Here is a 57,671-nt window from a genome sequence, read left to right on the forward strand (position 1 = left end):
ACCAAGCTGAGCTACGTCCCGACAGGCGTTAAGATGTCAACAACTAGTGACAACAATGAATATATCATATTTCACGCCGTTAAGCAAGCGATTTATTGCAATATTTATTGCAGCGCCCGATCGTCCCCGCTTAATTATCCACGAGTCCGTGCTCCAGCGCGTAACGCGTCAATTGGACTCGATTTTCGAGATGAAGCTTTTGCAATATGTTCTTCAAGTGATTTTTCACCGTATGCTCAGACAGTGAAAATTGCGCAGCAATCTCTTTGTTGGATTCGCCCTTGGCTACTCGCTCTAATATTTCACGCTCGCGCGATGTAAGCGGCGTCGCGGCCGGAGGCTTATTCGGCCCTTTGGACGAGAACTCCTGCAATATGCGGAAGGCAAGCTCCTTCGACATCGGTGCCTCATCTATCGCAATTGCGCGCAAATATTCGTGCCAAGCGGAAGGCTGCAAGTTTTTGAGCAGATATCCCTGCGCGCCTTTTTTCAACGCTTCGAATAAATGAGTGATATCGTCAGATACGGTCACCATCACGATTTTTACATACGGAAATCGCTCTTTAATGCGTTTAGTCGCTTCAAGTCCGCCCATCACCGGCATCGAGATGTCCATCAAAATCATATCAGGCATTACCGTTTCCGTCATAGCGAGCGCCTCTTCGCCATTTACCGCTTCTCCAACGATAACAAAGGAAGGATCGATGGACAGAATGTCCCGCATTCCTTCACGGGCGTGCGCATGATCGTCTGCAATGAGTACGCGAAATGCGTTCTCCGGTATCGAATTCATGGTTAAAACCTCCTTTTTATTCGTCACGATTCTAGTCGTTCTTCTTTGCATACGCGCAGCACCGTTTCCTGCGCCACATGCTCCACATGCAAGCTCCAGCCCATATTGCGGGCACGGTCTCGCAGCATTTTCAAGCCGAACTTACCCGACTCCGCGAACGGATCACTCTTGAAGCCCGCCCCGTCATCCCGGACTTCACAATAGAAACCGCCGGGTATCCGTTTCCCTATGACCTGCACCGTCTTCGCATCCGCGTGCTTGCGCACGTTCGTCAGCGCTTCCCGAACACAGGAGAACAGCGCGATCTTTTCCTTTATCGAGAGTGCTTCCTCCGGTAAATCCCATTGCACTTCGACCTGCCACTCCGTGTCCTTCTTGCTGTCTTCAATCATGTGCATCAATTGCAAAGACCATGAGAAATCCGCTTCTTTGGGTTCTGTTCTTAGGTTGGCAATCGCTTGACGAACATCGTCATAGACATGCCGCACCGTCTGGCGCAGCTTGTCCAGCTGCTCCTGCTTCTCTTCCGCAGACGCGGCCTCCAGCCGATCGATTTTGACAGATAACATGAACAACGATTGCGAGATTCCATCATGAAGCTCCTGTGCCAAGCGCTCCCGTTCTTCAAGCGCTGCCTTGGTCTGCTGCTCCCGGCGCAACGTCGCCTGCGTATCGTCCAGCAGCTTGAACAATCTGGTCAGCAGCGTGGCAGACACAATAAAGACGATGACGGGAGCGAGAATATTGCCCATATCCATCGACAAATAGGGCAACAAGAAAGAATGACGAACATACTCCCATAAGCCGATCGTAATCGTCGGTATCCATAAGATGAGGCGTTTAATCATTTTGTCGCTCACGGCGCTTCCCTCCTAGCCCAAACATAAAAAGCATGAGGCACATCCTAAGAAGGACCGTCATGCTTCAGTGAAGTTGCCGACATGATGCTATATCCGCATCCATAATGACTACTGCGGTGGGGCCGTGGACTCTCGCACTATAATTTCTGGATTAAGCTTCAACGTGGTGCTGCGTTTGTTCACGCCGTTAATTTGCTTCATCAGCACATCGACCGCCATTTTACCCATTTGAACAGCAGGCTGGCGAATGGTCGTCAATCTTGGCCTCAGCTCGGAAGCGAGTGACTGATCGTCATAGCCAATGACCGACACGTCATCCGGAATCCGACAACCCGCTTGCCGCAGCGCATTTATGGCGCCAATCGCGGTGAAATCATCGGCTGCGAACAGACCCGTCGGCATTTGCCCTTGCGCTAACCATTTCTGGACGATGTCGTACCCGGATTGAATGGTGAATTCCCCTGGCTCGATGGAGAACGGCTCCAGCCCCTCCTCTTTCATCGCCTGCATGAAACCCCTTTCACGTTCGATTGCACTCAGGAAATATTGCGGTCCTTGAATATGGGCAATCGAGCGGTGCCCCAGATCAATAAGATGCTTTGCCGCTTCATATCCGCCTTTGAAGTTGTCGACTGTCACACTGGACACCGCCGGATGATTCTTTTGGTTGTCGATGAGCACGAATGGAATTTTTCGTTTCTTCAATTCCATTACATAAGGCTCCTCATCAACGGCTGCTAATATGAGCAGGCCGTCTACGCGATCCTCTTGAATGAGATAACTCCCCGCCCCCTCTTCCAAGGGATGGTTCGCTACAGACAAGGCCAAATAGTATCCATGATCTCTTAAAAGAACCGACACCGTCTGCACGATATTGTCTAAATATGAATCCTGTAGCGTGGTTACAATCATGCCGATTACGCCCGTTTTTCCTTTCGCTAAGCTGCGTGCCGCCGCATTGGGATGATAGTCCAGTTCTTTCATCGCCTGCAATACCTTTTGACGATTTTTTTCTCGAACAGTACTGGCGTTGTTCAAGACACGGGATACCGTCACAACGGACAAGCCAGCTTTTTTGGCCACATCAAAAATACTGACTTTCATAGCCTTCTCTCCTCATAGCTTCATCGTATTGGACAGGCTTGCAACATCTAGTATAAATAATAACCAATTTAAAGCGTTATTCCAATAAAATATCCTCTTATTTTGAATATACTTTTTCTTTTCTGAATAAGTATGCTCAGACAATATAAGCTGTGCCGTTCTGCCAGCTGTCGAGAAATCCTGAAACGAAATGAAGTGGCTTCCGTATGATTATAAAAACAGGACCCGCAGGACACCCTTAAATTATGTGTTCTAAAAGGTAGCTGGGATATATCGTGATCAACAAGGGACTTATTGAACGACCTCTTAAAAGGGAAAAGGAGATGATCGTTTCATGATCGTAGTAACAACAGAGCGAATTGCTAATTATGAAGTGACCGAAGTAATGGGCACCGCCTTTGGCGTAGTCGTGCGTGCTCGTGGAATCGGCGGAGATATTATGGCGTCATTAAAAGGCTTGGTCGGCGGCGAAGTAAAGCAATATACTCAAATGATTGAAGACGCGCGCCGTCAAGCAATGGACCGCATGATTGAGAACGCGCACGCAATGGGCGGAGATGCTATCACGATGATGCGCTTCGACAGTGGTGATGTCGGTCAGAACATGAGTGAAATTGTAGCCTATGGAACGGTTGTCAAGCTGAAGCCGGTGCATGCATGATGACTGCGCTTGGCGTTGTTGGAGTGGCCCTCGTCATATACGGGCTTCCTCTGATCGGTCTTATCATCCTTATTATTATCGGCAAGAAATATTTTGATAAGCGGTATAAGCAATACGATAATCCACTGGATGCGATCGGCGTGAACGGTGATTTCGTTCCGACAAAAGAAATTTTCATCGACCCTCGCGACGGGTTCAAATATCAAGTGTACTACAACCCCAAGTCGGGGGAGCGCAAATATGTGCGCATGACATAATGATATCTAATACGGAAGAGCGCCGCACCTATATCAATAGGAGCTGCGCTTTTCTCACATTCCACAGTCTTGATGGGATAACATCTATCGAAGCCTGTGGTAAGATGAGCGACTATCTTAGAGGCAGGTGTTAGTGTTAGCGTGATCAGATTGCTGGTTACTCGCTTACCTGCCCCTTTGCTTCATTCTCCCCCTCCATCAGGAGGCGGTACGCTCAAGCACGACGCAACTGCCATCACGATCGGCTGCTTCATGCCATAGTATACGACATGGCATATGCCTTCCCCATTGATGCTATTCTTCCTGAGCTTATGGGAGAATGGATGTAAGGACCATTACACGGATGCCCGACGATATACTCCCGTTTGAAAGGCAAGCAAGGGTCCATTCTGAATGAAGGGGAGAGTGGAGCAAAGGATAGAACCAGCACCTCCTTCTCCGGGAAAGCTCACATTCAACAGCCTTAAATACAAAGCGACCGCCCTCTCTCCGGTACCGGAGCAGCAGGGCGGTCGCTTCATTAGGTTACGTTATCATTCCGGGCGTTTCTGGCTTTTCTGACTGAAATTCACTTCTGGCGTCGTCATCTGATCATAGAATTGCAAATATTTGTCCCGATCTTCCGAAGCAAGCAGGGCCATAGCCGAGCGCGGATGCTCGTCAAGCGTGCCCGTCACTAAGTAAGGGATAAGATAGCCCCACTCCCATTTCTCGCGTGTCTGCAGCATGAAGTTCTCAATGAAGCCCAACACCGGACGCAATTGATACTTGCTGTTCTTCAAGTGGGTCAACAGCAATTCTGTTGGACAGTTCCCCGCACCGCGGCCCATGCCGTACACCGATGCATCCAGCAGTTCGACACCGATTTCCGCCGCAACGAGCGTATTCGAGAAAGCAAGCTGCATATTATTATGCGTGTGCACACCAAGCCGTTTGTTAGGCAAATGATCTTTAAATTTATTTACCAAGTAATGAATATCATTATGATCAAGGCTGCCGTAAGAATCGACGACATAGACCGCATCTACCGGACTTTCTTTAATCATGGCGAATGCTTCCACCAAATCGTTCTCCATCACATTGGACAACGCCATAATATTCAAAGTTGTCTCATAACCGCGCTCATGGAACACGCGAACCAAATCAATCGCCTTGTCGACATCCTTGATGTAGCAAGCGATACGAATCAAGTCGAGCAAGCTTTCACTGCGCGGCAAGATGTCGTTCTCATCCACGCGACCGATGTCAACCAGTGCTGAGAGCTTCGTTGTGCCTTTTTGCGGAATGACTTTTTTCAAGAAATTGTCGTCCAAAAATCGCCAAGGACCTGCTTCATCAGCGCCCTTTAACAGCTTCGGCGAATTTTTGTAGCCAATTTCCATATAATCGACGCCCGCTTCATTCAATGAGGCGTACAGGCTTTGCACAAATTCTACGCTGAAGTCCCAGTTGTTCACAAGTCCGCCATCGCGAATAGTGCAGTCGATAATTTTGCAGTGATTCGTTTTCATCCCGCTATCTCCTTTTCAAAAATAATTTTCTCTCCATTCTAATGGAAACTTACACATAAAGCAAAGCAAAATAACCTATCTTATGCATCTATTTGACGTATATCGCTGAACATTCACGCAAAAAATGTATTTTCCATGACAAATGTTACATGTTTTTTATAAATCATATGGTAAGTTCAATTTATTCTCAATGATAAAGATTATCATTCCAAATTGCAAATTGCTTTAAGAGATTTGAAAAGCTGTAAACTGATAGAAAGAGGGAATTCCCGTGAGTACACAGCCATCGACTGCTGCTGAAATCAACACCACTCTATGTGAACTCAAGCCTGGACAACAAGCTTGCATCTGCGATTTGACCCGTGTCCATTCGACGATATTCCAACGTTTGCTCGATCTGGGAGTGGAAGAAGGATCTCATGTGCATATGAAGCGCACCAGCCTATTCGGCGGACCGCTTACGCTCGAAGCCAACGGACAATTGTTCGGCATCCGGCGGAGCGTTGCCCGGCTCATCGGGGTGAAGCACACATGACAACCTGGACGACGGCGCTTGTCGGCAATCCGAATACTGGCAAGACTTCCCTATTTAACGCGCTAACCCGTTCCTACGAATATGTCGGCAACTGGACTGGCGTCACCGTCGAGAAGAAGGTTGGACAGCTTCATCGTCAGTCTGGAGCGTTAATAGATTTACCTGGTATTTATTCACTGCACCCGATGTCCCGTGACGAGGGCGTAGCCGTTCAATATTTGCTGCATGAAACCCCGGATACTCTCTTAAATGTCGTAGACGCTTCCCAGCTTGAACGTAATTTATACCTGACCGTTCAACTATTGGAGTATGGCGTTCCAACCTATATCGCATTGAATATGAATGACGTCGCGGAAGGTCGCGGCATCCACATCGATCCGAAGAAGCTGTCTGCAGCGCTTCAAGTCAAAGTTATTCCGGTCAATGCCCGGCGCAAACATGGCATATCAGACATCATCGGGCAGCTCCAGTCTGCGAATTCCGAAGCCGCCTCCCCGAATGAACCATTATCGTTCCAGCTTCATTATGGAGATGAAGTGGAAGCGGCAATTACGCAAATTAGCGCCTTGCTTCCCGAAGCAAATGTGCCTCTTCGTTGGGTGGCTCTGCAATACTTAGAGCGCAATGAGACGGTTCAACATTGGGTGCACAACAGACTCGATTCTGCTCAACAGAGGAAGCTGGAGTTGATAGGGGAGGAGACCGAGAACCAATTGCGTGCGCATGGACAGGCATTGCACTTGGCGCAGCATCTGCGGGCGGTTCGCAACTCCTTCATCCGCGAAGTGCTGTCATCCTCAGTGAACATGAATGAGCGGAAGCCTCATACGTTAACCGAGCGAATTGATGCTATCGTCACCAACCGTTGGCTCGGCATTCCGATATTTATTGGTATCTTGTACTTGATGTTCAAAGCGACCTTTGAATGGATCGGCACACCGCTCTCAGATGCATTGGATGCCTTTTTCTCGGGACCGTTAACCGTTGGCGTCTCGTCCTTGTTAGATTCCATCGGCGCCTCGTCCTTTACCCATGCGCTCTTGGAAGAAGGCATTATTGCCGGTGTGGGCGGCGTGCTCGTCTTCGTACCGCAAATTTTCATTTTGTTCTTGTTCATCTCTTTTATCGAAGACTCGGGTTATATGGCACGCGTTACGATCGTCATGGACCGATTGATGGAAGCTGTCGGATTGAACGGCAAAGCGTTCATCCCCTTCGTCATCGGCTTCGGCTGCAACGTGCCCGGGATCATGGCCGCCCGCACGATCGAACAGCCGCGGGAACGGCTCGTCACGACGCTGCTCGTACCGCTTATGTCCTGCTCGGCACGTCTATCGGTCTATGCCCTATTTGCCGGCGTCTTTTTCGAAAGTCATCAGGCGCTTGTCGTCCTCTCGCTTTATTTGCTCGGCATCGTGCTGTCCTTGCTGCTGGCGAAGCTCTTCACGAAGCGGATGATGAAGGAAGAACAAAGCGTATTCGTCGTAGAGCTCCCGCCATACCGCATGCCTCAATGGCAGACCCTGTTCCGCAGCACATGGGAGAAAGGGAAAGGCTTCGTCCGCAAAGCCGGAACCTTCATTCTCGGGGGATCGGTGCTGATCTGGCTCCTTACGTATGCGGGACCGGGCGGGTTCGGCGTGGAGATGGACGACAGCTTCTTAGCCTACATCGGCGGCTTGCTCGCACCGCTGTTCATTCCGCTCGGATTCGGAACTTGGCAGGCTGGAGCAGCATTAATTACCGGTTTTTTGGCCAAAGAGATTGTCGTATCAACCATGAACATCATCTATCATGCACCTGATGCAGCGCTGCTGGAAGCGCAAATCGCCCAAGCGTTTACACCGCTATCTGCCTTTACGTTCTGTGCATTTATCCTGCTGTACGTCCCGTGTCTGGCAACAGTCGGAATATTGCGCAAAGAGACATCTTCATGGGGCTGGACAGCATTTGCTATCGGATATTCCTTTGTCATTGCTTACATCGTTGCGCTCCTCATTACCGGTGTCGGGCGATTGCTCGGCTATGCTTAAGAAGAAGGTGATATACATGCCATGGATAGAAATCGGATTAGTTGCCGCTATCTTTGCCTATGCCATATGGATGGTTGTCCGTCACGTTCGAAAGAGCAAGCAAGGAGCATGCGCCTCCTGCGCGCTGAATCGCTCCTGCTCGTCGGCATGTTCCGCTGCCAAGCCACAGGCAGACCGGAGCAGCCTTGATCACGGCAACCTTCCACAATAATAATGCACAAGGGTGAACCATTCCTTCAGGAACGATTCACCCTTGTCTTATTCATGCGCTGCTATGTTATCCCTGTTATCTATAGTGTCGTCAGCGGGATATGGCCTCCCCGCCTTCTGCGAATCTCCTCGATCGTCTCCATGAAGCGCCGCTCCACTTCGCTCAGATATGCGTCTCCCTTGCGAATATATACGACCGACACCTTGTTGAACGGCTGAGGAATACGGAACACCCGCAGGGCGCCTTCCTCCTCTAATTTGCTGATTGCCGCCCGTGGTACGACCGTGATGCCGAGTCCAGCAACCACGGTGCCGATAATCGTCTCGAGCGTACCGAACTCCATGACTTTCGTGGGCGAAATCCCCTCTTGTTGCAGCCATTGCTCCAACTTGGCACGATAACCGCATCCCTTGCGGAATACAAGCAGCGGCCGATGCAGCAGATCGCGCACATAATAATCCCGAATCTGCCCCTCCATGACGCCGCGGCCGCAGACGAGCACCAGCTCCTCGTCGAATACGGGATGCTGCTCCACATTGGCTGCCGTCACCGGTCCAGAGACGAAGGCGCCGTCCAACTTATATTCAAGCACCTCTTCCGTCAACTTCTCTGTAACGCCAGTCATTAACGAAAGGTCTACCTTTGAGTATTTCTGATAGAATAGACTGAGGATATCCGGCAAGCCGACGACGGTCTCTACCGAGCCGATAAGCAAGGAGCCGGAAGGGTCATCCGTATCTTGGAACGCCTTCGTTATCTCGTTCATCAGCTGAGTCATGCGCTCCGCATAATATAGCAGCTTGCGCCCTTCCGCATTCAGCATCATGCCTCTGCGGTGACGATGGAACAGCGGGTGGCCGAGCTCTTGCTCCAGCAAGCGGATGCGGGCCGTTACATTGGATTGAACGTAACCCATTTCCTCGGCAGCACGGCTGACACTGCCATGTTCGACAACTGCCATAAAGATATGAATATCACTTACGTCCATGCTGATGACTCCTTCATGACTGATCCTTCACAGTAAGTGTGAGCTATTATTCTAAGTGATATCTTAAATCACTTTCAATTGTTTTACAAGATACTAAAATAGTCATATGATGAATTTCGTTGAGTTGCAAACATCAGGACCGTACAGTAGGAGTGAACATTCATCATGAGTAAGAAACATTTCTGGCAAGGAGCGCTATTCTGCCTCTTCGCCGCTGTTGCGTGGGGCGCCATGTTCCCCATTGCTGAGAGCGCGCTGCATCATATTGATCCGTTCTGGTTCTCAGGAATTCGTTACCTTGTCGTTGGCTTGCTGTTGGCTGTTATTCTTGGTTTAAAAGAAGGAAAGCGGGCTTTCCGCACCGAAGGCCGCGGCTTGAAGCTGTGGGTGCTCGGTACACTCGCTTTTACCGTATATAACTTCGGTGTATTCTGGGGGCAGCAACAGCTTGGCAAGTCAGGAGTGCTGCTCGCTTCGATTATGGAGTCGTTCATGCCGATGCTTGCCGTATTATTCGTATGGATGGTCTCCCGCAAGCGTCCGAACAGTTGGACCTTAAGCTGTGTCATCGTTGCTTTCATAGGTGTGCTCTTCGTCGTCACGAAAGGGGATTTCGCAACACTTGCGAACGGCGGCTTGCAATTGCTGCCCCTGCTGTCGGTGTTCGCCGGTGTAACCGGCTGGGTAATCTTCACCGTGAGCAGCGATCAATTCTCGGGTTGGTCAGCGCTGCGATTCTCGGCACTAACCTCGCTATACGGCGGAGTCACTACGTTTGCCATCGTATTGATAATGACGGCACTTGGAATCGTCGATACGCCGGCTGTCAGCAGCATCGTTACTATTATGCCTGAGATGCTATTCATGATTGTCGTCGCCGGATTGCTGGCTCTATTAAGCTGGATTCAAGGCATTCAACGATTGCATGCCATCAACGGGATGCTGTTCATCAATTTTGTGCCCGCGACCACCTTTATTATTTCTGTCATTCAAGGCTACTCCATTTCTGGAGCGGAGATGTTCGGAACACTGCTTATCGTGTGCGCGCTCATCGTCAACAACGTGATTAGCCGCCGGTCGCCTGCAGAGCCAACTTCAAAAGTTGCAGCTACGCAGAAATCGGTTCACGGGCGCCTTCCGAAGAAGCGTACACACGCTCCGACAGGATAGCTATCGAACTACGATAACAAACTAGACTTCACATAACCCTACAAGGTGAGTGAACTATCTCTACAAGCAACAAGGGAGAGACCCAATGGTCTCTCCCTTGTTGTATATTCGAATCCATATATATTAGTAATGCGCGAAATGCACGTCTCTACTGCGCAAGCACCGTTTCCGTAATCGTGCGCACCATAACCCCGGTCGCTCCTTTTGGATCGACACCGCGTCCGCTGGCCAAGAAGGCCGTGCCTGCGATATCCAAGTGCACCCAAGGCAGATCATCGGCGAAGGTGCCCACGAACAGACCTGCCGTAATCGTGCCTGCGCCGCCTGGAATGGCATTGCGAACGTCAGCTACGTCGCTCTTCAGCATATCCCAATATTCTTGGTTGGAAGGAAGCTCCCATACCAGCTCATTCGTGCGCGCCGCAGCCGCTTTGAACTGGCCGAAGAACTCTTCGTTGTTCGTTACGACGCCAGTCGTAATGCTGCCAAGCGCCACACCGACAGCGCCCGTCAGCGTTGCGACGTCGATCAGCTTACTTGCGCCAAGCTCCTTCGCATACGTCATACCGTCTGCAAGGACAAGACGGCCTTCTGCATCCGTATTGAGCACTTCAATGGTGCGTCCGCTGTAGGAAGTCAGCACATCACCAGGCTTCAACGCATTGCCCGCAGGCATATTCTCTGCCGAAGCGACAACACACAGCACGTTCGCTTGCGGACGAATGCGACCGATCGCTGCCATCGCGCCCAATACCGCCGCTGCACCGCCCATATCGCAAATCATCTCGTCCATATTGCCCGCACGCTTCAAGGAAATACCGCCCGTATCGAACGTAATCCCCTTACCAACGAGACCACAGACGTCTGTCCATTCGTCCTTGCCTTGATATTTCAATACTATCATGCGTGGCGGATTCACACTGCCTTTGCCAACGCCGAGAAGACCGCCCATGCCTTTCTCCTCGATATGCGACTCATCGAGAACGTGTGCCTCGAAGCCGCTGTCCTTCGCAAGCTCAAGCGCCGCTTCGGCAAGCGTGCTTGGAACCAATACGTTCCCCGGCAGATTCGTCAAATCGCGGGCAAACGTCGTACCGTACGCATATGCGTTGCCGCGTTCTGCGCCCTCTGTCCAAGCCGCTTCGGCAAGACCTTCCGCGCACAGCGTGAACGATGCGAATGCATGCGCCGGCTTTGCATCTTTCTTATACGTGACGCGTTGATAAGCGCCTAACATAAAGCCTTCCACCATCGCGTGAGCCATCATCTTCGCATCTTCCGCCGAAGCTTGCACGAGCTCCTGCGGAATGATAACGGACACGCGGCCAAGACGAAGCTTCACTGCTTCTCGAGCCGCTTCCGCCAACATCAAACGCACTTGCTTGACCGTTAACGCTTCCTCTTTGCGGCCAACGGCGATAAGCACAGGCGCATGTTCTTGTCCCGTTGGAACAACATACGTCTTGCAGCAGCCTGCTTCGAACAATCCGCGGCGCACCGCTTCCGCACATGCTTCTGCACCAGGGAAATCTGCCGCCTGCTCGAATTCCGCTTTGGTACCGATAACGACTACGGCGTCCGCGTCAACTTGATTTGATGCCGAGGCTTGTACTTGAACCTTAACATCTTTCAACCATGTCACATTTGCTAGTTTCATTTATGTACCATCCCTTTGTATAAAAATGATGATGCCAAATGCCCTCCATATTGTACCACAAGTTCAAATCGGGTACGAGACGGAGGACCATTTGCCCATTCAAAATGACTTCAACCTCGGGATGATGTGTTATCCGACATTACGCCAACGGCAGTCGTATGATAAATTCCGTCCACACCTCTTCCTTGCTGTCAACCGTAATCGTCCCCCCGTGATTTTTAATAATCCGGTAGCTGACGGACAATCCGAGACCGGTGCCTTCTTCCTTCGTAGTGAAGAAGGGATCGAACAATCGATCTAACGTCTTATGATCCATGCCTTTGCCGTTATCGTGAATCTTGATGGACACATACATTCCTTCTTGTTGAGTCGAGATGCGAATGAGTCCTTTTCGCTTGGTGTGAACGTGGTCAATCGCATCGATGGCATTGCGAATCATATTTAGAATGACTTGCTTAATTTGCTTGACGTCGATTGATACAAAAAGGGAGCCTGCCTCGGGATGATCCATCAATTCGATTTCGCAGCCTTTCATGAGCGCGTCGCTTTCGGTGAGGAGGACCACTTCTCGAAGGAGGGATGAGATAGGAACTTCTGAGGTCATCGGAGCTGAAGGTTTCGAAGAGTTCAGAAATTCGAAAATAATGTCGTTGGCCCGGTCAATTTCAGCTAAAATAATCCGAGCATACTCTTCTTTTCCCAGTTGCATCAAATGCGGACGCAGCAATTGAATAAAGCCGCGAATAGAGGTCAGTGGATTGCGGATTTCATGGGCGATGGCCGCTGCAATCTTGCCGAGTATGGCCAGTTTATCATTTTGATAAGCGGTTTGTTCGATTCGCTTGAAATCCGACACGTCTTTGATGCTGAACAGGTAGTCGCCATCCATCTGGTCTCCGTATGTTACAGTAACAAGATAATGTCTATCATTTCGGTCAGAGAATTCATGATAGCGCTTTCTTGTTAAAATGGTATCTTTGTACAGTCGCAAAATCATTTTACGCTTGTCCCTCTTTAAAAGCGGGTGGAAGAGCAATTCGCGCAAGGAACATCCGACCAGCGCTTTGCGGGGAATGTCGAGCAGCTTCGCCGTCTCTACATTGATAAAGGACAGTACCCCGCTGCTGTCAAACAGCACAATTCCGCTATCCATCTGTTGCAGCACATTCTCATACTTATTGCGTACGCTCTGGGTGGAGCACAACGCCTGTGCGGACTGAATCCAAGGCTCGCGAATCGGGTCTAATACCATTGCATTCCCCTCCTTGCTTCCCTGTTCTGTCTTAATAGCCGTAATCCATTCCATGAAATAAATGAACGAACGATTAAGCACCTTGATGCCTTCATCCATTTCGACATGGGATAGCACGGTGAACAACGCTTCCTCATGGATGCTTAATACATCCTGTGGGTTCAATTGATTCGTAGCGCAGGCCGAATCTCTCACTTGCTGCAAGTCTTGATCGCCGCCGTTCAGGATATAGTGCCGCAACCCATTGATGTACCGTTGTTTCCATTCCGATTGATTACGTTCTTCCTTCGCACTCAGCGCATTCAATTGTGACTCACCTCATTATACGGCAACCGTTTCCGTCCCATAGGTTCGTTCCAACAGTACCATCATAGTAAACTTTTGGCAAAAACGTCAACCAATTATTATGTCGAAAATAGACAAATAAACTCGCATCCTCTAAAGGTAATTTAAAGGCGCTGCGCGAGGGTATGCATGTGAAAGAAGGCGAGTTCGTCCGCCTTAGCCGAATCGGCCCAGCATTCGCCAATGCGCTTCAGGACTTATGACAACCATCGCCTTTCACCGTCTGGCATCCGCTGCGATACCAGTCACCTTCAATTTCCTATTTCTGCTTCAATAACTGCGCCTTGCGGCGGCTCATCAGCGCCAGGCGGCGCTTCAACTGAGATTCCCACTGCGTATCGTTCCACTGCTTCGCCAGAGCCAGCAGGTCCAGCGCATTGTCAATCTGGTTCTTCACCAGTTCGAGTGGATCATCATTCTCATGATTGATGCAGTTCTCGAACAGTCGACCGTCTTCCGAAGTGACGTAATCACGGAAATCGACCTCTTCCGCACCGTCACTTTGTGCATATTCCGCCAGTATTTCATACTCATTTTCCACTAAAAAATGCACTTCAATGCGATGACATACTGGGCAAAGCAACAGGGGAACATTATGAATCCGAGTCCGATAATGCTGCAGCGTACCATTGGTCCCAATCATGCTTGCTCCACAACAAAAGCTCATGTTCTCCCTCCTCGCATGGATCCATTGAAGACTAGATTGTTGTAGCTTATTCGCCGCTATCCCGCTCAATTCCTTTTTTTTACTACAACTTCCTTCTAATGACCTATTTCAAGTCCGTGTTCACGTATATCGTCAAGCTGTAACGCATATAGATGTGGAACAATCTCTGAAATGGGGGCTTGCGTATGAAACCGAATGTGCTGTTTGTGTCCTCTAAGCAAATTCACTATTTACGCTACGACGAAGTGAATCATGAATTGGTTGTACACTATGCTACCGGAGAAACGGCGGCCTATCCGTCGGTATCCGAAAGCTGGTATGAGCGATTGCTTCATTCGGAGAACCGGTATGACGAATTCATGCGTCTGACGGAAAGCGTAATGAAGAAACCTGCGGAGAAACATTGTTGATTAAGCCGCTGCAGCTGCTTTGACCCCAATGTTTTTGCGCTTGTTTTCATAGGTTCTCACAACACTTTTCAAATATTCATAAAACGATCTGACATGAAACCGGACCGGACCGGATATATATGAACCCATGTTATCGAAAGGGGGAGAACTCTCATCCGCTCACCTATCAAGGACAAATGGTCTTCGCGCCAGCATCATTCAGTTATGCATCTTATGGTCAAAGATCCATGCACCTTATTTGCGTACTGGGACATATCCGAGCGTAAACGTGCAGCCACAGAACGACACTACCGCATGAGTTGGTATGAATTCACCAAGAGAATTCGAATATATGCCGTGACGGACCAACGAGAGCTGCTGTCCAGTTCGGTCCAATATCTCGATGTGAATCTAGATCATCTAGAACGTGATGGGGATTCCATCTATATTCATTCCATCGAACCGGGCCAATCTTATATAGCAGATTACGGTATTCTTAACTCATCATTGCAATTTATACCAATCGCACGCTCAGCAGCCGTTCGCACTCCCCATAATCTCTCGTCAGCATCCACCGATTCGGAACAGACGCCAACACACATCGTTTTGCTGTCATCTCAAGCTCCGTCGTCCGACTCGTCCTCACCCTTTGAACAATTCTCAACCTACACGCTATATCCGAATCGAGAAGGAGTCCGTGAATGAAGGGAACTATACTGTATCCGTCAGATGCGCCAATGCAGAATCAGGGACAGATTGCCCTTATCCTGCATGCGCATTTGCCTTATGTGCGTCACCCGCATCGACCGAATTCGTTGGAAGAACGTTGGTTCTTCGAAGCAATGATGGAGACGTACCTGCCTCTTATTGACGTGTTTCGCCGACTTGAACAAGATAACGTTCCGTTCCGCATTACGATGACGCTATCGCCCACGCTCCTGTCGATGATGGAGGATAAGCTTATGCAGTCCCGATTTGAAGAGCATCTGAAGACATCCATCCGGCTCGCGCGTTCGGAGACGAAGCGACTTCGCACGAACAACGAGCTGCAGAACGTCGCCGCCTTGTATCTTGAGCGTTGGCTCAAATGGTTGCATATGTATCGTCAATGTGGGGGCCGCGTCATCGAGTGGTTCCGTCATTTTGTCCAGAAGGGATGGCTGGAATGCATCACCTGCGCCGCCACCCACGCCTTTCTTCCACTCATCAAGCATCCGGTGCTGGCCCACGCTCAGATTGAGATCGGAGCACGTGAACACGAGCGGCTGTTGGGACAACGGCCAGAAGGCATATGGCTGCCGGAATGCGCCTATTCCCCCGAGCTGTCGCCGCTCCTGCAAGCAAGCGGAATCCGGTATTTCATGGTCGATCATCATGGATTACTGACGGCACAGCCCCAGCCGCACCGACTTCAATATGCGCCTGCCATGACCGAAGACGGTGTGTTCGCCTTTGCCCGGGACCCGGAGTCGTCCCATCAAGTCTGGAGCAGCTATGAAGGCTACCCCGGAGATTGCGATTACCGGGAATATTACCGCGACATCGGCTTTGATTTGGGCTGGAATGACGAAGCGGAATGGAATTATATCCGCCCCTATATATTGGAGGATGGAGCAAGGCTTAACACGGGAATGAAATACTACCGCATTACAGGAGCGGGCTCGGACAAAACTCCCTACCGTTTGGATTGGGCTCTGCACAAGGTGCGGGAACACGCCAAGCATTTCTTGGACAGCCGCGAGCGTCAGCTGGTTCAAGCGCAGTCATGGATGGATCGGGCGCCTATCGTCGTCTGCCCTTATGACGCAGAATTGTTCGGCCATTGGTGGTTTGAAGGGCCGCTGTGGGTGGAAGCCTTGTTCCGCGAGCAGCACGCCCGCGGGGAACAGCATGAGCAGCGGACGAAGTTCGTCGCGCCAAGCGACTATATTGCAGCCTACCCGGACAGCGAGCAGACGGATCTGACCTTCAGCAGCTGGGGGCGCGGCGGATACGCCGACGTATGGCTGCAAGAGCGCAACGACTGGATATATAAGCATCTTCATCATGCGGAAGATCGTCTGCTGCAGTATGCACAGCGGCTGCGGGACAGCTGGGGGTTCAGACCCGTGCAGGAACGCATCATGAATATGGCGTTGAAGGAATGGATGCTGGCTGCCAGCAGTGACTGGGCCTTCATCCTGGATGCCGGCACGGTGACGGAATATGCCGCCGAACGGACCCGACAGCATCTTGGGCGCTGTCATTTGCTGTTGGATATGCTTGAACAAGGGGTGTATGACCTGATTCAGCTAGAGAAGATGGAGGCGGAATATCCATGCTTCAAGACAGCCGATTATCGCCTTCTGCTTCCGGATTCCAGCTCGCCGAGAAGGACAAATATGCCGTTCTACACCGTTCTCCAGCCGCTTCCTCCCCCCCCTTCCACAAGTCCCAAGGCGAAAGTCACCCTCATGCTGGCGTGGGAATTCCCGCCTCTCATCGTAGGTGGCTTATCCCGGGCTGTGTACGATCTGTCCCGCCATTTGGCGGAGAAGCAGTGTGAGGTGCATGTGGTCACGCGTGAAGTCCCGGACGCTCCATCCTATGAGTTGATGAACGGCGTGCACGTGCATCGCGTTGCCCTTATACATTCAGTCACCCCTATAGACTTTATGGATTGGGTATTCCAAATGAATGCGGCCATGTCTGACGGAGTAGATGCGCTGGTGAGCAGGGGGTTAACCTTCGACTTCCTTCATGCCCACGATTGGCTCGTCTATCCTGCTGCCCAAGACATAAAGAGCACATTCGGCTGTCCGCTCATCGTGACCATTCACGCGACCGAACACGGGCGCAACCACGGCCGAATTCAAGGTGAGCTGCCACAGCGCATTCATCAGATGGAATATCAGCTTACGGAAGAAGCAGAGCATGTCATCGTGTGCAGTCATTCTATGGTACAGGAGGTCGAGCAGATCTTCTCTTTGCCGCGCCGCAAAATAACGATGATTCCGAATGGTGTCGAAATTAGAGCGGAGTCTGCTGCGATACAAATCTTATCCGGAGCAGCCGTTCCCGCATCCGAGCCCCCGCTTCTGTTCTATGTCGGACGGCTCGTATTTGAAAAAGGCATACACGTGCTCATTGAAGCAATGCCCCGCATTTTGCAGTCCGTACCGGATGCCAAGCTTATTATCGCAGGTACCGGTCCGATGAAGCAGGAGCTAGAAGGCCAAGTTCAAGCTATGAACTTGGGGGAGCAGGTTCATTTTGCCGGATTCGTTCAAGACGACACGAGAGATGCGCTAATTCAATCCGCCCGCGTCTGCGTCTTTCCGAGTCTGTATGAACCGTTCGGCATCGTTGCATTGGAAGCCATGCGCTTCGGCACGCCGGTTGTCGTATCCGACACAGGCGGATTGGCAGAAATCGTGGACCATGGCGTTGATGGTTATAAAGCACTGCCAGGACATATTGAATCCCTCGCTTGGCATGTGACCGACATGCTCTTGCATCCAGAGCACGCGGCGGAGATGGCTGCCACAGCGCTATACAAGGTGCGCACGCAATACGATTGGAACACAATAGCCGTGTCTACGAGACAAGTATATGAAGGAGTGATCGCCCGATGAAAGCCGTCATCATGGCTGGTGGAAAAGGAACACGTCTGCGGCCGCTTACGCTAAAGACACCGAAACCTATGGTACCGTTATTGAATCGCCCTTGTATGGAATACATTATCGAGCTGTTGAAACGGTACGATATTCACCAGATCGCGGTCACGGTTCAATACTTGCCTGATGTCATTCGCAACTATTTCGGAGACGGGTCTGACTTCGGCGTGCAGCTTCAGTATTTTGAGGAGGGCACTCCGCTCGGGACAGCCGGAAGCATCAAGAACGCCTCCTCCTTCCTAGACGAGACCTTCATCGTAATTAGCGGCGACGCCTTGACTGATTTCAATCTGCGCCAAGCCATCCAATATCATAAGCAGAAGCATGCACTCGCCACGATGGTGCTGACGCAAGTCCATTCCCCGTTGGATTACGGCGTGGTCATGACAGATGAAGAGGGGAAAGTGACTCGTTTCCTGGAAAAGCCAAGCTGGAGCGAAGTATTCAGCGACACGGTAAATACCGGCATTTATGTACTGGAGCCTGAAATATTATCGTGGATTCCGGAACGGGAAAGCTATGATTTCAGCCTGCAGCTCTTCCCTGCCCTGCTGCGGGAGGAGAAGCCGCTCTTCGGCTATGTAGCGAATGGATACTGGTCGGATGTCGGCAGTCTGCACCAATATCGCCAGACGCAGTTCGATATGCTTGACCGGAAAGTCGAGGTGCGCATTCCGGCTTCCGAACCGATGCCAGGCTTATTTGTGGAGCATGGGGTGCGCCTGCCTTCGCGGATACGTCTCAGCGGGCCGTCCTATATCGGAACAGGCTGCACGCTGCATCCTTCCTCCGCTGTTGGGCCTTATACGATCCTCGGTTCTGGGAATGTGATTCATCCGTACAGCTCGCTGGAACGAACCATCGTATGGGATGGCAGCCTTATAGGCAGCCACTGCGACATCCAAGATGCGATCGTGCTGCACCGCACGCTGATTGGCAATGATGTCCACATTCAAGAAGGAGCCGTCATCGGGCACGGCTGCGTGTTGGGAGATAAGTCTCATATTCGCGCTCAAGTCAAATTATGGCCGGACAAAAAGATCCAACCTCACAGCACGGTTCATACTTCGTTGATATGGAGTGAAGAGGTGCCTGCCTCCCTCTTCGGCGGCAAAGGGATTGTCGGCAGACCGAATGGAGACATTACCCCCGAATTTGTCGGGAAGCTTGCAGCCGCATATGGCTCCGTTCTCCCCTCCGACGCTGCGATTGTCCTCGGTTCAGGAATGCATTCCTTTGATACGCTATTAAAAAGCGTGTTTGCCGCCGGCCTCCGTTCGCTCGGCATCCATGTCATCGACATCGGCGTTGCCTCCATGGAGTGCACTCGCTTTGCTGTACAGACGCTGAAGGCCGACGGTGCGGTTCACGTGCAGCTCTGCGTGGCTGGCAACGATTTGAAGAATGAACAAGTCTTTATACAATGGACGGATGCCCAAGGTATGCCGATGGCCAAGAGCCTGGAGCGCAAAGTTGAAAATGCTTATTTACAAGAGGATTTTGCAAGAGGCGCCACAGATCGGATTGGACGATGGAAAGGATATGATCATGCCATCCCGGATTATATCGAAGCGCTGCGCCGTGCGGTCGATTTCGAACTGATCCAGGATGCTTGTTTTTCCATCATCGTGCAGTCCTCGCCATCCGAAGCTTCCACAACGGAGCGCTTCGCTTCCATGCTGGGCGGAACGAGGGTACATACCCTATCGGCGCAGCCAAATCCAGCGGCCATCATCGAGCATGTCCGCAATGTTCAGGCTCAGATAGGCGTCATGTTGAATGAAGACGGCACCTTCCAGCTCGTTACGGACGAAGGAACAATCATTCATGAAGACACGCTGCTTCCCCTCATCGTGCTCGCCTTGGCGAAGTCAAGCATCAATGCGAGCGTAGGTGTTCCTGTCAGCGCTCCGATTACGCTAGAGCAAGTCGCCGTGAAGAGCGGAATCCGCATCATCCGGACGAAAGAGCCGCTGCGCGCCCGTATGGAAGCAACGAATGGGCTGCCCTTCTCCCCGTTCGCCCATCGTTTATATGCGGTGAGTCTCATTTTTCAGCTTATGGCAGCCGAACAGCGCTCCTTGCGCGAGCTTGTTGCAAGCATGCCGTCAATTCATGTGGCGAAGGAGCAAGTCCCTTGTGCTCTGCACGAGAAAGGCGGAATGATGCGGGAGCTGATGGAATGGGTCCGTCGGGAATCGGTTCAGGCAGAATTTCTGGATGGGGTTCGCATTCAATCGGAAGAAGGCTGGGTTCTCATTCAACCGGATCAGGATGAGCCGCTGTTTCATATTATCGCGCAGGCGGACAGCTCCATGAAGGCGCAAATTCTGGCTCATGAATTTGCGGGGAAATTAACGTATACGCAACCTTTGATAAGGAAGTGATGACGTGCCTAGACATCTCGTCGTAGGAAACGGAAAATTCCTAGTCAACTTGGATGAGCATACCTATATACGTGATGTCTACTTCCCTTATGTAGGCCAATTAAATCACGTAGGCGGTTACCGCTGCCGTGTCGGCGTGTGGGTCGACGGACAATTCAGTTGGTTGGATCACCCGGAATGGGACTTTCGCCTAGGTTACGTCGAAGAGTCCCTCGTTACGGACGTGACAGCCGAACATCCCCGATTAGGGCTGACGTTATATATGAATGATGCCGTCCATCAGCGGGACACCATTTTTCTCAGACGAATTCGCATCGTTAACCACCATCCCTTTGCGCGTGAAGTTCGCCTATTTTTCCATCAGGATCTGGTCATCAATGAAACAGAAGTGGGCGATACCGCGGTGTACTACCCAAATAACGGCACGCTGTTTCATTATAAGAAGGACCGCTACTTCATGTTCAACGGCATAAGCACGCGGCAGGATGGCACACTCGAAGGCATCTATGAATATTCGACAGGCATTAAACGGTTCCACCAAGCCGAGGGCACGTGGAAGGACGCCGAGGACGGACAATTGATGGGAAATGACATTGCTCAAGGCTCTGTAGACAGTACGTTCAGCTTGCGTACCGAAGTGCCGGCTTCCGGTGAGCAGACAGCCTACTATTGGTTCAGCGCCGGAACCAGTCTGGAAGAGGTCGTGCGGCTTAATGAATATGTGCGCAGCAGTCACCCCGAACACCTTATCGAGAGGGTAAGCACGTATTGGAAACGCTGGGTGAACAAACAAAGTCGCTCCTTTGCGAATCTCGAACCCGAGCTGATCCGGCTTTATAAACAAAGTCTGCTTATCGTGCGCTCTCAAACGGACGTGAACGGTGCCATCATCGCGGCGAACGATACGGATATTATGCAATATAATCGCGATCATTACAGCTACATGTGGCCGCGTGACGGCGCGCTAGTCGCTCAGGCTATGTCTGCGGCCGGCTACCATGGCATGATTGCGCCTTTCTTCCGCTTCTGTGCCGAAGCGCTGACGTCCGACGGATATTTGCTTCATAAATATAACCCGGATGGGACAGTCGGTTCGAGCTGGCACCCTTATATTCATGATGGCAAGCAGCAGCTGCCGATTCAAGAGGATGAGACGGCACTCGTCCTGTACGCCCTGTGGCAGGATTACGAGCAGCACGGGGATATAGAAATGGCGCAATCGCTCTATCAGACGCTCATCCGACAGGCGGCGAAATTCCTGCTTCATTACCGTGATGCGAATCTGGGACTGCCGCTGCCAAGCTATGATTTATGGGAGGAGCGGTACGGAATATTCACGTTTACCGCCTCCGCCGTGTACGGCGGCCTTACCGCGGCTTCGAAATTCGCTGCCTTATTCGGAGATGACGAACGGGCGCAGCGGTACAGCCAAGCTGCGGAAGAGATTCGGGCAGGCATCGTGACCCACTTATGGAACGAGGAGGGACAGCGCTTTGCACGCGGCTTATACCGGCAAGACGGCCAGTGGGCACAGGACACGACACCGGAAAGCAGCATCTTCGGCATTTATGCCTTCGGTGTGCTGCCGGCGGACGACGTGCGTGTATTGTCCACGATGCGGTCATTAAAAGAGAAGCTCTCCATCCGAAGCAGCACGGGGGGCATCGCCCGCTACTATCGCGATTATTACTTTCAACGCTGCTCCGATATGGGCCTCGCTCCGGGCAATCCATGGATTATATGCACTTTATGGTTCGCGAACTATGACATTGCGATGGCCTCAACGCTTGCCCAGCTGGAGCAAGCCCATGACACGCTGCGCTGGGTCGAAGCGCATAGTCTGTCGAGCGGTCTTCTGTCGGAGCAGCTTGATCCGTTTGACGGCAGTCCCGTCTCGGTCGCGCCGCTAACGTGGTCGCATGCTACTTATGTGGACACCGTGCTGAAGTACTTGGCCAAGTATGAACAGTTAAGCAATGCCCTATAATTAGCGTTCAACTGATCTACAAAGCCCCGACGGATAATTCCGCCGGGGCTTTGCTATGTTCGTGCAGATGGATGCGGCAAGCGCAATGCTTACTTCGCTACCAAATGTTTGTCGCCTGGTTTCCAGTTAATTGGGCACAGACCGCCGGATTGCAGTGCTTGCAATACGCGGAGTGTCTCTTCAACACTGCGGCCAACGTCGTTATGGTTAACGACTTGGTATTTCACTTCGCCTTCCGGATCGATGATGAACAGACCGCGAAGCGCTACGCCTTCCTCTTCAATCAGAACGCCATAATCACGTGCAACGTTCTTCGTAATGTCGGAAGCAAGCGGGAAGTTCAACTTGCCGAGGCCGTTGTCTTCTTTCGCTGTGTTGATCCAAGCGCGGTGGCTATGGATGGAGTCAACCGATACACCAACGATTTCAGTATCCAATTTCTTGAATTCGCCAGCCGCATCGCTCAACGCAGTAATTTCAGTCGGGCATACGAATGTGAAATCAAGCGGATAGAAGAACAGAATCAACCATTTGCCGCGATAATCGGACAAAGATGCTGCACCGAAGTTTTGTCCATCGCCATTTACTGTCTCCATGTTGAATTCTGGAGCGGGTCTGCCAACTAAACGTTCTGCCATGTTGAATTCCTCCTTGAACTATATCAATAATAATGATTCACGCGGGTTAATAGGCTTGTTGCTGTAGAACAACTTCCATATTGAATGTTATCATTCGATAATAATGATGTCAAGATTATAATCATTATTTATTAATATTAATTATAAAATATGACTAAATTGCGAACCATTCTCAATAGAGTTTACAATGCATATGTATTATATCATTTCTACGCCCATGCATCCCGCTCCTGCCTGAACCGTTGTAATTTTTCGTGCGGAACGTTAATTTTTTGTGAATTCCTCAGAAGCCGCCTACGTTAACACTCGTCTCTCTTTCCTTTGCTCCATTCTCCCCTTCAATCAGAAGTTGCCTGCCTATCGCTTCTTAACCGCAAGAGAATCTTTGCTTGCTTATCGCTCCCTGAGCCGTAAGAATCAAATTTTGACATGCTCATCGCTTACTGAGTCGTAGGGAGATTGAACGAAAGGAGTCTATAAACGCAGTGTCTTTGCAAGGTAAATCAATCTGTTTATAAAAGCAAAGCATGTCCAGTCACATTTATGCGCAAAAAAGCCGCTGATTTCCTGATATCCGATCACTTTTTAAAGTAGACTCATGGATAACAATGAGCGTATGTGTTCTTGGAGAATATCGCCCCCTCCACCCTGAATAGAGCATTACTGGTTTGATCAGCCACGTCTCCAATTTTATAACTTATGTCATTGAAATACTGATAATCAACACCTGTTTTTGCGCTTTTTCTATGTATTTCTTTTCTTGTTTACGGCTTCATGATCGATTTGATCGCTCTGGCAAAATGTCGAGTATTTCATTGATGTTCAGCCTTTGATTACACTGTCAAGCGCTGATCTAAATTAGAGCCATAACAAAAACTACATATACATTTGAATTTCCGTTTACATTCATTTAATAATCACATGACATTCCCCCTCTACAATAAAGGATGTAAATATATAACCAGTTGGAGGGGTAACTGTTGAACAAAGATGTACGCAAATCGCTAGTAATTGGTCTGGCACTTCTCATGCTTCCACTTGGCGCGATGCAATCAGGAACGACGCTGGCGAAAGAAGCCGCAAAGCCTCAGCCTGTCTCAAAAAATCTCATCGTCCTGATTGGTGACGGCATGGGACCTGCACAAGTGTCAGCAGCTCGAATCTACTCCAAGAACAAGCTGAAACAACCTCACCTGAATCTGGACAGCATATATGTGGGTCAAGCCACCACCTTCGCTGATAAAGGCGAAGATGGCGATACCATTGTGTCCGGTGAAGTAACAGATTCTGCTTCGGCAGGTACTGCCTTTGCCACAGGACACAAAACATATAATGCAGCAATTAGCGTTTCTAACGAGGATGTTTCCAAGCCGTTTGCCTCGGTCATTGAGGCTTCCAAGACAGTCGGCAAATCAACAGGACTTGTCACAACGGCCCGTATCACGCATGCGACACCTGCCGTATATGCAGCACATGTCCGCAACCGTGATAATGAAAATGCGATTGCATCTCAATATTTGACATCCGATGTTGATGTTCTGCTTGGCGGCGGCAAACGCCACTTCGTGAGCAAGAAAGAAAAAGGCAAACGTGAAGACAAAACCATTATTCCAGACTTTGAGAAAAAAGGTTATAAAGTTGTATACGATAAAAAAGGCTTGAAATCATTAACGGCAAAGAACAAAAAAATTCTCGGCCTGTTCCATGATTCCCACGTAGACTACGTGCTTGATCGAAAAACAGAGACACCTAGCTTGGCTGACATGACCTCTAAAGCGATTGAATCGTTGGCTACTAATCCAAAAGGCTTTACGATGATGATCGAGGGCGGACGGATTGATCATGCCGGCCATGCGAACGATTTAGGATCTATGATCCAAGAGACGTTGGACTTTGATGCAGCAGTCAAAGTAGCGCTGGACTTCGCGAAAAAGGACGGCAATACTTCTGTCGTAATAACAGCGGACCATGAAACAGGCGGATTCTCGCTCTCACGCGATAACATTTATGAGCTGAACGTGGATGCATGGGATAAACAAAAGATTTCATCCGAGCTCCTTGGGCCACAGCTTGCCAAAGCCGCCACAACAGATGAAGTAAAAGAACTCATCAAGAAATATACCGGCTTTACCGATGTGACAGAGGAAGAAGCGCAATACATTATGGAGGGCGACGGATCCTCTTATAAGCAGGAAGGCGCATTTAACCAAGTGATGGCAAAGCGTTATTTGGTCGGATGGTCCGGACACGGACACTCTGCCGTTGACGTAGGCGTATGGGCCTACGGTCCGATTAGCCAGCTTGTCAAAGGGCAAGTCGACAATACCGATATCGCTAAAGACATTGCTCAAGTTGCAGGACTGGATCTGACGAAGGCTACAGCTGAACTGCGCAGCAAGCATTTGTACCCGAAATTTAAAGTAACCCGTGAAGGCAGCATCATGTACCCTGCAGTGGAATTGGCAAAAGCTCTGCAAATCAAGGTATCGAACAACAGCGCAGCAAAGGAAACAACATTCACAAAAGGAAAAGTAACCTTGAAAGTAAAAGACGGTAACACAGTAACAGTGAACGGCCAGGCCAGCACACTGCCGGCAGAATTAGACCGCAACATGCTGTACTTAAACCTTGACGCATTCAGCAAATTAACTGGTCAGGCTCTGAAATGGGATTCCTTGTCTGAACGCATTGCACTGAAATAACCATGTTGACTTTGAAAATCGGGTAGGATGGCACACGTCATCCTACCCGTTCCAGTGAGGTGACCTTATGATTCAGCTTCATCAGGCGCATAAGTCTTTCCGTAATCAGCAACAGTTGATCCCTATCCTTGACATTGAACATTGGCACGTATCAGAGGGCGACCAGATTGCCCTTCTAGGTCCAAGCGGCAGCGGCAAGAGCACACTGCTCTACGTGCTATGCGGGGTACTGCCTGTCGATGAAGGAGAATGTATCATCCGCAACGAGCCTCTGCATCGGATGTCGGAGCTGGAGCGCGATCGCTTCCGCTCCAAGCATGTTGGCATTATTTTTCAAGACTTCCATCTCATCTCCTCGCTTACAGCGAAACAGAACATTGAGCTTGTCTATGAAGGACCTTTGAATGGCCGGGAGCGATATCAGCACATTCAGCAGTGGTTCGAACGAGTAGGCTTGCAGGAGCGTATGAACCATTTGCCTAGCCAATTATCGCGAGGTCAACAGCAGCGAGTAGCTATGATACGTGCACTCATTAACCGTCCCGCACTCCTGCTTGCAGATGAGCCGACCGGCAGCCTGGATTACGAAACGGCACACCTCACAATGAATCTGCTGCTGACGCTATCTGAAGAAGAGGGTGCAACTTTAATTACAGTTACCCACGATCAGCATTTAGCCGCACACTATCCGAAGCAAGTACATATCTCAACGATAAATCAACATGCCATGATTCAAGGTCCGGTCAATTGGGGCTCATCAATTGCGACGGGAGCCAAGCAAGCATGAATATATTCCACTTCCTTTGGCGCAACGTCATGCATAGAAAGATACTTTCCATTCTCACGGCATTATCCATCACGCTCACGATTGCCCTTATCATCGTTCTTCTGCAGGCTAGTGAGGGTGTCGAGCAAAGCGCGCAGAAAGGCTATGGCCCATTCGAGCTGACACTCGGTTCGAAAGGAAGTCAGACGCAGCTCGTGCTAAATACGTATTACCACGTCGGTTCACCGGGTGGCAATATTCCGCTCCAAGTGCTGCATGATTTGAAGAATGAACAGGAAGTAGCGAATGCATTTGCGATGACAGCTGGCGATTCCTACAATGGGTATCCGATTGTCGGACTAGAACCCTCCTACTTTTTTACGCGCTATGGCGATCATTCGTTGATAGCTGGCGGTATGTACAACAAAACCGATGAAGCAGTCGTAGGATCCCATGTTGCGAACATGCTTGGACTACACGTTGGTGACACCTTTCACGGGAGTCATGGTCTGGTGCATGGCAGCGGCGATTCGTTTGACACGACATCGGATAATCACGAAGAGCAACATGATGAACCCGATCACGAGCACTTTGAATATCAAATCGTCGGCATTCTCCCTCCGCTCGGCACAGCGGATGACAGGGCTGTATTTACAACCGTTGATTATGCTTGGCACGTCCACGGCATAACGCATGATGAGGACAAACAAATAACCGCCATTCTCGTTCAGCCCAAGTCGCTGCTCGGCGCCCAGATGATTAAAAATAAATATAACCAGCGTATTGATGTCCAAGCGGTCTATACCAGCAAGGCAGTAGCTGATGTCGTTAACGTGGTCGATCAAGGCACAGAGCTGGTTCAGTTCGTTTCCATCCTATGTGTAGTGCTTGCGGCTATTTCCCTGTTGCTGTCCCTAACCTCCGTTGTGACGGAACGAAAAAAAGACGTCGGCCTCATGCGCTTAATCGGCAAATCACGTCAATACGTATGGTCCGTCTTAATTGGCGAAGGCTTGTTCTTAACAGCAATCGGAGCGATAGCCGGCTTGCTGCTTGGACACCTCGTCACCTACTTCTTTGCAAGCTCCATATTGGAATGGAGCGGAGTGCATGTTGATGCGTTACGTTTCGTTCCGGGAGAAGGATGGCTTCTTCTTGGGGCACTGCTTGTAGGCTTTGTCGCTTCGATCGGACCGGCTTGGAAAGTGTATCGTGTCGATTCCCTTCAATTATTCCGTAGTTAGCGAACAGGAGATAGACGACCAACGAGGAAAAGAGGCGAAAAGGAAATGAAAATAACATTCAATAGTCTAGCTGCAGGTTCCATAATAAGCTTAAGTCTGTTGTTATCCGGTTGCGGCCATTATCAACAGCAGTCTGATAGCGCCGCACCTCAATCTTTCGCTGCTGCAGCTGTGGATCAGCAGACATTAGAAGAAGCGACAGCAATAGCACACATAGCGGATACGACAGCAGGCGGCAGTTCTGGCAGCAGCACCACGGGCGGCGACATCTCAACGAAGCCGCCACAAGACAGCTTGAAGCCAAATAACCAAGCAGACAAAGCCAACAACAAGAAAGATTCCACAGCAAACTCCAAGCTCGGATCTAAATTAGAGGAGTCAGCTGCGGCAGTGAATAGCAGTACATTGGATAAAGTCAGTCCGGCGCATCATGCTAATCCTTCGCCTAATGCCAAGCAGCAGTCCCTTACGGGCACTAGTGTGAAGAGCAAGATCAAGCCTTCAACTGCAGGCAATCATAAATCAACTGCTAGTACCGCTCCAGATGCAGACAGCAAGAAAAAAATGGCCGCCGCACAGCAGAACAATGAGCCGAATACTAAGCCGGAGAAGTCCTATTCCAATACGTTGCTCTGGTCTGAATTTTTCGATAACGAGAAACAAGATACGCCTTCAGATAAATTTTGGGAGCTTTCCGGCAAGCAAGTCAAGATTAAAGGCTATATGGGCGAAGTGCTATCATTTGACAAGCATTGGTTCTTGCTCATTCCCGCTCCGGGCGCCGAATGCCCGTTTGACAACGGAGATGAAACCTATTGGAACAAGATTATGATGGTGTTCGTACCTTCCGATACGAAGCTGCGCTATACATCAGGAGCGTTGGAGCTGACCGGAACGTTGGATGCGGGCATTAAAATAGACGAATCCGGTTACAAAACAATGTTTAGGCTGTATGACGCAACGTTTGAAGAATTAAGCGAATAGTTCGAGTTGCTCCTAATTTCCCCCCTCTGCCCTTGTTTTCCATTTAATTCTAAACATGGATTTAGGCACATTATAGTTCATGGATTCAAGTATATCTTCCAGATTTTTTTGCGGTAGGAATTCGAACTAGGATGGTTTCGATGGATAATAACGGGGCAGGCTTTACGGTGAAATACCGATTCAGGGTATTCGTGACATACGATTGGAAGGTCGGAGGCATAACGCTCCGACCTTTATCATCAAGCCTATTTCATCGCGGCTACGATTAAATCGCCCATTTGCGTCGTGCCGAGCGCCTTCGACTTGTCTGTTGCGATATCCCCTGTACGGTGTCCTGCGTCTAGCACTTCCTTCACAGCCGTCTCAATCGACTGCGCCGCTGCTTCGTATCCGAATGTCAGGCGGAACATGAGCGCCACGGACAGAATCGTCGCTATCGGATTCGCCACGCCTTGACCCGCGATATCCGGAGCGGAGCCGTGCACCGGCTCGTACAGCCCGAAGCTGCCTTCTCCTAGCGAAGCCGAGGACAGCATCCCGATCGAGCCCGTCAGCATTGCCGCTTCGTCACTCAAAATATCCCCGAACATATTCTCCGTCACGATGACATCGAAGCTCGACGGACGGCGCAGAAGCTGCATCGCACAGTTGTCGACCAGCACGTGCTCCAGCTCCACATCTGGATATTCTGGAGCAATGCGGTTCACCGTCTCGCGCCAGAGGCGGGACGTCTCCAACACGTTCGCCTTGTCGACCGAGGCCAGCTTCTTGCGGCGCTTCTGTGAAATCTCGAACGCTTGACGCACGATGCGTTCCACTTCCTGCACGTTGTATACGCACGTGTCGACCGCTTCCTGACCGTGTTCCCCTTCGCGGCGGAACTTCTCGCCGAAGTAGATGCCGCCGGTCAGCTCACGCACGACGATAAGGTCCGTTCCCTCGAGCACCTCCGGCTTCAATGTAGACGCATCCTTTAAGCAGTCGAAGATGACTGCCGGGCGAATATTGGAGAATAACCCGAGCGCTTTGCGAATGCCAAGCAGCCCGGTCTCAGGCCGAAGCTCCTTCGGGTTGCTATCCCATTTCGGACCGCCTACCGCGCCCAACAGGACGGCATCCGCTTGCTTACACTTCTCAAGCGTCTCTTCCGGAAGCGGGGTTCCTTTCTCGTCGATTGCAATACCACCGAATAAGCTGTGGCTCGTTTCGAACGAATACCCGAACAACTCCTCCGTACGCTTTAATACTTTTTCCGCTTCTTTGACGACTTCCGGCCCGATGCCGTCGCCTGCGATAATGGCGATCTTCTTCACTTCTGCCATGTCTGTCACTCCTCGTTCATTGTCGTTACTTTCAGTTGTAACACAAATGAAAGAGGTTGGCTAAGATATAAAAGCTATCATTTTTATAGGAAAAAACTATGAGTAGTGTTTCATTCCATCGTCTTGCCCATTATTTTACTTTTAACAAATAACCATTCGGATTAAATGTAAGATGGAATTTATGTCTGCTTTCATCCACTATGAATTGGTCGTTCTCCGTCAAAAATTGTTGCACGGCTCCCATGGGTCCAGGGGCCAAGTGAGGAGCGATTGGGTTTCCCCCGATGATGGTGTCTTCTACAATCAGGTAACTTCCAACCGATACTAGCCCATAATACAGTCTCATCTCTTGAAGCACGTGCGGTTCTGTATGATCGGAATCGAGAATGACTAATACGACATCACTAGGTAATATTGATTCCTTTATTTTGTTAACAATCTCAGTAGAGGTCGTATCTCCTAATAGATAAGAAATTCTGCCATGCTCGGGTCTTTCCATTTCCTGTATATCTACCGTAATCACCTTGCCCTTGCCTAATAGATCGCACATATTTGCTAAAAACAAAGCACTTCCGCCCTGATTTGTTCCACATTCGACTATCACATCAGGTTTAACTTGGAACAGGATTTCTTGGTAGTTAAATAAGTCTAGTGGACATTTAAAAACATGATGTCCTAACCAATATGTGTCCGTCCATACTCCACTTTCAAAATAATGATGATGAAAAGAATTTACGAAATCACCCACAATTTCTTCCCCTTTCTCGCCAATCACATTTTCATATCCGTTTCTAGACAGTGTATGAAAATTATAATGATTGCGTGAGTGAAATAGACTGCCATCGTGTGCTACCACCTAAGCCAAATCTATCTTCCAACCCAAATTAGAGCCAAGATCCATCCGAGAAATGTATGTCTCTGTATTCTATACGCCGTCCCCCCGTTCTCGGAACGGTCATAGAATATCTTAATTTCGTAAGCTTCATAGGGTTATTAGAAAGAATATCCTTATCGCAACTGCCAAGACGACTGTAGTCCCGATGATGCATGCCGGTCTGCCCTCCCAGCACAACAGAGGGAACAAAGCTCACCGTAAAGTAAGACAACGAGTCTATTAACGGAGGGAAGAGAAATGTACCCAATCCCCGACCAGTTCTACGCAAAAACGATCGACTGGGCTATAACTTATTCGTTAAGCAACAATTACCGCTTTGAGGACGTTTACAAGGTAATATACCCGAAAGAAATGCTTCAGCTTCAGGCCCCCAAAGGCTTGGACTCTACCCGTTGGCCTACGTTATGCAGCTTCGACGAAGCCTTCGTGGCCGTTATACCGAACGGACGCGTCGTTACGGGGAACTGTTATGTCGTCACACCTGACAATAAACGGCTGCTCGATGTAGAATACAACTACCCGTACGGTATTCAGGAATTGCCCTTCCCGGAATATCGGGCGGAGACCGTGGCTACCCTCATATGGGGTTGGAACATTCCCCAAGTCGATTACACGCAAGCCGTATTCGGCCATTGGTTTTTTGATATTTTACCGCGCATTCATCTGGTGGAACAGAGCGGGATCGCAATCGATAAATACTTAATCGGCAAACTGACCCATCCTTTTCAATATGAGTCCTTGAATATGCTCGGTATTCCAATGGATAAATTGATACAAGTGGACAAGAATGACTTTCATCTTATGGCAGACAAGTTGGTCGTCCCCGCAGTGCCTTGGATATTGGGCAAGAGTCCTAGATGGGCCTATCAATTTATACGACATCGATTGAAGGATAACCATTCAGTTCAACCCGTAAACGGTTATGAGCGAATATATGTAACCCGGCAAGATGCGAATGCGCGCTTTGTCTTGAATGAAGACGAAGTCATGAATATGCTGCGCGCAAAAGGATTCACACGTATCGTGCTCACTCCGTTGACTACCCAAGACAAAGTAGCCATTTACTCGTCTGCACACGCGATTGTCGCTCCGTTCGGGAGCGGAAACATTAATTTCGCTTTTTGCAATCCCGGAACGAAAATCGTGGAGCTCACGCCGCACACCGTGGCGGATGATTACTTCTGGAAGATAAGCAATCATGCGCAGCTAGACTACTACGAAATCGTATGCGATATCGGATATCCGCCCAGACATATAGGAGGATTGGACAATATGATCGTTGATATCAACAAGCTGCGGCAAGTGCTTGAACTGGCTGGGATATAAGTCGGATCAGCCCCCCTCATCAAAAAATTGAGCGGGGGAATTTTGTTTATACTCCCAAACTAGACAGTGTTCCAACACTAATTTGTAACGCTTATATTCATATTTCATAGTATTTTCTAAAATAAAATCCCCCCCGTAGTTCACCCCTGCATCAAGAGCGATCGTAGGTTGGAATTCCTCTAGGACTTTCCTCCATATAGCGGAGATCTTCGGTTGAGTTACTCCATTGTGCAACAGCAAAAATTGCCCCCTAAGTTCATTTTTGTTGGTGTAAATGACATTCCCCGATTCCGGCAAAACAATCTTCTCCATAAATCTCACATCCACTCTCTTTAATAGGAACTCTATATCCTATAACTCGGAGCTATTGCTCTGCTATTATCATTTGCCTACTACTTTGTATTTATATATTTGCCGCTCGCTGGACGCCATCTTTTTGATCTCTTTATTGCCATCTATTTTCACCCATTTTACGATAACCATTTCTTCTGCCTACATCGTCCCATCGCTCCAATCATAACTTACAATACGACATGCGATTGTCAGGAGGGAATGATTCGTGTCCAGCAGACAGAAGACGGTCATCATTGGCGCAGGCGGACATTCCAAAGTTATCATTGATATGCTAGGCTCCAATCCCATAATAGAGATGGTGGGGTGTACGGCCACCACGGGAATGGGCACAGTCTTGAACGTGCCTGTATTGGGCGATGACTCTATCTTGCCGCATCTATATGATCATGGCGTCCGCCACGCGTTTGTGGCGATCGGCGACAACCGAATCCGGCACAGGATGGCGCGTCATGCAAAAGACATCGGATTCACATTGATTAATGCCATCAGTCCATTTGCGTATGTGTCCCCTTCGGCCCAGCTAGGTTCGGGGATTGCCGTCATGCCCCACGCCGTGTTGAATGCGGAAGCGCACATCCATGATAATGCCATTATCAACACGGGAGCGACGGTCGACCATGAATCCGTCATCGGCGAATCGTGCCATGTGGCACCGGGAAGCAGTCTCTCCGGGAATGTGCGCGTTAAAGATGGGGCCTTTTTAGGTACGGGAACGAAAGTCATCGATGGCATAACCATTGGCGCCTGGTCGGTACTCGGCGCAGGTTCAGTCGTCATCCGCAATATTCCGGATCGATGCCTCGCTGTCGGCGTGCCGGCCCGCGTCATTAACCAACGTCATGAACCGTACTAATGCGCAGACACGAATGTTGGAGGGAAAATCATGAACAAATATTATTCCATTGCAACTCCCATTTTGAATGGGAACGAAAAGAAATATGTCATGGACTGTTTGAATTCGACATGGATCTCTTCCAACGGCCCGTATCTGGATCAATTCGAGCAGCAATTCGCTGCTTTCTGTCAGACGAAGCACGCGATCGCCTGCAGCAACGGCACGACCGCCTTGCACTTGGCGCTGATGGCTCACGGAGTCGGACCGGAAGATGAAGTTATCGTTCCGACACTTACATTCGTGGCTTCGGCAAATGCCGTAACATACTGCGGAGCGGTACCCGTGTTCGTTGACGCGGAATCCGAGACATGGAATATAGACACCGACGCCATTGAAAGCAAGATTACGCCCCGCACGAAAGGAATCATTGCCGTTCATTTGTACGGACATCCCGCAAATATGGATCCCATCATGCATATCGCGCAAAAGCACGATTTGTTCGTCATCGAAGACGCTGCCGAGGCCATTGGCGCTCAATATAAAGGAAAAATGGCGGGGGCGCTGGGACACACCGCCACGTTCAGTCTGTTCGGAAATAAAATCATTACGACCGGTGAAGGCGGCGTCGTAACGACCAATGATGACGATCTCGCCGAAAAGGTCAGGCTGCTGAAGGGGCAAGGCATCGACAAAAACAAAAAATATTGGCATCCCGTTATCGGATACAATTATCGGATGACTAACATTCAAGCGGCGATCGGATGCGCCCAGCTTGAAAATATCGACTGGCACATCCGGCAGCGCATCCGGGTCGCCATGCACTACTATGACTATCTCCAAGATGACGACAGACTGACCCTTCCGGTTCAGAAAATATGGTCCAAAAATGTATACTGGATGTTCAGCGTCGTGCTCAATCGCTATACGGAACTGCAGCGGGACTCGGTCATGAAATGCTTGAAAGACAATGGCATTGAGACGAGGCCGTTCTTCTATCCGATGCACATCCTTCCACCGTATAAACAAGGTCTGACATTTACTGATTTTCCAGTAGCCAACCGCATTGCGTCCCAAGGCATCAATCTTCCGAGTCACGGAGAACTGACCGAAGGCGATATCTGGTTCATTTGCCGGACGCTAAAAAATGTGTTGTAACCTACCGCTTGAGGAGGAAAAGTCATTGGCACAGCATTATCGGGTCATCCATTTCATACACGCCATGCTGAGGCTCGAAGGATTGGACTTCATCAGAGAGGTATACCGGCAGTTCCTCCACCGGGTGCCGAGTGAGGTGGAATATCAACATTATATGAAACTGCTGGCTATGCGGCAGACCAAACAGACGCTGATGGTCCACGTGATGTGCAGCGAGGAGGCGGAACGATTATATCATCAGCCGCCTGCCGGCTTCATTCATCTCCATGATGAGACAGCCGCAAGCATCTTACGCCGCTTTTATCCTTCTGAGCCCTTTTTTTTCGTTCATTCGCTGTACAATGAATTGTTATGCCGCAATCCAGATACGCAAGGAATGCAAGGCCACCTGCACAGTTTACTGGCGGGTATGCAGAAGAAAAATCTGCTTCATGGATTTTTCACGTCAGCGGAATGCCAGCAATTGCTGTCTTTGCCGCAAATTCCTGTACAAGACGACTGGCGGATGGTCGATACGGGGATTGCAGCTTTTCCATCGGGACATCGGATCGTCAATCATATCGGCATCTTTTTGGCTTATCCTCATCCCCTTGCCTTGGACGGTGAGGGAATCGGACGCTTTCTTTACCGGCTAATTGAGGGGTTTTTAATCAACAGACCGGATGTGCACATCCATATCGCCGCCACAGATTACAACTATTTGGATGCTGAAAATACATTCGCTTTATTAAAGTCCCACTTCCCCGGACGGGTTCATATCACCAAATCGAACAATATCGAATCGTTCAATACCAGCGTTCCGGCGGAGGTCTGGATTGTGCCTATCGTTTCACTTGAACTGGCGATGTTTTTAAAGAAGCCTTATATCGTATGTTTGCATGATTTGGTTCATCATCAATTCAAAGACTTGTATTTTACAATATATCCTGAATTTTGCCATCGGGTTGACCGTAATGGCTATCACATATTGAAAAAAGCTGCCGCCATCGTATCCAATTCCAATTATGTCCGGACGCTTCATGCCATCGGTGTCGCCGGAATGCCTGCTGAGAAGACACATGTTATCCGGTTGGCCCCGCCAAACAATGAGTACCAGACCTTCAGCTTCATCGACGAAGCCCAATTTAGAATGAAATACCAATTATATTTAGACTACCTTGTGTTTCCGACTGTTTTGCGCCTTCATAAAAACATCGAGCGGCTAATTGCCGCATTTATCAAATTCAGACAATCATTCGACGGTTATCATTCCCGATTGCGCCTCGTATTCACCGATCAGTTGACGAACACTCCGAAGCAGGCGGAAGTCATGCAGATATTACAGCATGTTGCAGATGAAGAAATTCGGAGCAGCATCATGTTTATAGGAAGAATTCCGAAATCCGATCTGCCCTCGCTTTACAAATACGCGCTGGGAACCATCGTCCCGACGCTGTTCGAAGGGAGCTGTCCGTTCCCCATTCTGGAATCATTGACGATGGGCACACCTGTCGCGGCAGCCAATCTTGAGGTTACGAACGAGATCATTACAGATATGAGCGCATTCCTGGCGTTCAACCCATACTCCATCGAAGAAATAGAAGCGGCCATTCGCAGCTTGTGGACGTACCGCCACAAGCTGTTGGCCCGGCAACAGGCCGCGATTAGCGGAGCGATGCAGCGCAGCTGGACAGATGCCGCACATGAATATTACGCCTTAATACAGCATGTCGCCGGCACGAACTAATGGCCGCTTGAACGGCTCATACCATGCCATAATGCTTCATGTATGCCAGCCGGAATACATGGATATATTTTTTTGCTACATCATCCCATGATTCCGACGGATCGTTCATGCCTTCTACGGCAGAGGCCTTATAATGCGCGTAGTTGGCAAATAACCGACTTAGAGCCTGTGCAATCGAATCCGGCGATTCCGGGTCGAACCATACGATGTCGGCGCTGTGCCTTGCCAGATGCTCCCGCATGACGGGAATATCGGAACAGAGTACCGGGACTCCCAATCGCAACGCTTCTTCTACCGGATAGCTTCCGCCGCCTTCCGATAGGCTCGGCATAATTAGGGCTTGGGCATTCCTCACGAGCGGAATGACATCTGCGTCCGAAATGAATCCCATCGGATACACATCCTCGTCAAGACGCAGCCCGATCCGGTTCATTAATGATATGAGTGTGGGAACATATAAATGATCTGGCCAATGTGGGGGGACGCTGTGCAGCAACTCCGTATTGTAGCCGAACAAGACAAGGGGAACTTTGCTGCTTTCGGTAAATCTGGAATAGGCCAGCAGCAGATTATAGTGATTTTTATGCGGTGACACATTGCTTGGGTAGACCACGTATTCCTGTGGAAGACGTAGTGCCAAATCTGCGCTTACCGCAGCACTCGTTAAGTTTGCGGACGGCAGAATGGCATGCTCGACAACATGTGCTTCATTGCATTGCGGCCCGAAATGCTCAATCAATCTTGATTTTACGTGATGAGATGAGACGACGACGGACGTCATGTTGTCTATCCAGTCTTTGGATATACGCCAGCACTGTTGAACGACAGCACCCGTCAAATAATGAGGGACGAAATCCATCACCGTTGTATCGTGAAACGTGCATATCGACGGAATGTGCACCTTGACATATTCAGGGCCATGCGGCCAGAAAAAGTATACAACATGACAATCTGCAAGCAGCGCATTTCCTTCAGGCGATTGAATGCTGCCGCTAAAATAAACGATATCGATATTCGGGCAGCCCGTAATATCGATTCTTTCTTTGAATCTCGTTTCAGAGGATATGACTAATCTCACCAGATCAATATCTTCCTGCCGTGCCATCGCAGGCAATAAATTGGACAATAATCTTGCCCCGCCGCCCACGGAAATCAAATTGGCACACCAAATCATAATTCTCATTTTCAACTCTCCCTTGAAGCATTTACAAACGGCTGATTATGCGATCCCCTAATGATTATGCGGCGCGCGCGCGGAAGATTCATCGCGATGTCCTGAGCGCAGAGATATTTCACGCCAAGAAGATGAATATAGATGGGATAAAAGGAGGGTATGAAGATGGTGCAAATCATATGGCATGGAAATGTATTTGACTCCACGGGGTATGCCAAAGCAGCAAGACAGTACGTGCTCGCCTTGCATGCGCGCGGGGCAGACGTCAAACTAGAGACCTATCCCGGACTCCCCCATGTCGAGCTCCCCCCTGACCAAAGCACGGTGCTGGAACAATTGCGGGTCAAGCGGAAAAGAGCGGCGCAGCGGGTAAGCATCTTTCATTACATCCCCGACTTCTGGAGAAAGAAGCTGCGCCCGTCGTTCGGATTCACGTATTGGGAAACATCGAAAATACCGGACACCTGGGTCAGGCATGCGAACCAGATGAATGCCGTGTTGTTGCCTAGTCTTCACAATATCGATGTTTTTCACCGTTCCGGTGTCACCGTTCCGTTATTTTACGTCCGTCCCTGCCTGTCCGAACCGTATCATCCACCCTCTCTTGAATCTACGCCTTCCTATGTGCGCCAGTTGCCTCCGTTCCGATTCCTGTCGGTCTGTTCCTGGATTGATCGCAAAGGCATCGACCTGCTGTTGAAGGCGTTCTGGCACGAATTTACGGCTGCCGATCCGGTATGCCTGATTATTAAATCGGCGGGCTCCGCAGACATTTTTCATGAAGTGGAGAAGTTGAAGCAAGAACAAATGCTGGCGCATATTCCTGCTCCGGTGTACATTGATTTGGAACTGCGCAGCGAGATGGAGATGGATGCGCTGTATCGGAGCAGCCATGCTTTTGTGCTGCCGAGCCGAGGGGAAGGCGTCGGTTATCCGGTACTGGAAGCGGCCATGAGAGGAATTCCGGTCATTGTGACCGGATGGGGAGGCCATGCGGATTTTTTGAATGAGCATAACAGCTACTTGATTCCGTATCAGCTCGTCCCTGTGAAGCCGCAGCCTTACTATTACGGGTATCAAAGCGATCAACTGTGGGCGGAAGCATCGATCGACTCGCTGCGAAGCAATATGCGGCACGTCATGACAAATTACGCAGAAGCAGCCGTGAAAGGGCAAATTGTCATGCAGCATACTCTGACGCACTTTTCGCCGGATAAGGCGGCGCAGGATCTCATCGACGCGCTTACGAGAATAACCGGCTTCTCCTTCACCTAATTCGAACAAAATTCCAGACCAAATAAAAAAGAGCTAAGGAGCCGCCCTTACCTCTTTCTTTCGTTACATATTTTTCATCATACTTCAGCACTTATTTAGAAAGCTGTTTCTTAATGATCTGCAGGGCTTCGCCGACGTTTGCCGCCTCAATGCTGTGGACCGATCCGTCATATAGCTCGGAAGCATGGTCGTAACGGGAATCATAGTAATGCTCAAGCATGAGCGCTGCCGCTTCCCCATAATTCTCCAATCGCAGCGCGTCGGCAACGGCGCGCGCTCCAGGCGTATGCATCCGGCGCTGAATGCGCGCAAACGCTTCACGAATCGCTTCCGGGTGCTTGGACGGCTCATAGTCGGCCACAATATTGCTCACCCGCTCCGGCAGCGGCAAATGCACATCATACACGATCCCACGCTGCTTGGCACGCATAAGGAACTCCGGCAGCATGATTTTGCCGAGCCTGCGGCTTTCCGCCTCCAAGAGCACATAAGCGGCATTGTCCAACTGCAGCTGCATCAGTCTATCCAACAGCAGCGCGTCGAACATCTTCTGATTATTCGGCGCCTGTCCGATATGTCCGAACACCGAGCCTCGATGGCCAGCCAGCTCCTCCAAATCCAATACGGGATAACCTTCAGAATGCAAGCGCCGAAGCATATCCGTCTTTCCCGTCCCCGTATGGCCAGCCAGCACGACGCAGGGCACGTTCATTTCATACTGTTCCAACGATTCCTGCACCCAGCGCCGGTAAGAACGAATCCCCCCGAACAGACGATAGGGCTTCAAGCCCATCAGCGTCATGACGGTAGCCATCGTGCGGCTGCGCATGCCGCCGCGCCAGCAATATATTACAATCGGACCATCCAATTGCCTAAACTGCTTATACAATGCAGGAAGCTTGGCCGATGCGATTTCCAACCCGCGTTCTTTCGCGGCCTCCACGCTGACTTGCTTATAGATGGTGCCAATTTCCGCCCGCTCCTCATCGGAGAACAGCGGAATGTTGATGCTCCCCGGAATTGTAAACTCCTTGAATTCCCCGGGCGAACGCACGTCGACCAGCGTCGCCTTATTATCACGCAATGACAAACATTGCTCCAATGCAATATCTTGCATGCCACTCACCTCTTGTTGTCTCTCTCGAAAATATCTCTATTTTTAAGACTATAGCATTGCCGCCCAGAAATCTACTCTACCTTTTATCATGGACAATTAACGAGCCTTCCAAACGAATAAATCACCGCCCTTAGCGCCCACACTCCGTCAAGCGCCGTGCCCTTTTTTCTCCGTTGTTCATATGTAGTAATAATTCTCTTCTGTCATCATTGTCTGTTTTTCAGGAGGTGTTTCTCATTACAACAGTCAAGGCTGTTATTTTGGCTGGGGGAAAAGGGACCCGGTTCTGGCCGTTTAGCCGCTCGCACTGCCCAAAGCAATTTTTGCCGATTCTTCACCAGCAATCCATGATTGCCGACACCCTGCGGCGCATGCTGCGCTACTTACCGCTTGAACATATTTACATCGTATCCCTGGAAGAGTACGTTCCGCTAATCCGGGAACAACTGCCCGGCTTCCCTCCACAAAACATTATCATTGAACCGATGGCCAGAGATACGGCCGCTTGCATCGGTTTATCCGCGCTGCACATGCTGATGGCCGATGAGGATCCGGTACTTATCACCTTGCCTTCCGATCATTATATATCGGATCCAGATGCGTTCCATGAGGCGCTGCAGTCTGCTGTCCGGCGAGCGGAGCAGGAGCCGTGCGTCGTCACGCTGGGCGTTCGGCCGACCCGTCCGGAAACCGGTTATGGATATATCCGTATTCGTACCGATCACTCCGACTCAGCGGAGGAATGCGCCAGAGAACAAAGGGCGGAACAAATAACGGCCGTGGAAAAATTTATCGAGAAGCCTCATCTGTCCGTAGCGCAAAAAATATTTTCTGACGGATGCCACTATTGGAACACGGGCACTTTCATCTGGAAAGCGTCCACCATTATGCATTTACTGAAGCTTCATCTACCCGATCTGCACGATATATTAATGGAAATGAAAGACTTCATGCGCAACCCGACTGACGGCTCAGAGACGCTTGCAATGCTGTACGGCAATCTCAACAAGCAATCCATCGATTACGGCGTCATCGAGAAATGTGAATCCATCTATATGATTCCCGTCCATTACGGCTGGGACGATCTGGGCAATTGGAACGCACTGGAACGGACGGAGCAGCCGGATGAGCAGCACAACGTCATACACGGGCTCCATCAAGGATTGGATACGAACCGCTGCATCATCTATGGAACTTCGAATCAAATGATTTCAACGGTAGGGGTCGAAGATATGGTCATCGTCGCAACCGATGACGTCCTGCTCGTCTGCCATAAAGAACGAACCCAAGATATTAAAAAAGTTGTAGAACAGCTGAATCAACAAGGTTACCGCATATTTTTATAGACTGTTGGCCGTCTTGAGGGGAGGAAGCACATGAACGGCGAGATGTATATCCGCAACATCGGGACCGTATTCGAACCGACAGGTTATGCGAAAGCAAACCGGCATATTTTATTGGAACTTATAAAAAGAGGTGTGCGTCCCCAATTCTCCCCCATTCATCCCGAAGTCGTCAAAGTGCCGCTATCCCCTTCCGTTGAGGCCGAATTGCACGCGCTCAAGCACACTCCTCTGCCGCAGCATCATACGGTTATGGTCCACTACCCGGCCATCCATTTCGTCAAAAATACGCAGCAATTCACGATCGGCATGACGATGTTCGAATGCAACCGTCTCCCTTTCACTTGGGTGCGGCGATGCTGCAGCATGGATGAGATCTGGGTGCCGTCCACCTTCAACCGGGACACCTTCATCCAATCCGGCGTCCCGGCGCATAAAATCCGGGTCATGCCATACGGCATCGATCCGCTCATGTACTCCCCGGGCAAACCATCCCTTCCCGTTCCCGGCAGACGGGACTATGCCTTCTTGTCAGTCTGTTCGTTCGATAACCGCAAGGGAATCGATATTTTGCTGACATCCTTTTTTGAAGAGTTTTCCGAATCAGAGGATGTCTGCCTTATCATCAAAACGCGAGCCTCCTCCGAAGAGGAGATCGGAAGACAGCGGGCATATGTGGATTCCATCGCCTTCAAGACATCAGGGCGGGCAAGATCGTCCGTCATCCTGCTGTCAGCCATCCATAGCTGGACGGAAGAGGAGCTGGCCATGCTGTATAACAGTGCGGACAGCTATGTCCTCGCCACCCGCGGCGAGGGCTGGAGCATGACGGTCATGGAAGCGATGGCGTCGGGCTTGCCCGTCATTACGACCCGCTGGTCTGCCCATCTGGACTTCGTGAACGATATGAATGGCTATCTCATCGCCGTGCAAAGGTTCGTCCCCTCACATCAGACGAACTCAAGGCTGCTCTGGGCCGTTCCGGATAAACATCATTTGCGGCAATTGATGCGCCACGTCTACGTCCACCGGGAAGAAGCCGCGGCCAAAGCGGACCTTGGCCGGCAGACGGTAAGCGGGCAATTTACGTGGGAAGCGAGCGCTGCCCGCATGCTGCAGCGCCTGCAGGAAATATCCGCCCGGTAAAAGGGGTTGTTCGAACACGCACTAAAAGGAGAGATTACAGCACCATGATCAGCGTCATTGTTCCGACCATCCATCATACCGAACTGGTGAAACAATGCATACACAGCTTCATCAACAGCGTCCATGATCTGCCGTATGAACTCATTGTAGTTGATGACGGGAGTCCGCCCCATATTCAGCAGAATCTGGCGGATTGGGCGGCCCCCCTCAATGTGCATGTTATCGCCAAGCCAAGCAACGAAGGCTTCAGCCGTTCGGTCAACCTCGGTATTCAACACTCGCAGGGAGAATTCGTGCTGCTCGTCAACAACGATGTCGTCTTTCATGAACCAGGGTGGCTGCATCATATGCTGATGACGATGCATAGCTCTGCAGACATCGGCATTGTCGGCGCCCGTCTCTTATACCCGAACCTGACGATTCAGCATGGCGGTGTGGTCCCGACCCATAAAGGCCATTTCGATCACCGCTTTCGGGGGCAAGCGGCCGACTTCCCGCCCGCCTTGGCCGTCGAGGACCTGAATGCCGTCACCGGCGCGCTGATGCTCGTGCGCAGACAGCTCTTTGCCCAGATCGGCTTGTTGTCGGAAGAATACTTCATTGCCTTCGAAGATGTCGATTTCTGTTATCGCGCCAAACAGCAAGGTATACGTGTCGTCTATTGCGGAACGGCTTGCGCCCTTCATCTTGAAGGCTATACGAGAGGCACGAATAAAAATAACAAGAATCGGTATTGGCGGCAAAAAGAGATGGAGGCAAGAAAAAAATTTTGGATGAAATGGGGAGGGAGCAACGTCCGATGACTGCACCGTTGGAAGTCGTGTACGTGCTTGAGCTGACCGGATTGTCCGGCGGCATCCGGAATGTGCTGGAACAGGTAAATCGCTTGCACGATCAGGGCGTAAAGGTTCATTTGTTCGCGCTTGACAAACAGCCTGCCTGGTTTCCGTTGAAGATTGCCGTGCAGCGGTTTCCTAGCTATCCGGTCATGCTGCGCACGTTAAGACGAATGAATTGCATCAAAATCGCCACCTGGTGGAAAACGTTGGCCGTCGTCTGGCACAGCTGCGACCGAAGACGCGGCGGCAGCGGTGTACCGTTGTACCTTGTTCAAGATATAGAGGAAAGCTACTACCCGAACTGGAATGACATGCAGGAGCGGGTGCGCAATACGTACCGGGTGCCGGTGAACATGATGACCATCGCCGACTGGACGACCGGACAACTGCTTGAACGGTTTCAGCGGCATGCCAGCAATATCTCCATAGCGGTGGACTTCGATTTGTATAAGCCGAACCGCACTCACGATTACGATCCGTTCCGTATTCTTGCCTGCAGCCGGCGAAGCCAGCATTTGAAAGGCTTCGACATCACGGTTCACGCGGTCAAGGACGTATGCGCCAAGCTGCCGCAAGCATCGCTGGTCACCTTCGGCGTAGAGCCCCCCTATATCGACGGTATCCCGCAAATCCATTTTTCCCATCCGAACGATCAGCATGTAGCGTATCTGTACGCCAACTGCGGCGTATTCGTACAAACATCGTACCACGAAGGCTTCGGACTCCCGATTCTCGAAGCGATGGCGTGCGGGGCTCCGGTCGTGACGACCAAGGCGGAAGGCAATGAAGAATTTTGCCAAAATGACTTGAATTGCATACTGACGGAAAAAGGGGATGCCGCCGGAGTAGCGCAAGGCATTCAGCGCATACTGACCGATCCGCAATTTGCCGCATTCATAGCAGCGAATGGAATGGCCACGGCACAGCAATACAATTGGCCGCGCGTCATGAACAGCTTGACGAACGTGTTTCATTCGTTGATTCCGCAGCTGCAGCACTGAGAATGGAGACAACCGGCATGTCTGCTCCCGTTTTTTTCATACACCGAGGCAATGAGCCCTATTTATCAACCAGCTTGCAGCAAGCGAGATGCAGCAATCCACATGCAGAGGTCATTCTTATCGGCAAGCCGGCGAACCGGGGCCATGGCGGTCCGCATATCCGCCATGCGTTCCTCGGCGATTATTTTGCCGGCGCCGCCCATTTTTCGAACGTATATAAACACGACAGTCCGAACACTCGAGAATATAATCTGTTTTGTTTCCAACGTTGGTTTGTACTGCGGGATTATATGAGCCGGCACGGGATTACAGAAGGATATTATTTGGATTCCGATGTGATGCTGTATGCAGATATGCGGAACAGTCATCTTCGCCGTCATCCGTTCGAGCTGTGCTGGACGACCTACATTCATATTCACCCGCTGAGGCAATTGTGCGATATGATGATGCGCGCGTTTGCCGATCCGGACAGCTTTGCTCATTTGCGCCATCATACAAAGCAGCTTGGCCACCCCGCCGTTTCCGACATGATCGTCTTCGATCTGTTTTACAACCATATGCTAGGGAACACAAGAACGTACGGCTTCCATCAAGATGGTCTATACGACTACAATCTTCACCATTGCAGCGGATTTGAAATGCAAGGCGGCTTCAAAAAGATATATTGGTGCGGCGGCATCTTATACGGCAATCTTCTCGCGGAACATCGGTTTCTGCGCATAAACAGCTTGCATTTCCAAGGAGGCGCCAAAATCTATATGCCCCATTTCCACACGCCGCATCTGCCATCCGGGAGAAATGAAACGTTCTATTTCCACTATGGCGCACGGACTTGGGTAACTTCGGATCATGCAAAAGCCACTATCGAGGCCTTTTGAAGATGAGCGACCGCGTGTTCCGTTCGTGCAGTGATGCGTTCAGAACTGAGGGGGTACGCTTCATTCATTCTTTTGCTTCATTCTCCCCCTCTTTCAGGAGGCGGCAAGCCATAGAATGACTATGGTTAACTTCCGCTACCAAATCAACCGCTTCATGGTACGGTATCTATATGAAAGGGCATGTGTTTCTGCTCCCCGCCGTTATCCTTTCTGACTAAATGGGAGAATGGCGCTAAGAGCCATGGTACGGAAGCCCGACAACCTGTTTTCATTTGAAAGATATGCCAAAATAGCCCCAGCCTGACATGGTCAGGCTGGGGCTTTCCTCATCAATGGCTATAAGCTGCTTCGTCAATCATCGCTTGAATTCCCTCCTGCAACCCGACTCTGCTCGACCATCCCAGAGCGGTGAGCGGTTCAATGTCCGCCTGCGAGTGCATCATTTCATGCTCCCGGTACGGAAGCGCCCCGAACTGGAGCAAGGTCTGCGATCGGGCCAAGCGGTGGACATGCCGCACGAATTCCCGAACCTCGATCGCCCTTCCGGTGCCGAGGTCATATTGCCGGAACGGCTCGGAATCATGTGCTGCGCTGCGCCTCAGCAATAGCGCATAAGCATCGGCCACATCCGCCACATAGATAAAATCACGCGCTTGCAACCCCGGTGTCAGCTTCAATTCCGGCACGTTCGCGACGCAGCTCCGAACGACGTAGCTAGTAAATTTATCGTCATTATCAAGCGGTCCGTACACATGCTCCAGCTTGACGTTGATGAAGCGGACGGCGCCCTTAAGCGCCGCCTCTCTGCCCCATTCGGCAAAGTGCTTCTTGGATAACGTATAGCCAATTAAATATTTATAGTCCAACGGCTCGCGGTTGATGAACGTATCCGTGTTGAGAAACAGCTTGGCGCCATTACTTACGGCCGTCTCCAGCAACCGCAGCGGAAATGAGACATTCGCCTCCATTAATGAACTGAACGGCGCCTCATCGCGTCCGTACAGGGTTGCCGCATGAACGACGGCGTCAATCGGGGCATGCTGCGCAACAATCGCCTCCAGTTCCGCCCCATCCAAGTCCGCCGTTGCGATGTCAGGCAGCACCCCGCTGATGCGGCGGCAGTCAGAGAAGCTGCGTTTCAGCGCGATGACATGATGACCGTCGCGCAGCAGCGCCTTGACGATGTAGCTGCCCAAGAACCCCGTCGCGCCCGTAACGAGCACTCGCAACGCATGTTCAGCCTTGCTTTCCGGTTCTATTCGCCCCATGGCGCGTTCCCCGTATTCCACAACTGCTCGAGATGCTTCTTGTCACGCAATGTGTCCATCGGATGCCAGAAGCCGGTAAGCGGAAACGCCATCAGTTCGCCGTCATGAGCCAATCGCTCCAACGGTTCTTGCTCCAACACAGTCTCATCTCCGTGAATATATGGGAAGACTCCGGGATCCATAACGAAAAATCCGGCATTGATCCATCCTCCCTCTCCCTGCGGCTTCTCCTGAAATCCAGTCACCTGATTATCTTGTATTTGCAATGCGCCAAAGCGCCCGCCAGGCAGAGTTGCGGTTACAGTCGCCATTTTCCCGTGAGAGCGGTGGAACTCGACAAGCTTAGCAATGTTGATATTCGCCAAGCCGTCTCCGTAGGTCAACATGAACGGTTCATCCCCAATGTACGGCTGGACGCGCTTCAGTCTTCCGCCCGTCATCGTATCCGGCCCGGTATCCACCAGTGTCACCCGCCAAGGCTCGGCATTGTGTTGATGAATAATCATCTGATTCTGATTGCTGAAATCAAAGGTCACATCCGAGCGATGCAAATAATAATTTGCAAAATATTCCTTAATCATATAGCCTTTGTACCCGAGGCAAAGAATGAAATCATGATACCCGTACCGCGAGTAGATGGACATAATATGGGTAAGGATGGGCCGATCGCCTATCTCAATCATCGGTTTCGGTCTGACATGGGACTCTTCGCTAATCCGTGTGCCGTAACCGCCAGCCAATATAACGACTTTCATTTCTTTACTTCCCCCTTTTCGTGAAGGGCGAGCCTGTACGCTATATGCCGCCGTATAAGGCAATCTGCCGCAGGCAGACCTGCTGTATGTCGCAGCCGGCTTCATAAGCGCGCACCCAGTCCGCAATATGCTGAATGGCTTGCTTTACAGTCCATTTCGGATGCCATCCGAGCTCCGCCTTCGCTTTGGAACAATCTAATTTCAATATGTTCGCTTCGTGAACATCGTCTTCGCCTTCGATTATAATCGGTGTATCGCTCCCCCATGCCGCGCACAGCGATTCGGTGATCGCCAGCACCGTCTCGGCGCCGCTGTCGTCAGGACCGAAGTTCCAGCCCCCGGCATATGCCGCTCCATGCTCGTACAGTTTTTGCGCGAGCAGCAGATATCCGCCGAGCGGTTCCAATACATGCTGCCACGGGCGGACGGAATGCGGTCTGCGGAGCCGGATCGTCTCACGTCGCAACAGAGCGCGCACAATATCGGGCACGAGCCGATCCTCGGCGAAATCTCCCCCGCCGATGACGTTGCCCGCCCGGGCCGACGCCACGGCAACGCCATGCGAGCCATATCGATCCGGATGAAAGAAAGAATTGCGATATGCTGCGGTCACGAGCTCGCTGCACGCCTTGCTGTTCGAATACGGGTCGTATCCTCCCAATCGGTCTTGCTCGCGGTAACCCCAGATCCATTCGCGGTTGTCGTAGCACTTGTCGGATGTGACATTGATGCACGCTCTTACCGGTATTCCTTGATGAACAGCTGCGCGCACTGCTTCCAGCACATTGACCGTCCCCAGAACATTGACTTCATATGTTTCTGCCGGATGAACATAGGAGGCACGGACCAGCGGCTGGGCCGCCATATGAATGACAATGTCCGGCTGGGCCTCCGCAAGAGCTTGGGTCAATGACTCCCGCGCCCGCACGTCTCCGATTACAGAGTGGACAAGAGATCCGATGCCGCAGCAAGCAAATAAACTGGGATCCGTTGGCGGCTGAAGCGCATACCCGGTAACACGTGCGCCGAGACTGTGCAGCCACAGGCACAGCCACGAGCCTTTAAATCCCGTATGACCGGTCACGAATACGTTTTTGCCTTTCCAGAAGGACTGATCACTCACCATTTCCCCTCCCCTCTTCCCAATCCAATCTCGCATATAAATTCTTTAAGCGCGTGTTCAAAAAGGTCGGTTTTCAGCACCGAGAAGGTTGCAAGAACTCGAAGCGTCTGCTTACGAAGCGAGTTTTGCTCCGCAAAACTTTTTGAACAACCTCTTTAACTGAGTTTCCCTTTGAATCTTTGTTCCCGATACCACTCAATCGTACGCTCCAAGCCGCTCGCCAAGTCGGTTGCCGCTTCAAATCCGAAGGCTTGCTTCGCCCGCCCGACATCGAGCAGCCTCCGCGGCTGTCCGTCTGGCTTATCTGCATCCCAGACGATCGTTCCGTTATAACCGGTCAAGGATTGAATGAGCGCGGCGAGTCCGCTAATCGTAATTTCCCGGCCGGTACCGATATTTACCGGGTCCGGACCGCTATATAACGCCGTTGCCTTCACAATCGCTTCCGCGGCATCCTCGACGTAAATGAACTCGCGTGTCACTGTGCCTGTTCCCCAGAGCGTGATACTCTCTTGTCCTCGCTCCATTGCATCCACGCATTTGCGGATAATGGCCGGAATGACGTGGGATGTTTCCAAATCGAAATGATCTCCCGGTCCATACAGGTTGACGGGAAGCAAATAAATGGAATCGAAACCGTATTGTTCGCGGTAGGCATGCGACTGCACCAGCATCATCTTCTTGGCCAACCCGTAAGGGGCATTCGTTTCTTCCGGATACCCGTTCCACAGTTCGCTTTCCTGGAACGGAGCGGGCGTATGCTTCGGATAGGAGCAAATCGTCCCGATCGCGACAAACTTCTCTACCTGGAACAGACGCGATTGCTCGATAAGCTGCGTTCCCATAATAAGGTTGTCGTAAAAAAACTTGCCGGGATTTTTCTGATTAGCGCCAATCCCCCCAACAACGGCAGCCAAATGAATGATGATATCAGGCGCACAATCGTTCAACATTTGAACAATGTCCTGCCCCTTCCGCAAATCGTAGCAGGCGCTGCGCGGAACAAAGACGGATCTGCATCCGTACTCCTCTAGTTTGCGGACGACATGTTTGCCCAGGAATCCTGATCCGCCAGTCACCGCTATCCTCTTTTGCGCAAGATTCATCTGACATTCACATCCTTTTACCGGGTATGCATGAACATCCTCTTATAGCATTGGAACGGGACGCCGATTCGCCAGCACCCATCTATTCGCTACATCCGCTCCCTTTTTCAAATGATGGATAAATTCATATTCCTGCTGCGACAGCGGAGCAATGAGATTAACTCTAAAGCTCAACTGGCGTAAATCGTCGCTTCCGCCTCGAGCAGCAGGCACGAAGTGCTGGTCGGCGCTAATGTCTATTACCGTTCTCGTGCTAACCGCATCGATCCGCAAATCGATATAGAAGCTTCCGTCCACGACAGTCACCCGCTTCACCGGGATGCCGTTCACATGGACCGTAAGATGCAAATCCCCGTTTATACGTTGATACGTTCCATGGCAGATAAGCCGTTTGCACGGTTGATCCGGTGTCGTTTCTATAGTTGCGCGGTAGTGGGGGGGAGCCCATCCATCCTCATATCCGTTGGTGTCGGCAATGCGTGGATAATGCCCGAAGAGCGGATATTTTTTGACGAGTTCAGCCCACCACAGCAGACCGTTCTTGAAAAAATGAATAATAAGCTGGCTCAAATAATTGTTCGATACGGTGCCGTAATTTTTCACGCTTGCCGCCAATATTTCCGGCAAACCGATCTCCGTGTAGCCGACGACCGTCTTGCACGAGGAATGCATGCGCGAATTCGCCAGCAGCTCTTCTATATATCCGATTGGATGATGCTTGGAAATACGCATCCACAAGTCATAATCCATGCAGAACTGCAACTGTTCGTCAATGCCTCCCAGGCTGTCATACACGTCTTTGCGCACAAACGATGCCGGTTGGCATACGATACAGCATTCGAATAAGCGCAGCGATTGATAGGGCTCCACGTGATAGGGCTTCAAGAAACGATTGGATTCGTCGGTATAGTTTCCTCTGCCGTATACCATCCCCCAATGGGGATGAGCCTGCAGAGCATCCACCGCCTTATCAACCGCTCCCGGCAAATACGTATCATCTGAATTCAGCCATCCGATAATTTGGCCTTGCGCCAGTCGCAGTCCTTTGTTAATCGCATGGGATTGCCCTCTGTCCGGTTCCGACACATAGCGGAAGCGGTGTCCGCAGCGCTGGCTGTACTCTTGCAATATAGCAACGGTTACGTCGCTTGAGCCGCCGTCGATCACGATATGCTCGATATTCGGATACGATTGTGACAATACGCTTTCTATTGTCTCGCGGATAAAGGCCGCTTGGTTAAAGGAAGGCGTAACAATGCTTACCATGGGCAGAAGCGGATTGAGCACCGGTCATAACCTCCAAACCATCAAAATCGTTGTGTCGTTTCTTCCTGAGTTGTTGAAACGTTATATATATATGAAATCTGGATGATTCTGCCACGGCAAGCATATACAGGCTCATTGAAAGTTTGTAATTTTTGGAGGGGAATGCGTTGTCTATTCCATAGGCTGCGTCATGCAATCCGAATCATATGTACCCATGCTGCATGAATGTGGCGCCGACGCCATACTTGAGACGGCGCCATTCCGTGACCCCTCACCACGTATTCGCCGTGGAGGGCCAGCTCGCCTTGCAGCATGGACTAAGCATTACTCGCTGGGTAGACTGCCGGGAATGGAAGTCCGCAGCACGGTAGCGCAGTCTTCAATCGGCCTGGTATTCGATTCCCGCAAACACTGCATTCCATAATTCATCGCTCTGAGCATCCCATTCGGCGGGAATTTCCAAGGCGCAGGTATGCGCTAACGGCCACCCGCTTTCCACAATCTGATAGGCGGATCCGGGATTAACGACCAAGAGGATAAACTGATGCTTGACGATGGAAGCTAAAGCAGCCTCCAATTCGACCGTTTCTTCATAGGAAGCATTCAGCCGAAAGAAAAAAATCCACTCGCACCGCTCCACTTTGTCGAGAAAGCGGGTTATGCGGCGCTGCAGCGTTGCTTGAAAATCCGGATATTTCACAGGAATCCCCTCTACTCCGTCTGAACACAAGAAATCATGCACCGACTGCATGCCGTAAATGCAATCGCGCACCGAGAAGTTATGTCCGTTGAATTCCGTCCCCTCCACCACAATATTGGCGGGATGCATAAAATGAGCGAACCGATTGCGCAGCAGCGTGCACAAACCCGGAACAGAGTTGGAGTACATCCAATCAATAACGCCACTATAGGGCCGCAGCCCATATCGCTCCATGCGCTGGGATGGATAACAATTCGAGCCGAGGCTGTAAACGGCGTTATAAGTCCGTTTGATGTCGGACAAGCGCATAAAATCCCCCCTTCCCTAAGGCATATTGAACGGCGTCATATATGTTTCCTGCGCCATCTTGCCGCCCCACTTCAGCTCGTAATACCGTTCATAGAGCGGCCACGTCGTATCGACGATAAAGTTGAAGCGCGAATCCGACTTTCTGGTGGAGCTTCCGTGATGCTCTACCGGCAGTCCTGTAAACACTTCGTCGTAGCCCGCCAGTCTTAGTCTGCGGTGATAATCGATATCCGCGAAATAACTGCTGAATATCGTATCCCAAGGTCCCGCGGCCCGCACGGCCTCCATGTTGTAAGCAGCCAGCGCGTCGAAATTCGTCAAGGCAAGCCCCCACTTGCGTCCGCTGCTCTGCAGCTCCTCCAGCACTCCAAGAAACGCCTCCGGCGTGCCCGGATGCGCTTCAGCGTCGGTATGCATGTAAAATACCGCATCGGCTTCGCGTTCGGCAGCCACCCGTTGGAACCAGTTCATAGATTGGGTAAATGTGAGCGGGACGGGAGGTTCGTATACGGTCACGCTCCGTGACAGGCCGGTATCGTGCTTCAACTCGCGCTCCGCCGAATTATCGAGCACGAATATATGCCCCCAATACGGACGGATACTATCAATGGCTCGATATAACAAATCCCGGCGGTTGACGTACGGAATTCCCACGATGTAACGCATTTCCTGACCACTCCTTTTTAGAGGTAGTTCAAAAAGTCCTTTTTATCACGCACCTTATATAGGCTGCAAGCGATCCGCAATTCGCTTGGCGGCATTCGTCCATGTCCATTGCGACAGCACCTGCTGTGCGATGACCTGACTGCGCTCTTTAACCGCCTCCCGGTTGTCGTATACATAGCGCATGTGATGTGCCAAATGCTCATAGTCAGGCTCCGCCCATTGGAAGTTGGTATAATATGGGCATTTAGCTACTGCCGGAACTAACCGTTTTACACGGATCGGGAATCCCGTCTGCTCGTTCAGGAAGTCCCGCTGTGCGCTCCAATCGGTCGCGATCACCGGGATGCCGCACGCCATCGCCTCCAACAGCGGCATTCCCCAGCCTTCTCCTCTGGTCGGCAATACGAAACAATCAGCGGAACGGTACAGGCTGCCGAGCAAATAAGCAGGAATCGTCTGGTTATAGACAATCAATATTTTGGATTCGACATGTTTTAAATTCAATTTTCGAATTTCCGCACGCACATCGATGTCTGGATCTTTATTCGTTATTTTGCAGACAAGCAGCACATCGTCATGAGCGAATTCATTGGCAAACGTGCACAGCATTTCTGCCGGCGCTTTTCGTTCCCCCCATTCAAACACGCTCAAAAACGTGTATTTCTCTGAAAAGCGAAATGCTTGTATCCCCGGATTGAAATAATTCGGATCGATGCCTAACGGCACGATATGGATCGGCACGCTGACGCCGCTATTACGGAACGTCTCGACGTTAAAGGCGGACGGAACCCACACTTCATCCATTCTATTGCACTGCCGCACCCATTCCTCCGGCAATCCGTCGACCTCCAGCATCGTATAGCCGACTTTGTATTTGCCTTCATTTTTAAAGAAAACGTCTCCTTGACCATAGACGACTTCCGGAGCGGACGTATCTCTTTTGCGCATGCTGAACACATTGATACGGTAGTCGTCGCTCATCTGCGGCTCCACCGTCTGGAACGGCGTTCCCGGACCATAGACGTACCGGTAATGCATTTTTACGCGAAGATCGTCGAGTGCTGTCATCATATTTCTTGAAGAGTTGGCATAACCGCTTGATAAATTCGCAATGGAATGCCAGTTCAGCTTATGAGTGTACTGCTCCTCCAAATAGTTGGCCCATTTATCACGGAATATGCTCTGCGACTGCATGAACAATTGATTGAAATCAACGTTGTTCACTTTGGTCGTCGTATTTTGCGAATGAATGAGCGTTACCCGTCCGTCATATACGACCCGGTAGCCGTCTGCAATTGCTCTAAGGCAAAAATCAGTATCCTCAAAATAAGCAAAATAATCGAGATCCAATGTTCCGATCGCATGGAGCATTTCCCGCTTCAAATAGGCGCACGCAAATACAACTCCTTGCACATCCCGTACGCCTTCATACTGATTGATGTCCGTTTCCAGCCCGCCAAGCTGCTGGCCCCAGCATGTTTCCGCGAAGATATACGTTCCTGCGTGCTGCAGCTTAGCATCGTCACCCCGCAATCTGCAGCCGACAATTCCAATGTCCGGCGCTGAATAAGCCGTCTCCTGCAGCCTCTCGATCCAATCAGCATGCTCCACCACAATATCGTTGTTCAGCAGCACAATGTCACTGTCCGGATCACATTGCGCAATCGCTAAATTATTTCCAGCCGTAAATCCGCTGTTCCGTCCATGTTCAATCAGCTTCACCCACTGAATTTCCCGCAAATAGGGCACAGTCTCATCCGTGCTGCCGTTATCGAGGACCACGACGTCGACCAGATCGTTATCCGCCAGGCGGGCAAGAGATGAAATGCATTGCTTCGTATGCTCTAGACCGTTCCATGTCAAGATGACGACAGAGACTTTGCGGCGCAGTGGCAGCGCAGCGGGATAACGGCTTCCAGCCTTCTTCGGCGTATCCTCATCGATTTCGAACTCGCCGAATTCGAGCGGTCCGTTCAATCTAGGCATTTGCGGTGAAGACAGCAGCAGCTGGCACTCCGGCGACACAAGCACACCCAAAATTATCGAAAGACGTGACCTGCCGTTGCGCAGTAAGCTTGCATAATGTTGCAACGCCTCATGCTCCACTTCCCGGCACAGCAGCTCCGCGTACAGTTCTGGAATGAAGGAAGCGGAATCGATGGTAAGCAAGGAATAGATGCGGTGATAAATGCGGGGAGTGACACCCTGCAGGCCGCCTGCGCCTTCCTTGGCGTATATTTGCTTTAATTCCCTGCTGCGCAAGAAGCTGACCGCAATCGATAATTTCGTATGCCCGGAATGAAGCAGCCCTGTAAAGTGGCTCACGCCGATAATCTTCGGCTCTTTATTCAACAGTTGTCTGTACAATTCCGTAACATATGCTTCCTCTTCCAATTCGAACATCTGGTGTAACTTTTGGATGATGTTCAATATCGATCCCTCCAACACACTGCGGATGATACGGTCATTTGGATCCAGTGTATTAGCACAGCCCCTGCTTTGCCTGTGCATTTACCCGTGGCGGGCGCTTTATCACTGAATCTAAATGCAAGGATAGCCGCAATCCATCCTATTCTGTTCACACGCTGAATAAAATGATATCAAGGGATGACCTGCAGGTAGGAGGCGGTTGAAAATGGAACGGCGATATTTGGTGGCGAACGACTATCATATGTTTATCGTTAAGCCTGCGGACCGCGGGCTCGTCATAGAGACGTTGGAGCATGTATGGAAAGAGTACCGGGAGCAATTTGTGCTTGAATATGCAGACCGTCTTTATGACATCTGTCAGGACGATAAGCAGTATATTCATATCGTGTACGCGGATTGCTTTCAACAGCTCGTTCATGCCCGGATTGCGCCTCACGACAGCACAGTGATCAAATGCAAACTGGACGGCGATTTCACAGCTCTGGCCGATCTGAAGATCACATGCTGCGCCAACCAGCTGCATCTCGCGCTTCGATTCCCCGACCGCATCGATCATTCCGTGCTGTCCGGCGTCCATTGGTCGAAGCCCGAACCCATCGTTACAGAGCTGCCTGTCCGCTCGATTCAGCTGGTAACGGACGGGGACTCGATATGGCTGGCTGGCGGCGTGGTGCAGCATGAACGGAAGCAGCAAGTCGGTATTTGGCGCTTCCATCAGGCTGCGGGAACGTGGCGCTTGCTTGACGGCATGTTCACATTGCCGCATACGGATGCGCATGGGCCTGTCTTCATTCAGGTCTCACCTGATTGGAACGACAACCTGCATGTGCTTCTTATTCATTTTCCGCATGGAAAGCTCTCCTTTCATTTCTACTCGGCTGCTGAAGGATCGGAATCGGCCAAGGTGGCAGAAGGCAGCATCGCCATAACTCCTTCTCGCGTGGAATGCGCGGTCTGCGCCGTGGACCGTGAACGCCTCCGCTTTTTCTGGATCGCAGAGGGGAGCATTACTCACATTGACTACAATATCGCACATGGTGTGTGGGGAGGTATTGATACAGTTCACGCAGCCCATCCCGTTGCATGGCGCATCATATCCGCTCTGGAGACCCGTAACGGTTCGGCACCGTATTGGCTGTCTGACGGCAATCATATCGGGAGCTTGTTTCAGTTGAGCGGTTGGGGCGTTGAATCATACCGCGCTGCCAGAAATTTCGGGCACAGCATGCGCTTTGCCCGCCACGCGCTCTCCACCGCCGATTCGTTGATGAAGCGCCGCGATCAGTTACATGGAGAATGGGAACAGCTGAACCAAACACTACAGTACTGGCAGCAGAGAAAATCAGGTCTGGAGCAGCGGCTATCCGTGCTTGAAGAGGAAAAGAACATCCGCCGCGCGCTGCAAGTTACTACATTGGCCGATAAGCTGCTTGCAAAGGTGGTGCAATCTCCCATTCTCCAGCCTGAAGTTGTGCCTATGAAGGAAACAAACAAAGAGCAGGAATTGGAGCAAACCCATAATCATGCTGCGGAATCCATCCATCAATCCACTCCTGATCCCGTACAGTTCAATGTTTACTATCCTTCACGATATGAAGATGCAACCCGGGCATCCAGCTTCAAGAGTAAAGTGGTCGATCTCCTATCCAAAATGACAAAAATCCGCTAACAGCGAGGTGATGACAATGAATCACTCCCCTTCTTCCGTGTCGGTCGAATGTGTGCTCCAATCTGCCGCCGACATCGATGTAACCATGCAGCGCGTGACCTTGTTCGTGAACGTGCTGTTCCGCAATACAGGACATCAGGCAATTGAACATCCTCGCATCGTGATAGCCGTTTCTCCAGAGCGCGCATGTGAGATAAGCGGAAAGATCCTGTCTCCCCAATTGATCCACACGCTTGCCGTCTATGTAAAGGGCGGCAGGCAATCCGGATGGAAATTCACCGATGACAATTGGTTTCGGTCCGGCAAAGCGAGCGGAGAGTATAACATCGAATCGATTGAACCTCTAACGCTGTCTCCGGGCGGCAGATGGACAGAAATGAAAGATTTGCAAATCGTATGTGATATGGACAAACTGACGAAGCCCTTGACGGTGAACGCTTTTATTTTGGCGCAGGAAATCAGCTTTACCGCTCTCAATTCCATCTGCATCAGCATGAGCACATAAATTGCGCGAACGACTATACAACTTCCTTTCTTCTGTTGAATACAGTAATAACGGAATACAGGCACTACACCATATGTGGGCTAGTTACGGCATAATGCAATAAGGAGTGAAGAAATGAGACAAATGATTAAAGATTTTGCTGCCATTTGCGCAGCAGTTCTCCCTTACGAGGAACCGATATACGAATTCGGCGCTTTTCAGGTCGCAGGTCAGGAAGGCTTTGCCGATCTCCGTCCTTATTTCTCAGGCAAAACGTATGTCGGATGCGACATGCGTCCAGGCGTTGGTGTCGATCTCGTTCTGGATCTTCATCACATTGATCTGCCGGACCAGACGGCAGGACTTGTGATTTCACTGGATACGCTGGAACATGTGGAGGATCCGCGGCTCGCGTTGTCCGAAATCCACCGCATATTGAAGCCAAACGGGATTGCCATCATCAGTTCGGTAATGAATTTCCCGATTCATGACTATCCGGCTGATTATTGGCGCTTTACGCCGCAAGCATTTGCCAGCATATTGAAGCCGTTCGATACCGTCATTACAGATTACGCAGGAGAGGAGATATTCCCGCATACCGTAATCGGCATAGGCATCAAAGGAAATGCAGTTCCTCCGGAAAATATTCAACTGTTGCAGCATCAATTGAATGAGTGGAGACAAAACAGCTATATTCAGTATTGATACGGAG

General features: G+C 50.6%; 50 protein-coding genes. 28 read left to right on the forward strand and 22 right to left on the reverse strand.

The window, feature by feature from the left end; genetic code table 11:
• Positions 1-130: 130 nt before the first annotated feature.
• From A372_RS0113490 to A372_RS0113500, 3 genes are all read right to left on the reverse strand, one after another.
• Positions 131-793, reverse strand: a complete 663-nt coding sequence (locus A372_RS0113490) for a response regulator (RefSeq protein ID WP_019421387.1) — start codon at positions 791-793, stop codon at positions 131-133.
• Between the two features lie 23 nt (positions 794-816).
• Positions 817-1,653, reverse strand: coding sequence for a sensor histidine kinase (locus A372_RS0113495; protein WP_019421388.1), 837 nt, complete (start codon positions 1,651-1,653; stop codon positions 817-819).
• Positions 1,654-1,761: 108 nt separating this feature from the next.
• The gene (locus A372_RS0113500; RefSeq protein WP_019421389.1) at positions 1,762-2,757 is read right to left on the reverse strand and encodes a LacI family DNA-binding transcriptional regulator; all 996 of its coding nucleotides are present in this window, start codon (positions 2,755-2,757) and stop codon (positions 1,762-1,764) included.
• A 334-nt stretch (positions 2,758-3,091) separates the two neighbouring features.
• On the opposite strand from A372_RS0113500, the gene A372_RS0113505 reads away from it, so the two are divergent.
• Both A372_RS0113505 and A372_RS0113510 read left to right on the forward strand, forming a co-directional pair.
• Positions 3,092-3,418: a YbjQ family protein gene (locus A372_RS0113505; RefSeq protein WP_019421390.1), complete on the forward strand. Its 327-nt coding sequence runs from the start codon at positions 3,092-3,094 to the stop codon at positions 3,416-3,418.
• Positions 3,415-3,675, forward strand: a complete 261-nt coding sequence (locus A372_RS0113510; RefSeq protein ID WP_019421391.1) for a hypothetical protein — start codon at positions 3,415-3,417, stop codon at positions 3,673-3,675. The genes A372_RS0113505 and A372_RS0113510 overlap by 4 nt, the downstream gene beginning before the upstream one ends.
• Before the next feature lie 533 nt (positions 3,676-4,208).
• Here the strand turns inward: A372_RS0113510 and A372_RS0113515 are convergent.
• The gene (locus tag A372_RS0113515) at positions 4,209-5,186 is read right to left on the reverse strand and encodes an aldolase catalytic domain-containing protein (protein ID WP_019421392.1); all 978 of its coding nucleotides are present in this window, start codon (positions 5,184-5,186) and stop codon (positions 4,209-4,211) included.
• Positions 5,187-5,457: 271 nt separating this feature from the next.
• On the opposite strand from A372_RS0113515, the gene A372_RS0113520 reads away from it, so the two are divergent.
• From A372_RS0113520 to A372_RS36375, 3 genes are read left to right on the forward strand one after another with little or no spacing between them, the layout of a single operon-like run.
• The gene (locus A372_RS0113520; RefSeq protein WP_019421393.1) at positions 5,458-5,721 is read left to right on the forward strand and encodes a FeoA family protein; all 264 of its coding nucleotides are present in this window, start codon (positions 5,458-5,460) and stop codon (positions 5,719-5,721) included.
• Entirely contained in the window at positions 5,718-7,754 is a 2,037-nt protein-coding gene (gene feoB / locus A372_RS0113525) for a ferrous iron transport protein B (protein WP_019421394.1), read from the forward strand. Before A372_RS0113520 ends, feoB begins: the two co-directional genes overlap by 4 nt.
• A 16-nt stretch (positions 7,755-7,770) precedes the next feature.
• Positions 7,771-7,965: a FeoB-associated Cys-rich membrane protein gene (locus tag A372_RS36375; RefSeq protein WP_083858850.1), complete on the forward strand. Its 195-nt coding sequence runs from the start codon at positions 7,771-7,773 to the stop codon at positions 7,963-7,965.
• Positions 7,966-8,044: 79 nt separating this feature from the next.
• On the opposite strand, the gene A372_RS0113535 is transcribed toward A372_RS36375, so the two are convergent.
• The gene (locus A372_RS0113535; protein WP_019421396.1) at positions 8,045-8,953 is read right to left on the reverse strand and encodes a LysR family transcriptional regulator; all 909 of its coding nucleotides are present in this window, start codon (positions 8,951-8,953) and stop codon (positions 8,045-8,047) included.
• Positions 8,954-9,118: 165 nt separating this feature from the next.
• Between A372_RS0113535 and A372_RS0113540 the strand changes: the two genes are divergently transcribed.
• Complete coding sequence (locus tag A372_RS0113540) at positions 9,119-10,123, forward strand: DMT family transporter (protein WP_019421397.1); 1,005 nt, start codon at positions 9,119-9,121, stop codon at positions 10,121-10,123.
• A gap of 148 nt (positions 10,124-10,271) precedes the next feature.
• Here A372_RS0113540 and A372_RS0113545 read toward each other — a convergent pair whose 3' ends face one another.
• From A372_RS0113545 to A372_RS0113555, 3 genes are all read right to left on the reverse strand, one after another.
• Complete coding sequence (locus A372_RS0113545; RefSeq protein WP_019421398.1) at positions 10,272-11,780, reverse strand: leucyl aminopeptidase; 1,509 nt, start codon at positions 11,778-11,780, stop codon at positions 10,272-10,274.
• A gap of 139 nt (positions 11,781-11,919) precedes the next feature.
• Positions 11,920-13,338 (reverse strand): ATP-binding protein, encoded by a 1,419-nt coding sequence (locus A372_RS0113550; protein ID WP_019421399.1) that lies wholly within the window; start codon positions 13,336-13,338, stop codon positions 11,920-11,922.
• A 298-nt stretch (positions 13,339-13,636) separates the two neighbouring features.
• Positions 13,637-14,044: a hypothetical protein gene (locus tag A372_RS0113555; protein ID WP_019421400.1), complete on the reverse strand. Its 408-nt coding sequence runs from the start codon at positions 14,042-14,044 to the stop codon at positions 13,637-13,639.
• A gap of 185 nt (positions 14,045-14,229) precedes the next feature.
• On the opposite strand from A372_RS0113555, the gene A372_RS0113560 reads away from it, so the two are divergent.
• The 5 genes from A372_RS0113560 (at position 14,230) to A372_RS0113580 (ending at position 22,463) form a co-directional block, all read left to right on the forward strand.
• Entirely contained in the window at positions 14,230-14,454 is a 225-nt protein-coding gene (locus tag A372_RS0113560) for a KTSC domain-containing protein (protein WP_019421401.1), read from the forward strand.
• Positions 14,455-14,667: 213 nt separating this feature from the next.
• Complete coding sequence (locus A372_RS39550) at positions 14,668-15,138, forward strand: DUF4912 domain-containing protein (protein WP_443146837.1); 471 nt, start codon at positions 14,668-14,670, stop codon at positions 15,136-15,138.
• Positions 15,135-18,047 (forward strand): 1,4-alpha-glucan branching protein domain-containing protein, encoded by a 2,913-nt coding sequence (locus tag A372_RS0113570; protein WP_019421403.1) that lies wholly within the window; start codon positions 15,135-15,137, stop codon positions 18,045-18,047. Before A372_RS39550 ends, A372_RS0113570 begins: the two co-directional genes overlap by 4 nt.
• Positions 18,044-20,476: a sugar phosphate nucleotidyltransferase gene (locus A372_RS0113575; RefSeq protein WP_019421404.1), complete on the forward strand. Its 2,433-nt coding sequence runs from the start codon at positions 18,044-18,046 to the stop codon at positions 20,474-20,476. Before A372_RS0113570 ends, A372_RS0113575 begins: the two co-directional genes overlap by 4 nt.
• 4 nt (positions 20,477-20,480) lie before the next feature.
• The gene (locus tag A372_RS0113580) at positions 20,481-22,463 is read left to right on the forward strand and encodes a glycoside hydrolase family 15 protein (RefSeq protein ID WP_019421405.1); all 1,983 of its coding nucleotides are present in this window, start codon (positions 20,481-20,483) and stop codon (positions 22,461-22,463) included.
• A gap of 89 nt (positions 22,464-22,552) precedes the next feature.
• On the opposite strand, the gene A372_RS0113585 is transcribed toward A372_RS0113580, so the two are convergent.
• Complete coding sequence (locus A372_RS0113585; RefSeq protein WP_019421406.1) at positions 22,553-23,101, reverse strand: peroxiredoxin; 549 nt, start codon at positions 23,099-23,101, stop codon at positions 22,553-22,555.
• 1,028 nt (positions 23,102-24,129) lie between these two features.
• Between A372_RS0113585 and A372_RS0113590 the strand changes: the two genes are divergently transcribed.
• From A372_RS0113590 to A372_RS38610, 4 genes are all read left to right on the forward strand, one after another.
• A complete protein-coding gene (locus A372_RS0113590; RefSeq protein ID WP_192813610.1) occupies positions 24,130-25,803 on the forward strand; it encodes an alkaline phosphatase in 1,674 nt (557 codons plus the stop codon).
• Between the two features lie 67 nt (positions 25,804-25,870).
• The gene (locus A372_RS33920; RefSeq protein WP_019421408.1) at positions 25,871-26,590 is read left to right on the forward strand and encodes an ABC transporter ATP-binding protein; all 720 of its coding nucleotides are present in this window, start codon (positions 25,871-25,873) and stop codon (positions 26,588-26,590) included.
• Positions 26,587-27,813, forward strand: coding sequence for an ABC transporter permease (locus A372_RS0113600; RefSeq protein ID WP_019421409.1), 1,227 nt, complete (start codon positions 26,587-26,589; stop codon positions 27,811-27,813). The genes A372_RS33920 and A372_RS0113600 overlap by 4 nt, the downstream gene beginning before the upstream one ends.
• Before the next feature lie 45 nt (positions 27,814-27,858).
• Entirely contained in the window at positions 27,859-28,797 is a 939-nt protein-coding gene (locus A372_RS38610) for a hypothetical protein (protein ID WP_019421410.1), read from the forward strand.
• Positions 28,798-29,042: 245 nt separating this feature from the next.
• Here the strand turns inward: A372_RS38610 and leuB are convergent, their stop codons facing one another.
• Both leuB and A372_RS0113615 read right to left on the reverse strand, forming a co-directional pair.
• A complete protein-coding gene (leuB, locus tag A372_RS0113610; protein WP_019421411.1) occupies positions 29,043-30,119 on the reverse strand; it encodes a 3-isopropylmalate dehydrogenase in 1,077 nt (358 codons plus the stop codon).
• A 130-nt stretch (positions 30,120-30,249) separates the two neighbouring features.
• On the reverse strand, positions 30,250-30,867 hold the full coding sequence (locus tag A372_RS0113615; RefSeq protein WP_019421412.1) for a CmcI family methyltransferase: 618 nt from the start codon (positions 30,865-30,867) through the stop codon (positions 30,250-30,252).
• A gap of 384 nt (positions 30,868-31,251) precedes the next feature.
• On the opposite strand from A372_RS0113615, the gene A372_RS0113620 reads away from it, so the two are divergent.
• Positions 31,252-32,340: a glycosyltransferase family 61 protein gene (locus A372_RS0113620; protein WP_019421413.1), complete on the forward strand. Its 1,089-nt coding sequence runs from the start codon at positions 31,252-31,254 to the stop codon at positions 32,338-32,340.
• A gap of 6 nt (positions 32,341-32,346) precedes the next feature.
• Here A372_RS0113620 and A372_RS0113625 read toward each other — a convergent pair whose 3' ends face one another.
• A complete protein-coding gene (locus A372_RS0113625; RefSeq protein ID WP_019421414.1) occupies positions 32,347-32,652 on the reverse strand; it encodes a hypothetical protein in 306 nt (101 codons plus the stop codon).
• Between the two features lie 247 nt (positions 32,653-32,899).
• Here A372_RS0113625 and A372_RS0113630 point away from each other — a divergent pair, with 247 nt between their 5' ends.
• Genes A372_RS0113630 through A372_RS0113640 form a run of 3 tightly spaced genes read left to right on the forward strand, consistent with a single transcriptional unit; the run spans position 32,900 to position 36,410 of the window.
• Entirely contained in the window at positions 32,900-33,547 is a 648-nt protein-coding gene (locus A372_RS0113630) for an acetyltransferase (RefSeq protein WP_019421415.1), read from the forward strand.
• Between the two features lie 30 nt (positions 33,548-33,577).
• The gene (locus tag A372_RS0113635) at positions 33,578-34,684 is read left to right on the forward strand and encodes a DegT/DnrJ/EryC1/StrS family aminotransferase (RefSeq protein WP_019421416.1); all 1,107 of its coding nucleotides are present in this window, start codon (positions 33,578-33,580) and stop codon (positions 34,682-34,684) included.
• A gap of 25 nt (positions 34,685-34,709) precedes the next feature.
• Positions 34,710-36,410 (forward strand): DUF4214 domain-containing protein, encoded by a 1,701-nt coding sequence (locus A372_RS0113640; RefSeq protein WP_019421417.1) that lies wholly within the window; start codon positions 34,710-34,712, stop codon positions 36,408-36,410.
• Positions 36,411-36,426: 16 nt separating this feature from the next.
• Here A372_RS0113640 and A372_RS0113645 read toward each other — a convergent pair whose 3' ends face one another.
• A complete protein-coding gene (locus A372_RS0113645; RefSeq protein WP_019421418.1) occupies positions 36,427-37,593 on the reverse strand; it encodes a glycosyltransferase family 4 protein in 1,167 nt (388 codons plus the stop codon).
• Positions 37,594-37,749: 156 nt separating this feature from the next.
• Between A372_RS0113645 and A372_RS0113650 the strand changes: the two genes are divergently transcribed.
• Complete coding sequence (locus tag A372_RS0113650; RefSeq protein WP_019421419.1) at positions 37,750-38,859, forward strand: glycosyltransferase; 1,110 nt, start codon at positions 37,750-37,752, stop codon at positions 38,857-38,859.
• Positions 38,860-38,950: 91 nt separating this feature from the next.
• On the opposite strand, the gene mnmH is transcribed toward A372_RS0113650, so the two are convergent.
• Positions 38,951-39,976, reverse strand: coding sequence for a tRNA 2-selenouridine(34) synthase MnmH (mnmH, locus tag A372_RS0113655; protein ID WP_019421420.1), 1,026 nt, complete (start codon positions 39,974-39,976; stop codon positions 38,951-38,953).
• Between the two features lie 260 nt (positions 39,977-40,236).
• On the opposite strand from mnmH, the gene A372_RS0113660 reads away from it, so the two are divergent.
• From A372_RS0113660 to A372_RS0113680, 5 genes are read left to right on the forward strand one after another with little or no spacing between them, the layout of a single operon-like run.
• Positions 40,237-41,322 carry a mannose-1-phosphate guanylyltransferase gene (locus A372_RS0113660; protein ID WP_019421421.1) on the forward strand — a complete coding sequence of 362 codons (1,086 nt, stop codon included), beginning with the start codon at positions 40,237-40,239 and terminating at the stop codon, positions 41,320-41,322.
• A 30-nt stretch (positions 41,323-41,352) separates the two neighbouring features.
• Entirely contained in the window at positions 41,353-42,465 is a 1,113-nt protein-coding gene (locus tag A372_RS0113665) for a glycosyltransferase family 4 protein (RefSeq protein WP_019421422.1), read from the forward strand.
• Between the two features lie 44 nt (positions 42,466-42,509).
• Positions 42,510-43,268, forward strand: coding sequence for a glycosyltransferase family 2 protein (locus A372_RS0113670; RefSeq protein WP_019421423.1), 759 nt, complete (start codon positions 42,510-42,512; stop codon positions 43,266-43,268).
• Positions 43,265-44,305 (forward strand): glycosyltransferase family 4 protein, encoded by a 1,041-nt coding sequence (locus A372_RS0113675; RefSeq protein WP_019421424.1) that lies wholly within the window; start codon positions 43,265-43,267, stop codon positions 44,303-44,305. The genes A372_RS0113670 and A372_RS0113675 overlap by 4 nt, the downstream gene beginning before the upstream one ends.
• A 17-nt stretch (positions 44,306-44,322) precedes the next feature.
• Complete coding sequence (locus A372_RS0113680) at positions 44,323-45,183, forward strand: hypothetical protein (RefSeq protein WP_019421425.1); 861 nt, start codon at positions 44,323-44,325, stop codon at positions 45,181-45,183.
• Positions 45,184-45,512: 329 nt separating this feature from the next.
• Here A372_RS0113680 and A372_RS0113685 read toward each other — a convergent pair whose 3' ends face one another.
• The 8 genes from A372_RS0113685 to A372_RS0113720 form a co-directional block, all read right to left on the reverse strand.
• A complete protein-coding gene (locus A372_RS0113685) occupies positions 45,513-46,451 on the reverse strand; it encodes an NAD-dependent epimerase/dehydratase family protein (protein ID WP_019421426.1) in 939 nt (312 codons plus the stop codon).
• Complete coding sequence (gene rfbF, locus A372_RS0113690) at positions 46,439-47,206, reverse strand: glucose-1-phosphate cytidylyltransferase (RefSeq protein ID WP_019421427.1); 768 nt, start codon at positions 47,204-47,206, stop codon at positions 46,439-46,441. The genes A372_RS0113685 and rfbF overlap by 13 nt, the downstream gene beginning before the upstream one ends.
• A 40-nt stretch (positions 47,207-47,246) precedes the next feature.
• Positions 47,247-48,332 (reverse strand): CDP-glucose 4,6-dehydratase, encoded by a 1,086-nt coding sequence (gene rfbG, locus A372_RS0113695; RefSeq protein ID WP_019421428.1) that lies wholly within the window; start codon positions 48,330-48,332, stop codon positions 47,247-47,249.
• 152 nt (positions 48,333-48,484) lie between these two features.
• Complete coding sequence (locus tag A372_RS0113700) at positions 48,485-49,435, reverse strand: GDP-L-fucose synthase family protein (RefSeq protein WP_019421429.1); 951 nt, start codon at positions 49,433-49,435, stop codon at positions 48,485-48,487.
• A 42-nt stretch (positions 49,436-49,477) separates the two neighbouring features.
• Positions 49,478-50,722, reverse strand: coding sequence for a glycosyltransferase family 2 protein (locus A372_RS0113705; protein WP_019421430.1), 1,245 nt, complete (start codon positions 50,720-50,722; stop codon positions 49,478-49,480).
• Between the two features lie 358 nt (positions 50,723-51,080).
• Positions 51,081-51,710 (reverse strand): DUF1796 family putative cysteine peptidase, encoded by a 630-nt coding sequence (locus tag A372_RS0113710; RefSeq protein WP_019421431.1) that lies wholly within the window; start codon positions 51,708-51,710, stop codon positions 51,081-51,083.
• A gap of 15 nt (positions 51,711-51,725) precedes the next feature.
• The gene (locus A372_RS0113715; RefSeq protein WP_019421432.1) at positions 51,726-52,376 is read right to left on the reverse strand and encodes a glycosyltransferase family 2 protein; all 651 of its coding nucleotides are present in this window, start codon (positions 52,374-52,376) and stop codon (positions 51,726-51,728) included.
• A 54-nt stretch (positions 52,377-52,430) separates the two neighbouring features.
• Positions 52,431-54,806 carry a glycosyltransferase gene (locus A372_RS0113720; protein WP_019421433.1) on the reverse strand — a complete coding sequence of 792 codons (2,376 nt, stop codon included), beginning with the start codon at positions 54,804-54,806 and terminating at the stop codon, positions 52,431-52,433.
• A 205-nt stretch (positions 54,807-55,011) separates the two neighbouring features.
• On the opposite strand from A372_RS0113720, the gene A372_RS0113725 reads away from it, so the two are divergent.
• The 3 genes from A372_RS0113725 (at position 55,012) to A372_RS0113735 (ending at position 57,664) form a co-directional block, all read left to right on the forward strand.
• The gene (locus tag A372_RS0113725; protein WP_019421434.1) at positions 55,012-56,475 is read left to right on the forward strand and encodes a hypothetical protein; all 1,464 of its coding nucleotides are present in this window, start codon (positions 55,012-55,014) and stop codon (positions 56,473-56,475) included.
• A gap of 16 nt (positions 56,476-56,491) precedes the next feature.
• Positions 56,492-56,980: a hypothetical protein gene (locus A372_RS0113730; protein ID WP_019421435.1), complete on the forward strand. Its 489-nt coding sequence runs from the start codon at positions 56,492-56,494 to the stop codon at positions 56,978-56,980.
• A 114-nt stretch (positions 56,981-57,094) separates the two neighbouring features.
• A complete protein-coding gene (locus tag A372_RS0113735; protein ID WP_019421436.1) occupies positions 57,095-57,664 on the forward strand; it encodes a class I SAM-dependent methyltransferase in 570 nt (189 codons plus the stop codon).
• The last annotated feature ends 7 nt before the right edge of the window (positions 57,665-57,671 follow it).

Origin of the sequence: Paenibacillus sp. OSY-SE (genome assembly GCF_000283315.1) — a bacterium.
GTDB classification, from domain to species: Bacteria; Bacillota; Bacilli; order Paenibacillales; family Paenibacillaceae; genus Paenibacillus_B; species Paenibacillus_B profundus.

Excerpts from the sequence above, each read along its gene's own strand:
- rfbG (WP_019421428.1), bottom strand. The coding sequence starts at position 48,332 with ATGGTGAGTGATCAGTCCTTCTGGAAAGGCAAAAACGTATTCGTGACC.
- A372_RS0113620 (WP_019421413.1), top strand. The coding sequence starts at position 31,252 with ATGTACCCAATCCCCGACCAGTTCTACGCAAAAACGATCGACTGGGCT.
- A372_RS39550 (WP_443146837.1), top strand. The coding sequence starts at position 14,668 with ATGGTCAAAGATCCATGCACCTTATTTGCGTACTGGGACATATCCGAG.
- leuB (WP_019421411.1), bottom strand. The coding sequence starts at position 30,119 with ATGGCAGAAGTGAAGAAGATCGCCATTATCGCAGGCGACGGCATCGGG.
- A372_RS0113645 (WP_019421418.1), bottom strand. The coding sequence starts at position 37,593 with ATGAGAATTATGATTTGGTGTGCCAATTTGATTTCCGTGGGCGGCGGG.
- A372_RS0113575 (WP_019421404.1), top strand. The coding sequence starts at position 18,044 with ATGAAAGCCGTCATCATGGCTGGTGGAAAAGGAACACGTCTGCGGCCG.
- A372_RS0113510 (WP_019421391.1), top strand. The coding sequence starts at position 3,415 with ATGATGACTGCGCTTGGCGTTGTTGGAGTGGCCCTCGTCATATACGGG.
- mnmH (WP_019421420.1), bottom strand. The coding sequence starts at position 39,976 with ATGCAAGATATTGCATTGGAGCAATGTTTGTCATTGCGTGATAATAAG.
- A372_RS0113570 (WP_019421403.1), top strand. The coding sequence starts at position 15,135 with ATGAAGGGAACTATACTGTATCCGTCAGATGCGCCAATGCAGAATCAG.
- A372_RS0113600 (WP_019421409.1), top strand. The coding sequence starts at position 26,587 with ATGAATATATTCCACTTCCTTTGGCGCAACGTCATGCATAGAAAGATA.
- A372_RS36375 (WP_083858850.1), top strand. The coding sequence starts at position 7,771 with ATGCCATGGATAGAAATCGGATTAGTTGCCGCTATCTTTGCCTATGCC.
- A372_RS0113515 (WP_019421392.1), bottom strand. The coding sequence starts at position 5,186 with ATGAAAACGAATCACTGCAAAATTATCGACTGCACTATTCGCGATGGC.
- A372_RS0113725 (WP_019421434.1), top strand. The coding sequence starts at position 55,012 with ATGGAACGGCGATATTTGGTGGCGAACGACTATCATATGTTTATCGTT.
- A372_RS0113540 (WP_019421397.1), top strand. The coding sequence starts at position 9,119 with ATGAGTAAGAAACATTTCTGGCAAGGAGCGCTATTCTGCCTCTTCGCC.
- A372_RS0113625 (WP_019421414.1), bottom strand. The coding sequence starts at position 32,652 with ATGGAGAAGATTGTTTTGCCGGAATCGGGGAATGTCATTTACACCAAC.
- feoB (WP_019421394.1), top strand. The coding sequence starts at position 5,718 with ATGACAACCTGGACGACGGCGCTTGTCGGCAATCCGAATACTGGCAAG.
- A372_RS0113710 (WP_019421431.1), bottom strand. The coding sequence starts at position 51,710 with ATGCGCTTGTCCGACATCAAACGGACTTATAACGCCGTTTACAGCCTC.
- A372_RS0113505 (WP_019421390.1), top strand. The coding sequence starts at position 3,092 with ATGATCGTAGTAACAACAGAGCGAATTGCTAATTATGAAGTGACCGAA.
- A372_RS0113535 (WP_019421396.1), bottom strand. The coding sequence starts at position 8,953 with ATGGACGTAAGTGATATTCATATCTTTATGGCAGTTGTCGAACATGGC.
- A372_RS0113700 (WP_019421429.1), bottom strand. The coding sequence starts at position 49,435 with ATGAATCTTGCGCAAAAGAGGATAGCGGTGACTGGCGGATCAGGATTC.
- A372_RS0113730 (WP_019421435.1), top strand. The coding sequence starts at position 56,492 with ATGAATCACTCCCCTTCTTCCGTGTCGGTCGAATGTGTGCTCCAATCT.
- A372_RS0113560 (WP_019421401.1), top strand. The coding sequence starts at position 14,230 with ATGAAACCGAATGTGCTGTTTGTGTCCTCTAAGCAAATTCACTATTTA.
- A372_RS0113650 (WP_019421419.1), top strand. The coding sequence starts at position 37,750 with ATGGTGCAAATCATATGGCATGGAAATGTATTTGACTCCACGGGGTAT.
- A372_RS0113715 (WP_019421432.1), bottom strand. The coding sequence starts at position 52,376 with ATGCGTTACATCGTGGGAATTCCGTACGTCAACCGCCGGGATTTGTTA.
- A372_RS33920 (WP_019421408.1), top strand. The coding sequence starts at position 25,871 with ATGATTCAGCTTCATCAGGCGCATAAGTCTTTCCGTAATCAGCAACAG.
- rfbF (WP_019421427.1), bottom strand. The coding sequence starts at position 47,206 with ATGAAAGTCGTTATATTGGCTGGCGGTTACGGCACACGGATTAGCGAA.
- A372_RS0113585 (WP_019421406.1), bottom strand. The coding sequence starts at position 23,101 with ATGGCAGAACGTTTAGTTGGCAGACCCGCTCCAGAATTCAACATGGAG.
- A372_RS0113685 (WP_019421426.1), bottom strand. The coding sequence starts at position 46,451 with ATGGGGCGAATAGAACCGGAAAGCAAGGCTGAACATGCGTTGCGAGTG.
- A372_RS0113735 (WP_019421436.1), top strand. The coding sequence starts at position 57,095 with ATGAGACAAATGATTAAAGATTTTGCTGCCATTTGCGCAGCAGTTCTC.
- A372_RS0113590 (WP_192813610.1), top strand. The coding sequence starts at position 24,130 with ATGCTTCCACTTGGCGCGATGCAATCAGGAACGACGCTGGCGAAAGAA.
- A372_RS0113490 (WP_019421387.1), bottom strand. The coding sequence starts at position 793 with ATGAATTCGATACCGGAGAACGCATTTCGCGTACTCATTGCAGACGAT.
- A372_RS0113675 (WP_019421424.1), top strand. The coding sequence starts at position 43,265 with ATGACTGCACCGTTGGAAGTCGTGTACGTGCTTGAGCTGACCGGATTG.
- A372_RS0113670 (WP_019421423.1), top strand. The coding sequence starts at position 42,510 with ATGATCAGCGTCATTGTTCCGACCATCCATCATACCGAACTGGTGAAA.
- A372_RS0113500 (WP_019421389.1), bottom strand. The coding sequence starts at position 2,757 with ATGAAAGTCAGTATTTTTGATGTGGCCAAAAAAGCTGGCTTGTCCGTT.
- A372_RS0113635 (WP_019421416.1), top strand. The coding sequence starts at position 33,578 with ATGAACAAATATTATTCCATTGCAACTCCCATTTTGAATGGGAACGAA.
- A372_RS0113545 (WP_019421398.1), bottom strand. The coding sequence starts at position 11,780 with ATGAAACTAGCAAATGTGACATGGTTGAAAGATGTTAAGGTTCAAGTA.
- A372_RS0113665 (WP_019421422.1), top strand. The coding sequence starts at position 41,353 with ATGAACGGCGAGATGTATATCCGCAACATCGGGACCGTATTCGAACCG.
- A372_RS0113555 (WP_019421400.1), bottom strand. The coding sequence starts at position 14,044 with ATGAGCTTTTGTTGTGGAGCAAGCATGATTGGGACCAATGGTACGCTG.
- A372_RS0113680 (WP_019421425.1), top strand. The coding sequence starts at position 44,323 with ATGTCTGCTCCCGTTTTTTTCATACACCGAGGCAATGAGCCCTATTTA.
- A372_RS38610 (WP_019421410.1), top strand. The coding sequence starts at position 27,859 with ATGAAAATAACATTCAATAGTCTAGCTGCAGGTTCCATAATAAGCTTA.